This window comes from Burkholderia sp. AU45388 (assembly GCF_030481585.1).
GTDB classification, from domain to species: Bacteria; Pseudomonadota; Gammaproteobacteria; order Burkholderiales; family Burkholderiaceae; genus Burkholderia; species Burkholderia sola.
Window position 1 is genome coordinate 56,688 of the sequence record NZ_JAUJPV010000025.1, and the last position, 55,685, is coordinate 112,372.

The window sequence follows — 55,685 nt, forward strand, 5'->3', positions numbered from 1 at the left end:
GAACGGCGTCGCAAAACGCGGATGCACGCGCGACAGCGCGGCCGGCAGCAGCCCGTCGCGCGACATCGCGAAGATCACACGCGTCTGGCCGTAGCTCATCACGAGGATCACGGTCAGCATGCCGAGCACCGCGCCCAGATCGATGAAGCCCGCGACCCATTTCTCGCCGGCGACCTGCAGCGCGTACGAGATCGGGTGCGAGATGTTCGCGTACTGGGCCGACGGCACGATGCCGGTCGCGACCGCGGCGACCGTCACGTACAGCACCGCGCACACCGCGAGCGACGCGATGATGCCGATCGGCAGATCGCGCTTCGGGTTCTTCACTTCCTCGGCCGCCGACGACACCGCGTCGAAGCCGATGAACGCGAAGAACATCACGGCGGCCGCGCCGAACACGCCGTTCCAGCCGTGCGGCATGAACGGCTTCCAGTTCGCGGGCGTCACGTGGAACAGGCCGACCGCGATCACGAGCAGCACGACCGACACCTTGATGAACACCATGATGTTGTTGATGCGGGTCGATTCGCGGATGCCGATCGACAGCAGCGTCGTGATCACGATCATCACGAGGAAGGCGGGCAGGTTGAACCACGTGGTGACGCCCGGCATCGCGCCGGGCGCGGCCGTCAGCACGGTCGGCAGCGACAGCCCGAAGCCCTGCAGCAGCGATTGCAGGTAGCCCGACCAGCCGACCGACACGGCAGACGACGCGAGGCCGTACTCGAGCATCAGGTCCCAGCCGATGATCCACGCGACGAGCTCGCCGAGCGTCGCGTACGAATACGTGTAGATCGAGCCGGCGACGGGGATCGACGACGCGAACTCCGCGTACGACAAGGCGGCCAGGCCGCACGCGATCGCGGCGATCACGAACGACAGCATCAGTGCGGGGCCGGCCTGCACGGCGCCGGTGCCGGTCAGCACGAAAATGCCAGTGCCGATGATCGCGCCGATGCCGAGGAACGTGAGGTCGATCGCGCCGAGCGCTTTCTTGAGCCCGGCGGCTTGCGCGCCGGCGATCATGCGATCGACGTTTTTCTTGCGGAAGAGAGACATTGCGGATGAATCGCCGGCACGCGCAGGCACGGCGCGCCGACTGAGTGAAAACCGACAATTTTAGCCGATTTGGCGTGCACGCCCCGCTGCGGTGCAGCGGCGCGGCGTGAAATCGTCCGGAAAAACAAGCGTTTGCGCGCGAAACGGGTGCGAAGGGAGGGGCGAAGCGGGCGCGGCCAAGCGCGGCGCGGCGGGCGCCGCGTCGCGCGATCGGACGAATGCGGGGCTGGCCGGAGGATCAGGCGCCGGCCGTGGGCGCCATGTCGACGAGCCGGTTGCTCATCACGTAGAACGTGAGTTCCGCGTTGTTCGACAGCCGCATCTTCTCGAGCAGCCGCGACCGGTACACGCTGACCGTCTTCACCGACAGCGACAGCGTGTTCGCGATATCGGTGAGCCGCTTGCCCGACGCGAGCATGCAGAGCGTCTGGTATTCGCGATCGGACAGCTTCTCGTGCGGCAGCGGTTCGTTCTCGAACGACACGTATTCGGCGAGCGCCTCGGCCATCGCGGGGCTCACGTACTTGCGGCCGGCCGCGACCTGCTGGATCGCGTTGATCATCTGCGCGGCGTTGACCGTCTTCGACAGGTAGCCGGCCGCGCCGGCCTTCAGCGCGCGCACCGCGTACTGGTCCTCGCGGTACATCGAGAACATCAGTACCGGCGTGCGCGTCAGCTTGCGCTTGAGGCGCTTGAGCACCTCGATGCCGTTCGTGTCGGGCAGCGAGATGTCGAGCAGGATCACGTCGAATTCCTGCTTGTCGACGGCGGCCATCGCGTCGCCGCCGTTCTCGGCCTCGGTCACGTCGCGCGCGATGCCGCGGTCGATCAGCAACTGGCGGATCCCTTGCCGGACGATCGCGTGATCGTCCACGAGCAGGATGTTCAGGCTCATCGCGACCTCACGAAAGCGACGCGCGGCGTGCCGCGATCGGCACCGCGAGCAGCGAATCCCACGCGAAGCGTGCGGTGACGCGCGTGCCGCGGCCGGTGGCCGGCGTGGCCGCCTCGAAGCTGCCGCCGAACGCCTCGCAGCGGGCGCGCATGCCGGCCAGGCCGTAGCCGTTGCGGCGGTGCCGGGCGAAACCGGTCCCATCGTCGGCGACACTCAGCGACAGGTGCGTGCCGTCGGTGGCGATCCGGACGTCGACCGACGTCGCGCGGGCGTGTTTCGCGACGTTCGACAACGCTTCCTGCGCGACGCGGAACACCGCGAGCGCGCTCGCGCCGGCAAGCTGCGTCAGGCGGGCGTCGGCCGCGCACACGAAGCTCGTGCGCAGGCCCGTGCGGGCCGCATGGGTGTCGATCCACGACGCCAGCGTGCCGACCATGCCGGCGTCCAGCGCCGGCGTGTCGCGCTCGTCGATGAGGCGGCGATTCGCGTCGGTCGCGGCGTCGAGCGCCTGCTGCGCCAGCGCCAGCGCGCGCAGGCAGCCTTCCGGCGCATCGGCCGGCAGCCACGTTTGAACGTTTGCGAGTGCGAAGCGGGCGGCGGTCAATTCGGCGCCGAGCCCGTCATGCAGTTCGCCGGCCAGATGGCGGCGAGCCGCTTCGTCGGCGGCGAGAAGCTGGGCGGAAAGTGCCGCGATCCGTGCGGCGGACGCGTCACGTTTCGACGCGGCGTCGGCCATCGGCGGAGTAGCAGCGCGGCCAGGCATGCGCTGCCGCGACGGGAACGGGGCGTGGGCGCCCGAGGGCGCGTTAAGCGACGTATCCATGACTCTCCCTGCTGTCAGAAAGCGGTTCAGACACCGGCTGGCTGCGTGGGCTGGCTGCCGTTTAGATGACGGTCGCCGCCGGAAAATCGCTCCATGCCGAAGTAACAAAAGTTACGTCTTGTAACACTTGCATCCGACCCTTTCACGCTCATCCGAACGGCAACCACGCGCGCCGAATAATATCTCAAAATTTCCGAAAAGGTCATGTCAGGCGGACATTTAAGGGTAAATGTGAATAATCGGAATGAAGGTGTTGTAGGAAAAACACTGACACCCGACCGCCCGGGGACGGCGTATCCAAATGTAACTATTTGAGATGGAATGGTCCCAGTTTGTTACGAATTCGCCAAGTCCGGACGAAAAAAAACCGGAGCTTTCGCTCCGGTTCTTGATGCGGCACAAATTGGGGGATCGATCAGTCGACGAACGCACGTTCGATCACGTAATGGCCCGGCGCGCTGTTCTTGCCTTCGACGAGGCCGGCTTGCTTCAGCAGCTCGGTCGTGTCCTTCAGCATCGCGGTGCTGCCGCACAGCATCACGCGGTCGTTTTCCGGCGAGAACGCCGGCACGCCGAGATCCGTGAACAGCTTGCCCGTCGCGATCAGGTCGGTGATCCGGCCCTCGTTGTCGAACGCTTCGCGCGTGACCGTCGGGTAGTAGACGAGCTTTTCCTTGATGATGTCGCCCAGGTACTCGTGGCCCGGCAGGTCGTGCTTGATGTAGTCCATGTACGCGAGCTCGCCCTTCAGGCGGCACGTGTGGGTCAGGATCACCTTGTCGAAGCGGTCGTAGATGTCCGGATCGCGGATGATCGACATGAACGGCGCGAGGCCCGTGCCCGTCGACAGCATCCACAGCGTCTTGCCCGGCAGCAGGTTGTCGGCGACCAGCGTGCCCGTCGGCTTCTTGCCGATCAGCACCGTATCGCCCACCTTCAGGTGTTGCAGGCGCGACGTCAGCGGGCCGTCCTGCACCTTGATGCTGAAGAATTCGAGATGCTCTTCGTAGTTCGGGCTGACGATCGAATAGGCGCGCGCGAGCGGCTTGCCGTCGACTTCCAGGCCGACCATCGTGAATTCGCCGTTGTTGAAGCGCAGGCTCGCCTCACGGGTGCAGGTGAAGCTGAAAAGCGTGTCGGTCCAGTGATGGACGGATTGGACGGTGGCGGTGTCGTATTTGCTCATGGCTTTGAAAACGGACGCGCGTGGCGAACGCGTGTAACGGGCCCAAAAAATGGGCAAAAACCGAGTGCGACGGCCCGATCGCGAATCGGCCGGCCGGCGCGCGTCGAACGCGCGCCTTCTCGATGACAGACGTTTGAGGAACTCGTTATTTTACCCTGTCGACGCGGATCGCGGGCTTGACCCCCGCGGCTGCGCGGATTTGGCGCAACACATCCTTTCAATAGGCCTTCGGTGGTCGGCCGCGCGTGTTGCGGCGAGTGCGGCGAGTGCGGCGGGCGCCGGCGGCGCGGTGACGGGCGGGCGCGCGGCCGGCCGCGGGCGTTATTGCGGATCGAGGCGCAGGCGCGCGATGTACGGCAGGTGGTCCGACAGCCACGCGGCTTCGCCGGACGGCGCGCGCCATTCGAGCGGCGTCAGGCCGCGCACGAACATCTTGTCGAGCGCGAGCGCCGGCGAGAACGCGGGGAACGTGCGGCCCGATTCGCCGAGCAGCGTCGCGACCTCGGACAGCCCGATCTCGCCGAACAGCGCGACCGAATCGTTGCGCCAGTCGTTGAAGTCGCCGGCGAGCATCAGCGGGCCATCGCCCGCGTTGCGCACGATCCAGTGCGCGATCCAGTGCATCTGGCGCAGCCGCGCGGCGCGCGTGAGCGCGAGGTGCGCGCACAGCAGCGTGACCGGTCGGGCGCCCGCTAGTGTCGCGCGCGCGACCAGCAGCCCGCGCCGCTCGAAGCGGTGCGCGGAGATGTCCCAGCGGCCGCCGAGGTCGAGCGGATGCGGCGACAGGATCGCGTTGCCGTGCCGCCACGACGGCTTGAACACGTTCGGCCCGAGCGCGATCTGCCAGTCGAGCGCCTGCGCGATCTCGGTGGCCTGGCAATGCCACACGTCGTCGACCGTGTCGTCCATCGGCGCGCCGAAGCCCGCTGCGAGCATCGGGCGCGGCATGCGGCGCGCCATCGCTTCCTGCAGGAAATACACGTCGGCGTGAGTCGACTGCATCCAGTCGCGCATCGCGTTCCACGCGGTGAAGCCGAGCGGCGAGCGCCCTTTGTGCAGGTTCCAGCTGACGGCGGTGATTTCGTCGGGCGCGGCGTGCGGCTCGGCGAACGGCAAGGAGAGGGCATCGGCGGACATGACGTTCAGTCCTTCGCGACGTGCGCCCGCACGCGGTACACGAGATGCGGATGCTGCTCGACGAGCGTCCAGTCGGTCCAGGCGTCGCCGCCGACCGCCAGGCCGGGGTGGCTCGCGACGATTTGCCGCGGCGACGCCGGCACGCACGGATCGCTGCGCGTCGCGTTTTCGTCGTCGAGCGTTTCCTGCACGTCGAGCCCGAGCGACACGGTGTTCGCGCTGGCGTCGACGGCGAGCGGGGCGACCGTCACCGAGCGCGAGCGCTCGGTCGGCACGACGCGCGCGGCATTGCCGCAGCCCACCGGCACGGCGGCCGGGTAGCGATGGGTATCGGTGCGGGACTGGCCCACGGTGGTGTTTTGCTGGAACGTGTCGATCGTCTGACCGTCGCGCACCACCTGGATTTCCCATGCGACGACGGCCGGCGCGGGGCTCTGCGCATGGGCGGCGAGCACGACGCTCGCAAGCAGGACGGCCAGGCCGTGTTTCAGCATGAAACGTCTCCGGAAACGCGGGATAGCGGGGAACGGACGCACATCTTACGCCCGATCGATTTCGGTCGCGATGTGACGGGGCGTGCCGCGACAGGTTCGCAGCACGATCCGGTCCTGCTCGACAGGTAGGGCCGCGTCATGCGTTTTCAAGCGAAAAAGCGCGCGAACTCCGCGACGCTCGCGCGCTCGGTGACGAGGCGGTTCTCGATCGCGTCGGGGTCCGCCTGGCCGAGCGACATCCCGCAGACGAGCAGCTCGTTGGCGGGAATGTCGAGATGTTCGGCGACGATCCGGTGAAACGGCACGAACGCGGCTTGCGGGCAGGTATCGAGGCCGCGGGCGCGCGCGGCCGTCATCACGCCTTGCAGGAACATCCCGCAATCGAGCCACGCGCCATGTGTCATGACCCGGTCCAGCGTGAAGAACAGCGCGACCGGCGCATCGAAGAAGCGGAAATTGCGCGCGTGCTGCGCATGCATGCGCGCCTTCTCGTCGCGGCCGATGTTCAACAGGCCGTACAGGTCCCAGCCGACCTTGCGGCGCCGGTCGATATACGGCGACACCCATTCGCGCGGGTAGTAGTCGTATTCGGCGACGTATTTCTCGTCGCGCGCGGGGTCGTCGTAGGCCGCGGTGAGCGCGGCGGCGAGCGCGTCGCGCGTGGCGCCCGTCGCGACGTACACGCGCCACGGCTGGATGTTGGTGCCCGACGGCGCGCGGCTCGCGGCTTCGAGGATCGCCTCGATCGTGTCGCGCGGCACGGGCGTCGGCAGGAACGCGCGGACCGCGCGGCGCGACTTGAGCGCGGCGTCGACGGCCTCGACGGAACGGATCGCGTCGGAATCGACGCGCGGGGAAGCAGCGTGGACGGGCATCGGCATACCTTCGGGCGGCGAGGCGTCAGGCGAGGTGCGGGGCAGTGTGCGGGCGATGCGCGGGCCCGATCGGCGAGCCCGGCGCGTACGTCGTGAACGTTCGATCATACGCCGCGGCGCGCGGCCGTGCAGCGGGCGCGCGCTGTTAGCAGCAGAGTGCTCCGGCTGCTTGCTTGCACGGCGATGCGGGATCGTTACACTGAAATCGTAAGGGTCTGATGACTGTGTGACGGCAAGTGCAGCGAGGTGGGTATGACGACGGCGATGGTGAAACAGGAACTGGCGGTGGCGTCCTTCAGCACGGTGTACGACCTCGAGCAGGTCGAGACGGCGCTGGGCGACTTGAACGAGAGCGCGAGCGACGCGCTGCGCTCGACCTACGAGCGGATGCTCAAGACGGGGAATCTGCGCTTCTGCGTGAAGCCGAACCGGATGCCGTCGTTCGACGCGCTCGGCGAGGCGTTGCCGAATTTCGGCGAGCCGCTCGACGACGTGCGCAAGCAGATCGCCCTGTGTCTCGAGACGGACGACCGGCTCGAACTGATGCCGATCCTGCTGCTCGGGCCGCCCGGAATCGGCAAGACGCATTTCGCGAAGGCGCTCGCGCAGTTGCTCGGCACCGCGTACCACTACGTGCCGATGAGTTCGCTGACGGCCGGCTGGATCCTGTCGGGCGCGTCGTCGCAATGGAAGAACGCGAAGCCCGGCAAGGTGTTCGACGCGCTCGTGAACGGCAGCTACGCGAACCCGGTGATCGCGGTCGACGAGATCGACAAGGCCGGCAGCGATGCGCAATACGATCCGCTCGGCGCGCTGTATGCGTTGCTCGAGCACGACACCGCGCGCGCGTTCGTCGACGAATTCGCGGAAGTGCCGATCAACGCGGGCAACGTGATCTGGATCGCGACCGCGAACGACGCGCACGCGATTCCGGAGCCGCTGCTCAACCGGATGAACGTGTACGAGATCGCGGCGCCCGATGCGGCCGGCGCGCGCCGGATCGCGCAGACGATCTACGACGAGATCCGCACGTCGCATGCGTGGGGGCGGCGCTTCCCCGAGACGCTCGGCGACGATGCGCTCGACGTGCTGGCCGCGACGCCGCCGCGCACGATGCGCCGCGCGCTGCTGCACGCATTCGGCGCCGCGCGGCTCGACGGCCGCGACGCGATCGGGCCGGCCGACATCCGCGCCGACGAAGGCGCGGCGAAGCGCCGCCCGATCGGCTTCTGACGCCGCCCCGCGCGCACCGCTGCGGCCTGCGCGCGGGGTGTGCGCGGCGTGTGGATCGCACGCCCGGCCACTTCGTTGTCCGCACCCCCGTCCGTATCGTCGCGACACGATGCGCACGCGTTCGGCAAGCGGGCGAACCGGGACGTACAATTCTTTTCTCTCCCTTCGACGCGCGAGCAGCGCGAAAAGCCATGGAGCAGACGGATTGTGTCGTGATCGGCGCGGGTGTCGTCGGTCTGGCGATTGCGCGCGAGCTGGCCGCGCGCGGGCGTGAAACGATCGTGCTCGAGGCGGCCGACGCGATCGGCACGGGCACGAGTTCGCGCAACAGCGAGGTGATTCATGCGGGGCTCTACTATCCGCGCGGGTCGCTGAAGGCGACGTCGTGCATGCATGGGCGCGACATGCTGTACGAATTCTGCGACACGCATCACGTGCCGCACCGGCGCACCGGCAAGCTGCTGGTCGCGACGAGCGCCGCGCAAGTGAAGCAGTTGAAGGCGATCGGCGCGCGCGCGGCCGAAAACGGCGTGCTCGACCTGTTGCCGCTCACGCGCGCCGAGGCGCAGACGCTCGAGCCCGCGCTCGAATGCGTGGAGGCGCTGTTCTCGCCGTCGACCGGCATCGTCGACAGCCATCAGCTGATGCTCGCGCTGCTCGGCGACGCGCAACGCGACGGCGCGATGTGCGCGCTGCAATCTCCGGTCGAAGCGATCGACGTGTTGCGCGGCGGGCGCTTCATCGTGCGTACCGGCGGCGCCGCGCCGACCGAGATCGAGGCTGCATGCGTGATCAACAGCGCGGGGCTCGGCGCGCAGGCGCTCGCGCACCGCACGCGCGGCCTCGATCCGCGCTGGGTGCCGCCGCTCTATCTCGCGCGCGGCAACTATTTCAGCCTGTCGGGCCGTGCGCCGTTCTCGCACCTGATCTACCCGATGCCCGATCGCGCGGGGCTCGGCGTGCACCTGACGTTCGATCTCGGCGGGCAGGCGCGCTTCGGCCCGGACGTCGAGTGGTGCGATTCGCTGCGCTATGAAGTCGATCCGGCGCGCGCGGGCACGTTTTACGCATCGATCCGCGCATTCTGGCCGGGCCTGCCCGACGACGCGCTGCAGCCGGCGTACGCGGGCATCCGGCCGAAGGTCGCGGGGCCTGGCGAGCCGCCGGCCGACTTCATCGTGCAGGGGGCGGCTCAACACGGCGTGCGCGGGCTCGTGAACCTGTTCGGCATCGAGTCGCCGGGGCTCACCGCGTCGCTCGCGCTCGCGCAGCGCGTCGGCGACATGGTGTCGCGCGCGTGACGCACGGCCCGCCGCCGTGCGTGCGGGCCGCGTGACGCCCGTGTGGAATCCCTTATCTCCGGCATTTCGGCGCGCACATTTATTCGCTTGGCGGTTATTCTGTTGAACGCCGTCGCCAGAACGGCTTTCAAACCGATAACGTTGGAGCGAGTCCCCATGAAAACATCCCGTCGGAGTTTCCTGATCACGAGCATCGGCGCCGTGTCCGCGCTGGCGCTGTCGCGCGAAGCGCTGGCCGATGCGCCGATGCTGTCGGAAACCGATCCGACCGCGGTGGCGCTCGGCTACAAGGCCGATGCCACGAAGGTCGACAAGACGAAGTACCCGAAATACGCAGCGGGCCAGGATTGCGCGGCCTGCATGCTGTACCAGGGCAAGAAGGGCTCGGCGTCGGGCCCGTGCGGCGCGTTCCCCGGCAAGCAGGTGTCGGCGAAGGGCTGGTGCAGCGCCTTCTCGAAGATGGGTTGAGGCCCGTGCGGCATCGTGCGATGCCGCAAAGCGGCGAAAACCGCAACACGCTCGCCGTCGTTCGATGGCGGGCGTTTTTTATTGCTTGAAAACGGTTCCGTCGCTTTCTACACTCGCTGCACACCAGCGCGCCGCGGCATCCCGCGCGCCGAACCGCCCGACACGGCGAATTCACGAGGACGAGGCACGCATGGCGACGATTGCGAATTCAACGAAAACGGCCCGGCCCGAGCGCGCGCTGAACCGGCGCGCCGTGGTGGCCGCCGTGATCGGCAATGCGCTCGAGTGGTACGACTTCACGGTGTTCGGCTTCATGACCGTCGTGATCGCCGAGCTGTTCTTCCCCACTTCCAGCGAATACTCGTCGCTGCTGCTCACCACCGCGACGTTCGGCGTCGCGTTCTTCATGCGCCCGATCGGCGGCATCGTGTTCGGGCTGTACGCGGATCGCGCGGGCCGCAAGGCCGCGCTGTCGCTCGTGATCCTGCTGATGACGGCCGGCATCTTCCTGCTTGCGATCGCGCCGCCCTATGCGGCGATCGGCATCGGCGGCCCGATCCTGATCGTGCTCGGCCGCCTGCTGCAGGGCTTCTCCGCGGGCGGCGAATTCGGCAGCGCGACGGCGCTGCTGATCGAAGCGGCGCCGTTCTCGAAACGCGGTTTCTACGGCAGCTGGCAGATGGCGAGCCAGGCGGGCGCGCTGCTGATCGGCGCGCTCGTCGGCGCGGCCGTCACGCGCGGGCTGTCGCACGACGCGCTGCGCAGTTGGGGCTGGCGCGTGCCGTTCATCCTCGGGCTCGTGATCGGCCCGATCGGCTTCTACATCCGCCGCCATCTCGCCGATTCCGAAGCATTCCTGCATGCGCAGCAGAGCGCGCGCCGCGCGACGCTCGGCGAAGTGTTCACGCGCCACCCGCGCGAGGTGCTGTGCGGGCTCGGCTCGGTGATCGCGCTCACCGTGACGATCTACGTGCTGATCAGCTATCTGCCGACCTTCGCGGTGAAGCAGCTGAAGCTGCCCTATGCGGAATCGTTCTACGCGGTGATCGTCGGCAATCTGCTGCTGATGGTGCTGTCGCCGATCGCGGGCGCGTGGTCGGATCGCATCGGCCGCAAGGGGCTGTCGCTGTGGTCGCTGGTGCTGACGTTCGCGCTGATGTATCCGCTGTTCGCTTGGCTCGACGCGGCGCCGAGCATCGGGCGGCTGATCGCGGTGCAGGCCGTGCTGTCGGTGACGCTCGCGGGCTACTACGGGCCGTTCGGCGCGATGATCGCCGAGCTGTTCCCGGCCAACGTGCGCTCGACCGGGCTGTCGATCGCGTACAACGTCGCGGTGATGCTGTTCGGCGGCTTCGGCCAGTTCATCGTCACGTGGCTGATCAAGGCGACCGGCACGCCGCTCGCGCCGACCTACTACGTGATGGCGGGAATCGCGCTGTCGATCGTCGCGGTCGCGTTCGTGCCCGCCCGCAGCGCCGACCTCGACGCGCCGGCGTGACGACATGACGATTTGAAGACGCTCATCCCATCGTTTCGCGAAACGCAATGATGTACTGCAGAACGCGGGGACATCGTGCGTCGCCCCATCGTGTTCGCACCCGAATTGTTTAGTCGTCGAACGAAACAGGCGCGAAATGCACGGAATCGGCGCTCGCGCGCGTTGTCGCATTTTTTACCCCCACTAAAAATCGGCAAAAACCCGGCGCGCATATGGAAGAGTTTTTTCTCCAGCTTGTTGCCGCATCGTTAGCTCAAGTAATATCCGCGTACGCCGGACCCTGGCGGGACCGGTTCCGATCTGGAGACCTGGAGGAAACATGGAATACAACCGTCTGTTGCACACCCTGCGTGTTACCGCCATGGCAGGCGTGGCAGCGGCATCGCTCGGCGTCGCGGGCTCTGCATTCGCACAGATCCCGAACAAAACGCTCGTCTACTGCTCAGAAGGCAGCCCGGCGGGTTTCGATTCCGCGCAATTTACGACCGGCGTCGATTTCACCGCCGCCACGTTCACCGTCTACAACCGCCTCGTCGAATTCGAGCGCGGCGGCACGAAGGTCGAGCCCGGCCTCGCCGAGAAGTGGGACGTGTCGTCCGACGGCAAGGTGTACACGTTCCACCTGCGCCACGGCGTGAAGTTCCACACGACCGACTTCTTCAAGCCGACGCGTGAATTCAACGCGGACGACGTGCTGTTCACGTTCCAGCGCATGCTCGACCCGAACAATGCGTTCCGCAAGGCGTACCCGGTGTCGTTCCCGTACTTCACCGACATGGGCCTCGACAAGCTGATCACGAAGGTCGAGAAGGTCGACCCGTACACCGTGAAGTTCACGCTGGCCGAGCCGAACGCGCCGTTCATCCAGAACATGGCGATGGAATTCGCGTCGATCCTGTCGGCCGAGTACGGCGACCAGCTGATGAAGGCCGGCAAGGCCGCCGACATCAACCAGAAGCCGATTGGCACGGGCCCGTTCATCTTCCGCAGCTACACGAAGGACGCGACGATCCGCTTCGACGGCAATCCCGATTACTGGAAGAAGGGCGAAGTGAAGCTCTCGAAGCTGATCTTCTCGATCACGCCGGATCCGGGCGTGCGCGTGCAGAAGATCAAGCGCAACGAATGCCAGGTGATGAGCTATCCGCGCCCGGCCGACATCGCGACGCTGAAGGCCGATTCGAACGTCGACATGCCGTCGCAGGCCGGCTTCAACCTCGGCTACCTCGCGTACAACGTCGAGCACAAGCCGGTCGACAAGCTCGAAGTGCGTCAGGCGCTCGACATGGCGATCAACAAGAAGGCGATCCTCGAGTCCGTCTACCAGGGCGCCGGCCAGGCCGCGAACGCGCCGATGCCGCCGACCCAATGGTCGTACGACAAGAACCTGAAGCTGCCGCCCTACGACACCGCGAAGGCGAAGGCGCTGCTCGCGAAGGCGGGCTTCCCGAACGGTTTCGAGATCACGCTGTGGGCGATGCCCGTGCAGCGCGCGTACAACCCGAACGCCCGCCTGATGGCCGAGATGATCCAGGCCGACTGGGCGAAGATCGGCGTGAAGGCGAAGATCGTCACGTATGAATGGGGCGAGTACATCAAGCGCGCGCACTCGGGCGAGCAGGACACGATGCTGATCGGCTGGACGGGCGACAACGGCGACCCCGACAACTGGCTCGGCACGCTGCTCGGCTGCGAAGCGATCAAGGGCAACAACTTCTCGCACTGGTGCTACAAGCCGTTCGACGAACTGGTCCAGAAGGGCCGCACGACGACGGGCCAGGACGCGCGCACGAAGCTCTACACGCAGGCGCAGCAGATCTTCGCGCAACAGCTGCCGTTCTCGCCGATCGCGAACTCGACCGTCTACCAGCCGGTGCGCAAGAACGTGGTCGACATGCGTATCGAACCGCTCGGCTATGCGCGTTTCGACGGTGTCAGCGTGAAGTAACCAGGCTGGCGTAAGCTGTCGTCATTGAGAAAACCGGCTTGAAATCATCCGGCGGCGAGGGGCCAGAAGCCCTTCGTCGCCGGTCGCACATTTCCCACAAGAAAATACGAGACGCATCATGTTCAGATTCGTGTTGCGCCGCGTGGGGATGGTGATCCCGACTTTCATCGGCATCACCATCCTGGCGTTTGCGCTGATTCACCTGATACCGGGCGACCCCATCGAAGTGATGATGGGCGAGCGCGGCGTCGATCCCGCGATGCACGCGGAGGCGATGAAACGCCTCGGGCTCGACCAGCCGCTGCCCCTGCAGTATCTCCACTACATCGGCCGGGCGCTGCATGGCGACCTCGGCATGTCGATCATCACCAACACAAGCGTCGCGGGCGAATTCTTCGCGCGCTTCCCGGCGACGGTCGAGCTGTCGCTGTGCGCGCTCGTGTTCGCGCTCGCGGTCGGATTGCCGGCCGGCGTGATCGCCGCGTTGCGGCGCGGCTCGGTCGTCGATCACGGCGTGATGGGCACCGCGCTCACCGGCTATTCGATGCCGATCTTCTGGTGGGGGCTGATCCTCATCATGGTGTTCTCGTCATATCTCGGCTGGACGCCCGTGTCCGGGCGCATCGCGGTCGAATACGATTTCCCGCACCCGACCGGCTTCATGCTGATCGACGCGCTGCTCGCGCCGGACGAAGGCTCGTTCAAGTCGGCGGTGAGCCACCTGATCCTGCCCGCGATCGTGCTCGGCACGATCCCGCTCGCGGTGATCGCGCGGATGACGCGCTCGTCGATGCTCGAAGTGCTGCGCGAGGACTACATCCGCACCGCCCGCGCGAAAGGGCTGTCGCCCGTGCGCGTGGTCGTCGTGCATGCGCTGCGCAATGCGCTGATCCCGGTCGTCACCGTGATCGGCCTGCAGATCGGCACGCTGCTTGCTGGCGCCGTGCTGACCGAGACGCTCTTTTCGTGGCCCGGCGTCGGCAAGTGGCTGATCGATGCGATCGGCCGCCGCGATTATCCGGTCGTCCAGGGCGGCATCCTGCTGATCGCGACGCTCGTGATCGTCGTGAACCTGGTCGTCGACCTGCTGTACGGCGTGCTGAATCCGCGCATCCGCCACACGAGGTAATCCCATGAGCAATCTGCAAAACACCCTGCCGACCGAATCCGCGCCGGCCGGCGGCCGTGCGCTCGCGCTGCGCGAGTTCTGGGCCAACTTCTCGCGCAATCGCGGCGCCGTCGGCGCGGGCATCGTCGTGATCGTGCTGATCGCAGTCGCGCTGCTCGCGCCGCTGATCGCACCGCACAGCCCGGTCGAGCAATATCGCGACTACGTGAAGATTCCGCCCGCGTGGCTCGCCGGCGGCAACTGGCAATTCATCCTCGGCACCGACGAAGCGGGCCGCGACATCCTTTCGCGGCTGATGTTCGGCGCGCGGATGTCGTTCTGGATCGGCTTCGTGTCGGTCGTGCTCGCGCTGATCCCCGGCATCGTGCTCGGGCTCGTCGCCGCGTTCTTCCAGAAGTGGGCCGACACGCCGGTGATGCGCATCATGGACGTGCTGCTCGCGCTGCCGTCGCTGCTGCTCGCGGTCGCGGTCGTCGCGATCATCGGCCCGGGCCTCACCAACACGATGTTCGCGATCGCGATCGTCGCGCTGCCGGCCTACGTGCGTCTCACGCGCGCATCGGCGCTCGGCGAGCTGCAGAAGGAATACGTGACCGCGTCGCGCGTGGCCGGCGCCGGCACGCTGCGCCTGATGTTCTCGCAGGTGCTGCCGAACTGCACGGCGCCGCTGATCGTGCAGGCGACGCTCGGCTTCTCGTCGGCGATTCTCGACGCGGCCGCGCTCGGCTTCCTCGGCCTCGGCGTGCAGCCGCCGACCGCCGAGTGGGGCGCGATGCTCGCGTCCGCGCGCGACTACATCGACAACGCGTGGTGGATCGTGACGATGCCCGGCCTGTCGATCCTGATTTCGGTGCTCGCGATCAACCTGCTCGGCGACGGGCTGCGCGACGCGCTCGATCCCAAACTGAAGCGGATGGCGTGATATGAAACGACCCCCACACTCTCTTCGTTCGTTGCCCCCCAAGGGGGCGGTCATCCTCCTTGGGGCGGCCCGGCGGAGGACGACATGACCCAGAATCTACTGACCATCCGCAATCTCGCGGTGAACTTCAACGGCCTGCCCGCGGTCGACCGGATCAACCTGTCGGTCGCGCCGGGCGAGGTGGTGGGCGTCGTCGGCGAATCGGGCTCGGGCAAGAGCGTGACGATGATGGCGCTGATGGGCCTGATCGACGCGCCCGGCAAGGTGACGGCCGACGAGGTCACGTTCGACGGCGTCGATCTCCTGAAGGCATCGCCGAAGGCGCGCCGCAAGATCGTCGGCAAGGACATCGCGATGGTGTTCCAGGACGCGCTGACGAGCCTGAACCCGAGCTACACGGTCGGCTACCAGATCAAGGAAGTGCTGAAGCTGCACGAAGGGCTGCGCGGCGACGCGCTGCACCGGCGCGCGCTCGAACTGCTCGACCAGGTCGGCATTCCCGATGCGAAGAACCGCATCGCGTCGTTCCCGCACCAGATGTCGGGCGGGATGAACCAGCGCGTGATGATCGCGATGGCCGTCGCGTGCAACCCGAAGCTCCTGATCGCCGATGAGCCGACCACCGCGCTCGACGTGACGATCCAGGCGCAGATCATGGATCTGCTCGTGAAGCTGCAGAAGGAACGCGGGATGGCGCTCGTGCTGATCTCGCACGATCTGGCCGTGGTGTCGGAGGTCGCGCATCGCGTCGCGGTGATGTACGCGGGCGAAGTCATCGAGACCAATCGCGTGCCCGACATCTTCCGCGCGCCGCATCATCCGTACACCGAAGCGCTGCTCGCGGCGATTCCCGAGCACAATCAGGGGGCGCGTCGCCTTGCCGCATTGCCGGGCATGGTGCCGGGCCGCGATGATCGCCCGTCCGGGTGCCTGTTCGCGCCGCGCTGCAAGTACGTCGTCGACGATTGCCGCAAGGCGCGGCCGGCGCTCGACGCGCTGGTGTCGGGCAACGACGCGATGCGCGCGCGCTGCATCAAGCCGCTCAATCTTTCCAACCTCGACCTGACGGGAGGCGCACGATGAATATTGTCAACGAAACGCCTCGCGCATCGCACGACGAGGAAGCGGTACTGGTGGCCGACGGCCTCGCGAAGCACTACACGGTGAAGCGCGGGATGTTCGGGCAGGGCACGGTGAAGGCGCTGAACGGCGTGTCGTTCTCGCTGAAGCGCGGCAAGACGCTCGCCGTCGTCGGCGAGTCGGGCTGCGGGAAGTCGACGCTCGCGCGCCAGTTGACGATGATCGAGACGCCCACCGCGGGCAGCCTCGTGATCGACGGCAAGAACGTCGCCGGCGCGAACCGCGAGACGGTCGCCGATCTGCGCCGCCGCGTGCAGATGGTGTTCCAGAACCCGTTCGCGTCGCTGAACCCGCGCAAGACCGTCGAGCAGACGCTCGCCGAGCCGCTCGAGATCAACGTGAACCTGACGGCCGCCGAGCGCGCCGCGCGCATCGCGCAGATCATGCGCACGGTCGGTCTGCGCCCCGAGCACGCGAAGCGCTATCCGCACATGTTCTCGGGCGGCCAGCGCCAGCGGGTCGCGATCGCGCGCGCGATGATCCTCGATCCGCGCATCGTCGTCGCCGACGAGCCGGTGTCCGCGCTCGACGTGTCGATCCAGGCGCAGATACTGAACCTGTTCATGGATCTGCAGGAGCAGTTCAAGACCAGCTACGTGTTCATCTCGCACAACCTGTCGGTGGTCGAGCACGTCGCGGACGACGTGATGGTGATGTACTTCGGCAGCGTCGCCGAGCTCGGCGACAAGGCGACGATCTACGCGCGGCCGCGCCATCCGTACACGCGGGCGCTGATGTCGGCGACGCCGGCGATCTTCGAGGAAGATCGCCGCGTGCAGATCAAGCTGCAGGGCGAGTTGCCGTCGCCGCTCAATCCGCCGTCGGGCTGCGCGTTCCACCAGCGCTGCCCGTACGCGGTCGAGCGGTGCCGCGTCGAGGAGCCGCCATTGCGCGAAGTCGACGGCCGGCGCGTGGCCTGCCATCGCGCCGAGGAGGTCGGGGAGGCGAATGCCTGAAGCGTTGGCGGCGCGCGTGTCCGGCGTGCGCCGTGTGGGAGCCGGCGGCGCGCGCGCGATGCGCGCGTATCGCTACGCGCGGCGCTGGAGCGTGCGTACCGTCACGGGCGCGGCGCTGGCCGGCGCGTGCGTGGCGGCCAGCGTCGTGGTCCCCGTCGAACCGGCGCGCGCCGAAGGGCGTGCGCCGGCCACTTCGCCGATTCATCCGTCGCAGGTGCCGCCGCCCGGCATGAGCCTGCCCGGCTTCCATGCGCCGGCCGTGTCCGACGGCACGGTGTCGCGCGGCACCGTGCGCGTGCAGCCGGCGCGCATGCCGTTCTACGTCGCGACCAAGGGCAAGATCACGCTCTACGTGCTCGGCACGCTGCATACGGGCGATCCGTCCGATTACCCCAGCGCGCAACCGTTCCGGCCGCGTATCCTCGCGGCGCTCGCCGCATCGCCGACCCTCGCGCTCGAACTGTCGCCCGACGATCTGCTCGAATCGCAGGACGACGTGTCGAAGTACGGCGTGTGCCGCTACCCGTGCCTGCAGCGCCTGCTTTCCGAGCCGCTGTGGCAGCAGCTCGCGGCGCGCCTGCGCGGCAACCCGGCCGCGCTCGCCGAGATCCGCAAGATGCGGCCGTGGCTCGCGGCGCTCGTCGTCGAGACCTACGATTCGCTGTCGGCCGGGCTGCAGACCGAATACGGCACCGAGGCGCAGCTGCAGAACGTATTCCTGAAGAAGAAGGGCGGGCGCGTGATCGGGCTCGAGACGCTCGCCGAACAGATGCGCGCGTTCACCGGGCTGACGCTCGCCGAGCAGCGCGAGATGCTCGCGCAGGACATGGTGCAGACACCCGCGCAGAACGCCGACGACATCAAGGCGCTGCATCGACTGTGGCGAATTGGCGACGCCGATGCGATCGCCGCGTGGGCCGTCGCGAAGAGCGAACGGCTCGCGCGTTCGAAGGCGTTGTCGGCGTCGCTCGACAACAAGATCGTGTACGAGCGCAACCGGCGCTTCGTTGCACGGATGACGGCAATCGCCGCGCCGAACCGGCCGCTGTTCGTCGCGATCGGCGCGCTGCATCTGGGTGGCTCGCGCGGCGTGCTCGAATTGTTGCGCCAGCAAGGATACCGGGTCGACGCGAACTGATCGCGTCCGGCCGCCCGCACCGATCGTCCCCTGTTTGATCGACGTCGCGTGCCTCGCGCGAAGCGCTTGCGCGCGGGCAGCGGTCGATAAGGAAAACCCTCGAAACTTCGGAAAATAGCGTTTAAAACGATTGACATCCCGTTCGGCCGATATCTATTCTTCATCCCACAAGTTGAAAAAATGAAAAGAATAGATAAGTTCTACGGGGTAGCAGAAATAAAGCGCGGGGTGAGCGTCGCCGGCACGTGAAGCACGTGCCGGCCGCGGAGAGTCTGCATGCACGGCGGGGCCAATCGTCGTCGAACAACACATGCATGCAGGTCGACTTGCACATAAGCGACGTTCCGTCGTCTGACCGGGGAAGGCTGTGATCGGGCGGCGGCGGACGTTTTTTAATCCGGAATATTTTTCCGGTCACCGTCGAAAGACGGTTTCGGGGGATGAATCGACAGACGGCGAAGCCGCGGCGATTGCATCAACGTAAAAGCGCCACGAGGGCGCTTTTTTCTTTGGTGCGACGAAAACGGGCGGCGCGCAGGCAGGTGCCGACTGCTTCGCTACGCGCCTTCGTCGGCCTGCACCGCCCCGGGCGCAACCACGTCGACGCCGGCGGCCTCGAGCGCTGCGCGGATCCGCTTCGCGAACGCCAGCGCATGCGGCCCGTCGCCGTGCAGGCAGACGGTCTGCGCATTGAGCGGCACCCATTCGCCGCTCAGCGCGCGCACCTGCCGGTTGCGCACCATGTCGAGCGTGCGCGCGAGCACCGCGTCTTCGTCGTCGATCAACGCGCCGGGCTGGCTGCGCGGCACCAGCGAGCCGTCCGCGCGGTAGCCGCGATCGGCGAACACTTCCTCCACCGCGGCGAGCCCCGCATGCCGCGCGGCCGCGACGAACACGCTGTTCGCGAGCCCGAACACCGCGAGCGACGGATCGAAGTCGTGGATCGCGGACACCACCGCGTCGGCGATCAGCGGGTCGCGCGCGGCCTGGTTGTACAGCGCGCCGTGCGGTTTCACGTGCGCGATGCGCCCGCCCTCGGCCTGCGCGATCGCCGACAGCGCGCCGAGCTGGTACAGCACGCCCGCATAGATGTCGCCGGCCGGCAGCTGCATTTCCTTGCGGCCGAAATTCTCCGGATCGTGAAAGCTCGGGTGCGCGCCGATCGACACGCCTTTCTGCACGGCCCAGCGCACGCAGTCGCGCATCGCATTCGCGCCGCCTGCATGCCAGCCGCATGCGATGTTCGCCGACGTGACGAGGTCGAGCAGCGCCTCGTCCGATCCGCATCCTTCGCCGAGATCGGCATTCAGATCGATTTCCATATGTTCCTCGTCCACTGGTTGCGTGGCCCGTCCTTCGCTCCTGCTTCCGCCATTGTCACGCCGCGCGCGATTGGGCGCGGCGGCGCGCTTCCTCGCGCATCTCGATCGCGACGTCGATCTGCCGCAGGTACGCCCGTTCCGCGACGAGGGCGGCGCGCGCGGCGTCGGCCGTCGTGCGCACGAAGCGGATCGGCAGGTTGAGGCGCGCCTGCGCGAGCTTCCACAGGTCGGCGCGGATCACCGTGCCGATCTTCGGGTAGCCACCGGTGGTCTGCGCGTCGTGCATCAGCACGATCGGCTGGCCGTTCGGCGGCACCTGGATCGTGCCCGGCAGCACCGCGTGCGACAGCAGCTCGACCGGCCGCTCGCGCACGAGCTCGGCGCCGGCGAGGCGATAGCCCATCCGGTTGCTGTTCGCGGTGACGAGCCATTCCTCGTCCCAGAACGCCTGCTGCGAATCGGCCGCGAACGACGCGTAGTCGGGGCCCGGCAGCACGCGCACGGGCATCGCCCACGGCGCATGGGCGGGGCGGTGACGGCGCGGCGGCTCGTCGACGCGCACGAATGCGCACCACGCCGGCGCCTTCACGCCGAATTCGGGCGCGTCGGCCGCGAGGCAGCCCGCGCCGGCCGGCGGCACGCCGACCGGCAGCCGGTCGCCGTCGCGCAGCGTGCGGCCGCCGAGGCCGCCGAAGCGCGACGCGAGATCGGTGCTGCGCGAGCCGAGCATCGGCAGCACGTCGATGCCGCCCGCAATACAAAGATAGCCGCGCATGCCGCGCTTCGCGGCCGGCAGCACGAGCGTCTGGCCGGCGTCGACCGGCAGGCTCCACCACGAATACACGGGCTTGCCGTCGAGCGTCGCGCCGAATTCGGTGCCGGTGATCGCGATGCGCGTGGCGCGCGTGAAGCGGAACGTGGCGGGGCCGATCGTGATTTCGACGGCAGCCGCGTCGGGGCGGTTGCCGACGAGCCGGTTGCCGACTTCGAGCGCGAGGCCGTCGAGCGCGCCGCCTTGCGCGACGCCGAGATGGCGCATGCCGCGGCGCCCGAGATCCTGCACGGTCGACAGCGGGCCGGCCCGCACGACCTCGACGGTGCCCGGTGCGTTGCTCTGGGTCATCGTGCGTCGACTCCCGCAATGGTGAAGCGTACGCGGTCGCCGGGCAGCAGCAGCGTCGGCTGCGGCCGCGCCGGATCGAACAGCCGGTGCGACGTGCGGCCGATCAGTTGCCAGCCGCCGGGCGACGTGGCCGGGTAGATGCCCGTCTGCGCGCCGCCGATGCCGACCGAGCCCGCTGGCACCTCGAGCCGCGGCGCCGCGCGGCGCGGCGTATGCAGCGACGCGTCGAGGCCGCCCAGATACGCGAAGCCCGGCTGGAATCCGACGAAGAACACGACGTAGGCGCCGGCCGCGTGGCGCGCGACGACCTCGTCGGCCGACAGGCCCGTGTGCGCGGCGACGGCGGCGAGATCGGGGCCGGCGGCCCCGCCGTACTCGACCGGGATTTCGACCTCGCGGCCGTCCGCGTGCTCGACGTCGGCCGTCTCCCACGCGTCGCGCAGCGCGGGCGTGAGCGAGTCGGCCGTCGCGGCGAGCGGGTCGAACACGATGGTCAGGTTATTCATGCCGGGGACGACGTCGATCACGTCGGGCCATGCGCGCGCGGCCGCGGCCACGGCCCAGACGCGGCGCTGGCAATCGAGCGTGGCGGGCGGCGGGACCTCGCAGACGAGGGCGGCATCGCCGAGCGGATAAATGCGGGGTGGCGTCATCGGACTGGCACGGTTCGGACGGCAATGTTAGCGCACATTGTCAATAAAATATCGACAACTTCTCAATAAGCGTTTTCGCCTAGCTCGTCGGCCGGGGCTTCTGGCGTACACTCGGGCACATCCTGTCATCCGGCTTGCGCCGCCTTTCCATGAAGCGTCCTGCGACCAAGATCGTGTCATCCGAACACCTCGTTTCCGATTCGAGCGCGGAACTGTCGGAGCTCGAATACGGGCTCATCATGGCCGGCAACGCGTTCAACCGCTGGATGGTGCGCTGCATGTCGGCGGCGGGTGCGAAGGACATGACGGCGGTCGAGGTCTCGCTGCTGCATCACGTCAGCCATCGCGAACGCAAGAAGAAGCTCGCCGACATCTGCTTCGTGCTCAATATCGAGGATACGCACGTCGCGACCTATGCGCTGAAAAAACTGATCGCCCGCGGCTATGTGAAAAGCGAGAAGAGCGGCAAGGAAGCGTTCTTCTTCGCGACCGACGCGGGCCGCGAGCTGTGCCTGAAGTACCGCGAGGTGCGCGAGCATTGCCTGATCGAGACGCTGAAGGAAAGCGGGCTCACCAACGAGCAGATCGGCGACGCGGCGCAGTTGCTGCGCAACGCATCGGGCCTCTACGACACGGCCGCGCGCGCGGCGGCGTCGCTGTAAACGATCGCGGAAACGGTCGGTCGCCGCGACGCGCTCGCGGCAAGCCGCGCCGCGCGCGCCATCATTCGGCGGCCGGGTAAAGCGCACCGTCGGTGACGATCCAGCGCAGCGCGAGATCGTGCGCCTCGGCCGGCAGCGCATCGACGCGGCACGCTTCGTACGCGATGCCGACCGTCACGGGCGGCGTGTCGCCCGGCCATGCGGCGAGCGTGCGGTCGTAGTAGCCGCCGCCGTAGCCGAGCCGGTAGCGCTGCGCATCGAATCCCACGCACGGAATCAGCAAAAGATCGGGCACGACGACGATGCCCGACGCCGGTTCGGGAATCCGGTGATGGCCTTCGCGCATCGGCGTGTGCGCGTCCCACGCATGAAACGCGAGCGGCGTGTGACGCTCGCCGATCACCGGCAACGCGGCGCACCGGCCGGCGCCCGTCGCGCACCATGCGAGCACGGCCTCGCGCGCATCGAATTCACCCGGCAGCGGCCAGTAGAACCCGACCGTGCACGGCGCCAGGCGATCGAGCAGCGTGCGCAGCCGCGCATCGAGCGCGGCGTTCGCGGCGGGCTGCGACGCGGCGTCGCGACGGGCGCCGGACAGCGTTTTGCGCAGCGCAACCTTCGGGTTCGGCACAGGGTTGCATGCTATGCTTTCGCTCACTTCGTGCTCCATTCAAAACGATGTCTAACAGCCTTTTCCGAGTATATCGCGCGGTCGCGCTCGCGCTTTCGGCCGCCGCGCTCGTCGCCGGCACGACCGCATGCGCCGCACCGAACGACGACACGCTCCCCGGCGATGACCAGATCTTCGTGCAGCTTCGCGAAGCCGCACGCCGCAACGACGCCGCGAAGGCCGCGCAGCTCGCGTCGATGATCCCGAACTATCCGGTGCCGTCCTACGTCGAGTATTTCCAGATCAAGCCGCAGTTGTTCGATTCGACGGGCCGCGCGCGCGTCGATGCGCCGGACGCGCTCGTGCAGTCGTTCCTGCAGCGCTACGACGGCCAGGCGATCGCCGATCGCCTGCGCAACGACTACCTGCTCGTGCTCGGCGCGCGCCACGACTGGCGAAATTTCGACGACCAGTACAAGCGCTTCGTGCTCGACGACGACACGCAGGTCAAGTGCTATGCGCTCGAATCGCGCGCGGCGCGCAACGAGAACGTCGCCGACGCGGCGCGCGCGCTGCTCGTCGAGCCGAAGAACTACGGCGATGCGTGCGTCGACCTGATCACCGCGCTCGCCGTCAACCGGCAGTTCACGAGCGACGACGTGTGGCAGCAGGCGCGCCTCGCGTACGAGCAGAACTACACGACGCTCGGCGGCAAGATCGTCGACGCGCTCGGCCCGCGCCCCGCGGGCTTCGACCAGGCGACGAGCGCGCCGCCGCTGTATCTCGCGCGCGGCGTCGGGGCTGACGCCGCATCGCATCAGCTCGCGCTGATCGCGCTCGGCCGCATGGCGCGCAACGATCCGGACGCCGCCGCCGGGATGCTGACGACGCTCGCGCCTTCGCTGACCAAGCAGGAACAGGCGATCGCGTGGGGCGCGATCGGCTACCAGGGCGCGATCAAGCGCTCGCCGATGGCGTCGGTCTGGTATGCGAAATCGGCGAACGCGCCGCTGTCGAACCCGGGCTACGAATGGCGCACGCGCGCCGCGCTGCTGGCCGGCAACTGGCCGATGGTGCGCTGGTCGATCGAGCAGATGCCGCCGTCGCTGCGCGACGATCCGGCGTGGATCTACTGGCATGCGCGCGCGCTCAAGCAGAGCGGCGACACGCTGCAGGCGAACCAGGAATTCGAGCAGGTCGCCGGCCAGTTCAACTTCTACGGGCAGTTGGCCGGCGAAGAGCTCGGCCAGCGCACGACGATTCCGCCGCGCACGAAGGTGAGCGACGCCGAGATCGACGCGATGGGCAAGATTCCGGGCTTCGCGCTCGCGCAACGCTTCTACGCGCTGAACCTGCGCCTCGAAGGCAATCGCGAATGGAACTGGCCGCTGCGCGGGATGACCGATCGCCAGCTGCTCGCGGCCGCCGAATACGGCAAGCGCGTCGAGCTGCTCGACCGCACGGTCAACACGGCCGACCGCACGAAGGCCGAGCACGATTTCACGCTGCGCTATCCGTCGCCGTACCGCACGACCGTCGAGCGCTACGCGCAATCGACCGGCCTCGACGTCGAATGGGCGTACGGGCTGATCCGCCAGGAATCGCGCTTCATCATCAGCGCGCGTTCGTCGGTGGGTGCGGGCGGCCTGATGCAGCTGATGCCGGCGACGGCCCAGATGGTCGCGAAGAAGCTCGGCATGGGCACGATCTCGCGTGCGCAGATGCACGACATCGACACCAACATCCAGCTCGGCACCTGGTATCTCGCGGACATCTACAACAACTTCGACAGCTCGCCGGTGCTCGCCACCGCCGGCTACAACGCGGGCCCGGGCCGGCCGCGCCAGTGGCGCCAGGTGTTGACGCGACCGGTCGAAGGCGCGATCTTCGCGGAGACGATTCCGTTCAACGAGACGCGCGACTACGTGAAGAACGTGCTGTCGAACACCGTCTACTACGCGGCGCTCTTCGAGGGCAAACCGCAGTCGTTGAAGAAACGTCTAGGCATGATCTCGCCCTGATACACCGAACTGCCGCGCGAGACGCGGCAGTGTTCTTTTGAGGTTCGGAACATGGATCGCCAGACCGTCGCGCTGCTGGGCGGCACCGGCTTCATCGGCAGCCGGCTCGTCAATGCGCTGATCGACGCCGGCAAGCACGTGCGGATCGGCACGCGGCGGCGCGACCACGCGCGCCACCTGCAGATGCTGCCGATCGACATCGTCGAACTCGATGCGCTCGACACGCGCACGCTCGCGCGCTTCGTCGCCGGCGCGCACGCGGCGATCAACCTGGTCGGCGTGCTGCACGGCGGCCGCGGCACGCCGTACGGGCCCGGCTTCGAGCGCGCGCACGTCGCGCTGCCGGCCGCGCTCGCGACCGCCTGCACCGAGGTCGGCGTGCGGCGCCTGCTGCACATGAGCGCGCTCGGCGCCGATTCGCACGGCGCGAGCATGTACCAGCGCTCGAAGGGCGACGGCGAAGCCGCGCTGCATGCGATCGCGGCCACCGATTCGCTCGCGCTGACGATCTTCCGGCCGTCGGTCGTGTTCGGCCCCGGCGACGCCTTCCTCAATACGTTCGCGAACCTGCAGCGCACGGTGCCTGTGCTGCCGCTCGCGATGCCCGACGCGCGCTTTCAGCCGGTGTTCGTCGGCGACGTCGTGCGCGCGTTCGTCAACACGCTCGATCTCGCGGGCGCGCACGGCAAGACCTACGAACTCGGCGGCCCGACCGTCTACACGCTGGAGCAACTGGTGCGCTATTGCGGCACGCTGGTCGGCCGGCAGGCACGCATCGTGCGGCTGCCCGACGCGCTTGCGCGGCTGCAGGCGAGCGTGTTCGAATGCCTGCCGGGCGAGCCCGTGCTCACGCGCGACAATCTCGCGACGATGTCGGTGCCGAACGTGCTGTCGGGGCCGCTCGCGCCGGAACTCGGGCTCTCGCCCGCGAGTCTCGAAAGCATTGCGCCCGCGTATCTCGGCGACGCGACGCAGCGCTCGCGATTCGACTGGTTCCGCTCGCGTCGCTAGCGCCCCGTCGCCGGTCGGCTCTTTCTTTTTCTTTTTCGCGTTTTCCGGAATTTCGCCATGAAGCTCGTCATTGGAGACAAGAACTATTCGTCGTGGTCGATGCGGCCGTGGCTGCTGCTCGCGCATTTCGGCATCCCGTTCGACGAGATCGTGGTCGAGCTGCGCCGCGACGACTCGGCCGCGCGCATCCGCGAATACTCGCCGACCGGCAAGGTGCCGTGCCTCGTCGACGATCACGGCGCGGCGATCTGGGATTCGCTCGCGATCGCCGAGACGCTCGCCGAGCGCTATCCGCAGTTCCCGATGTGGCCGGCCGACCCGCTCGCGCGTGCGCAAGCGCGCTGCGTGTCCGCCGAGATGCATTCGGGCTTCATGGCGCTGCGCACGCAGATGGGCATGAACATCCGCGCGTCGATGCCGGGGCGCGGCGCGACGCCCGAGGCGCTCGCCGACGTCGCGCGCATCGACGCGCTGTGGAGCGAATGCACCGAGGCGTCGGGCGGGCCGTTCCTGTTCGGCGAATTCGGGATCGCCGATGCGATGTATGCGCCGGTCGTGATGCGCTTCAACACGTATGCGCCGGCGCTGTCGCCGGAGGCGGCCGGCTATGCGGCCCGCGTGACGGCGCTGCCGGCCGTGCAGCGGTGGATCGATGCCGCGCGCCGCGAAACCAACGTCATTGCCGAATACGAACCCAACCCATGAACATCTACGCAGTAGGCGGAGCGATCCGCGACGCATTGCTCGGCGTGCCGGTGCAGGACCGCGACTACGTGGTGGTCGGCGCGACGCCCGAGCAGATGGCCGCGCAGGGCTTCCGGCCGGTCGGCAAGGATTTCCCGGTGTTCCTGCATCCGCAGACGCAGGAGGAATACGCGCTCGCGCGCACCGAGCGCAAGACGGCGGCCGGCTATCACGGCTTCCAGTTTCATTTCGCGCCGGACGTGACGCTCGACGAGGATCTCGCGCGGCGCGACCTGACGATCAACGCGATGGCGCGCGAGGTGAGCCCGGAAGGCACGCTGGTCGGCCCCGTGATCGATCCGTTCGACGGGCAGGCCGACTTGCGCGCACGCGTGTTCCGGCACGTGAGCGACGCGTTCGTCGAGGATCCGGTGCGGATCCTGCGCGTCGCGCGTTTCGCCGCGCGCTTCGCGGATTTCACGGTCGCGGACGAAACCCTCGCGCTGATGCGGCGGATGGTCGACGCGGGCGAGGTCGATGCGCTCGTGCCCGAGCGCGTGTGGCAGGAAATCGCGCGCGGGCTGACGGAGGCGAAACCGTCGCGGATGTTCGCGGTGCTGCGCGACTGCGGCGCGCTCGCGCGCATCCTGCCCGAGGTCGACGCGCTGTGGGGCGTGCCGCAGCGCGCCGATTACCACCCGGAAGTCGATACCGGCGTGCACGTGATGATGGTCGTCGACTACGCGGCGAAGCAGGGCTATTCGCTGGCGGTGCGTTTCGCGGCGCTCACGCACGATCTCGGCAAGGGGACCACGCCCGCGGACGTGCTGCCGCGCCACGTCGGCCACGAAAGCCGCAGCGTCGAGCTGCTCAAGCCGTTGTGCGAGCGGCTGCGCGTGCCGAACGAATGCCGCGATCTCGCGCTGGTGGTCGCGCGCGAGCACGGCAACCTGCATCGCGTGATGGAGATGGGCGCGGCCGCGCTGGTGCGGCTCTTCGAGCGCAGCGACGCACTGCGCAAGCCGGCGCGCTTCGCCGAGTTGCTGCAGGCGTGCGAATCGGACGCACGCGGCCGGCTCGGGCTCGATGCGCAGCCGTATCCGCAGGCCGAGCGGCTCCGTGTCGCGCTCGCGGCCGCGCGCAGCGTCGATGCCGGCGCGATCGCGCGCGGCATCGGCAGCGACACGGAGAAGATCAAGGAAGCCGTGCATCGCGCGCGGATCCAGGCCGTCGCGCAGGCGCTCGCGATCGGCGAATAGTCGACGAGTCGTCGGCGCGGAACCGGGCGCGCGGCAGGGGCGCCCGTCGGCCGTTACGGTTTCTTCCTGCGCGCCGGAGTCGCCGCCGCCGGACGTTTGCCGGCGGCCGCGCGCGGCTTCGCCGTACCTTTCTTTGGGGCTGCGTCGACCTTGGACGGCCGTGCCGCGGCGCCGTCGCGATCATCCCTTCCGGGCGCCGGCGCGCGGCGGCTCACGCGCGGTTCGCCGGGCGTCGACTGCGTGATTTCCGTCGTCGCGGCCGCGAATTCCGCCGAACTGTCGTCGAACAGCGGCAGCGTGCTGACGCTGATCAGCTCGGCCGGCCCGTCGCCGACATTGGCCACGCGATGCCGCTTGCGCGCGTCGAAATGCAGCGAGTCGCCGGGCGCCAGCGGGTAATTCTTCTTGCCGACCGTGTAGCAGACGCGGCCGGCCAGCACGTACACGAATTCGTCGCCGCCGTGCGCGACCCATTCCGACCGGTAGCCCTTCATCATCTGCACCTTCAGCGCGTTGATCTGGCTGCCGTCGAACGTGGTGGACAGCCGCTCGTACCACTGCGACGCGGCGTCGAGCGCATACGGCTTGCGGCTGCCCTCGTGCGAATCGGGCTGCGGCTGGCGCGGCTGCTCGATCAGCGTGCCGAGGGGCACGCCCAGCGCTTTCGCGACGTTGACGAGCGACGACAGCGAGATGCCCGTCAGATGACGCTCGACCTGCGACAGGAACCCGACCGACAGTTTCGCTTCGGTCGCCACTTCCAGCAGCGTCTTCTTTGTTTCCCGGCGCAGGCGGCGAATGCGCTGGCCGATACGCATGAGGTCTGAATCCATGAATCTCTTTCGTGGCAACGAGTCGGGGCGCGGGCGCGGCGGCGATGCGGTCGCCGGGGCGGAGGCCGGCGCATTGTACCGCGCGGCACCGCCGGGCGAAGCGGCGCTGTGCCGGGATCCGCAGGCTGCGCGCCGATTTTAGTCCTACGAAAATTTTGGCTTGACCTCGGTTTCGGCCTGCTCTAGATTCTGTCGCGCATCAAACAAAGTTAAGTGAGACGAAAATTTCCCGAGGGCGGCCGCTGGAACCGCGGTGCGGCCGGGCCGCGCGTCGCACCGACGTGCGGGGGGCGGGCAGGCGCGATGCCGCGACACGCCGCCGGCCGCCGACAACAATGAATAACGGGCATCCGATGATCGATCGACTGAAATACAGCTTCTCCGGCCTTCCCCCGTACGACGCGTCCGTCGCCGAGACCCAGGCCGGCCTGTCGCGCCTGCTCGATGCCGCGCGACTCGACGCGGTGGTGATCACGTCGCAGGACGACTACGTGACCGAGTACCTGCCGCGCGGCAACAACCCGCGCTACGCGGTGTCCGGCTTCGACGGTTCGGCCGGCTGCGGGATCTTCCTGAGCGCGGCGACCGCGCAGGCGCTCGGCGTGCCGCCGTTCGTGCTGTTCGTCGACGGCCGCTATCACTTCCAGGCCGACGAGCAGTGCGATCCGGCGCGCGTGCGCGTCGAGAAGCTCGGCATCGACACGACGATCTGGCAGGCGATGGCCGACTGGCTCGTCGCGCACGCGAACCGGCTCGCGCGGGTCGGCTACGACGCGCGGCGGATCAGCGTCGCGCAGCGCAACCGGCTGTTCGAGCAGACGCGGGCCGCGACGCTCGACTGGGCGAGCCTCGCCGATCGCGAGATCGACCACGCGATCGCGCTGCCGGGCTGGAACGTCGAGCGGCCGATCTTCGAGATTCCCGCCACGATGACCGGCCTGAGCGTCGCGCAGAACCTCGACGCGCTGAACCGGCAACTCGCCGCGCATACCGGCGCGGCGGACGGCAAGACCGCGTTCTTCACCTGCGCGTCGGACGATCTCGCGTATCTGCTGAACAGCCGCGGCTATCACATCCCGAATGCGTCGTCGCACCTCGGCTTCCTGTTCGCGATCGGCGCGCAGGTGGCGCTGTTTTTGCCGGAAGGGTGCGACCGCTGCGAGGTCGCGCTCGATTCGTATCCGGCGCTGCACGTGATCCGGCGCGACGTCGCGGCGCTCGAACGCTTCCTTGCGCAGTTCGCGGTCGAGCACGTGTGCTACGGCTTCGAATCGGTGAACTGCGCGCTCGTCGACGCGGTGAACCGCGTGTGGCCGCACGCGCGGCATGCCGATTTCAACCCGGTCGAGGCGATGCGGGCGAGCAAGACGCCGGCGGTGCTCGACCAGTTCCGCGACGCGTTCGTGCGCAGCTCCGCGGCGATCGCCGAGACGATGCGCTGGGCGAAGACCGGCGAGCCGGGCGTGCGCCACACCGAGTACGACCTCGCGCGCACCATTAACGATGCATACGGCGCCCGTTCGGCGGTCGCGCTGTCGTTTCCGTCGATCGCGGCGAACGGCGCGAACAGCGCGTTCGCGCATTACACGGCGGCGAGCGCCGACGTCGAGCTGACCGAAGGCGAGCTCGTGCTGCTCGACAGCGGCGCGTACTACGAAGCCGGCTTCGCGACGGACTGCACGCGCGTCGTGCTGCGCCGCACGCAGCCGGACACGGTCGCGCAGCCGTGGCAGCGCGAAATCTACACGGTCGCGCTGAAGGCCTGCATCAAGGGGCTCGTCACGCGCTTTCCGGCGAGCGCGACGGGCGGCGACGTCGATGCGCTGGTGCGGCAGGTGTGCCGCGATCATGGCCACGATTTCGGCCACGGCACCGGACACGGCGTCGGGATTCACGTGCACGAGGGCGGCGTGCGGTTCGCGCCGGGCGCGCAGTACGGGCTGGTGCCGAATGCGGTGATTTCGGTGGAGCCGGGCATCTACCTGCCGGGCAAGGGCGGCGTGCGGATCGAGAACATCGTGATCGTGCGGCCGGACGACGCGCAGCCCGACACCGTGACGTTCGAGAACATCGTGACGGTCGGCTACGACTGGGACCTGATCGATCTGGATCTGCTGGACGATGCCGAGCGCGCGTATCTGCGCGACTACGAGCGGCTGTGCGTGGAACGCGGCACGCAAGTCACCGCGTGTCCGCTGCTGTAACGAAGGGAAGGGCGGGGGCGCGGCCGCCGGGCGGCCGCGCGGCGACGTCAGCCGGTCAGCGCGTGAGCGCCGATACGCGTCCGTCGGGGCCGTACACGCCGGCCGGCGCGGGTGCCGAGCGCAGCACCGCGAGCGCGCGCTCGTTGTAGTCCATCCGGATCCGGATCAGCATCCCGTTGTTCGCATTGGCCTGGCGCGCGCGTTCGGCGGCCTGCTGCAGCAGTTGCCAGCGGCTGGCGAGGCGCGCATCGCGCTCGGCCGCCTGGTCCATGCCTTTCTTGCCGACCGGGAAGCCGAGCGCGGAAAGCTGCGTGTCGCGCGTGCGTTCGAGCTGCGCGAGCCGGTCGATCAGTTCGCTTTTCTTCTCGACGATGCCGGGCAGCATCTCGAGCGGCTCGGCCGTCGTCAGCGCCTTTTCCTCGTAGACGAGCAGGGACGCGAACGCCTCGACCGTCGCGTGTTCGTCGTTGACCGTGGCCAGCAGCTCTTCTCTCATCGCGTCATGCTCGTCGCGCCGGTGCGTGCGGTGTCGCGCGCGCCGGCAAACCGGGTGACCCGGCCACGAGGCCGGGGCTTAGCTGCCCTGCGGGCGCTGCTGCTGCAGCAGTTCGCGGGCGGTGTTCAATACGCCGTCGGCAATCTTGTTCGCGTCGATCGTCAGCGTGCCGTCGTTCAACGCGTCCTTGATCGACTGGACGAGGCCCGTGTCGATATCGGCACCGCCCGACGCGGATACCGAACGCAGCTGGCCGGACAGACCCGACAGGTTCACGGTCGTGTCGCCGCCGCTCGATCCTGCATCGGCTGCCTGCGTGGACGACTCGGCCGTGCCGGACGGCGCACGGGCCGCGCCGTTGCCGGACGGCGCGAGGGGGCTCGGTTTCGGAGTGGAATCGATTTTCACGATGGGTTTCCTGTACGGTTTGACCCAGATAACGGCCGGGTCGGCCCGAACTTTAGCATCGCGAACCCGAAATGCTCCGAATAAACAATTCTTTACATTTTTGCGGCCGATCCGTCCCTACAGCGGAATTTCGACGGTGCCGGCGTCCTTGACGATCGCCGTGACGATCTGCCCGGCCGCCATCCGCACGCGTACCGACTGGCCGGGCGCCGCGTTCGCGAGCACGCTGCCCTCGGCCGAAATCGTGAAACCGGGGCCGGCCGCGACGACCCGCACCGTCTGGCCGGCCGACACCGACGCCGCGCTCTTCAGCATGTCCTGCCGCAGCGGCAGCCCGGCCGAGATGCGCGCGAGCGCGGTCGCGCCGACGGCCTGCGCGGGATCGGTGATCACCGCGAGCGGCAGCACCGTCAGGTCGCCGTCGCGCGCGACCAGGTCGGCCGCGGAGAGCGGCTCGCCGGGCGCGATCTGGCGCGCGGCGACGTAATAGGTGGCCTGCACGGCGACCTTCGCCTGCAGGTAGACGGTCCACGGTCGCGCGCCGGCGCAGCGCACGCCGACCGTCGTGCGGCCCCACAGGCGCGCGCCGGTCGGCAGGAACGGTTCGAGCGTCGTGCACGCGGCGAGCCCGCGCGGAAAGGCGGTCGTGACCGTCGCGGTGGTCTTGCCGGGCAGGCCGGCGATCTGCTGCTGCAGGAACGTGAGCGCCGCGCGCTGGATGGTTTCGGGGTCTTGCTGGCCGGGCGGCGTCGCCGGCTGGGCCGGGGCCGCCGTCGGGTTGGCGGAAGCGGCCGCCGTGCGCGGGGCCGCCGCGACCGACGCGGCACGGGCCGCCGCGAGGCGGGCCGAGGCCGCCGATTGCGGCGCCGGCCGCGCGAAAGCCGATGCAGGCTCGGCCGTGCCGGCGATGACCGTCGCGATGGCGGCGGGGTCCGCCGCGCGCGGCGTCGCGCCGTACCCGGCGTTCGCGCGGGCGGCTGCGTAGGTCGGGAGCGGCGCGGCGGCCGGCGGCGGGACGCTCGTCACGACCATCTGGCCGGCCGGTTGCGCCGCATAGCCGTCGCCGGTCGCGGCGCTCGCCGTGCCGACCGCGCGCTGTCCGCCCGAAGCCGAAGCCATCCCCGCATTCCCGCCGAACTGCCCGCCGCTCGCCGCATTGGCGTGCGCGAGCGCGGTTTCGGTCGTCTCGCCGCGCCCGGGAATCACGATCATTCCGTCGGCGGCATGCGCGGCGGGCGCGGCGATCCACAGCGCCGCGGCGAGCGCGAACGCACGCCGCACCTGCGTGAGCCGCCCGTTGCTGTCGCGAAGTGCGCCGCCTGTCATCGCCATGCCCCCGATCCGTTGATCCGCTTCGCATTCTAGGGAGCCGGGGCGTCGCGCAAACGATGAATAGAGGGGGCCTTTGCCGCGTTATTCGCCCGATTGCCGGTTGCGTCCCGCGCCTACCATCGCTGTCATGGAAAAAAGCCTCTCGGGTCGCCATCCGGTGCGAGGGGCGTGCAGCGCTTCATACGGAGAGACGCACACATGCTGGACAAACTCGATGCGGAATTCGCGTTCGGCCGACAGGCGCTCGACGTGCGCGCCTATCGGCAGGAACTGCTGTCGTCGAACATCGCGAACGCCGACACGCCCGGCTACCAGGCCCGCGACGTCGATTTCGCGTCGACGCTCGCGCGCTCGCTGAAGCAGGCGGGCGGCGGGCTCGCGCCCAGCAACGCCGGCCAACTGCCGATGGCGCAGCCGGCCGGCGTGACGAGCGGCATGTCGATGGTGTCGACGGAGCCGGGCCACATGGCGGGCACCGTGAAGCTGATCCCGACCGGCGGCCCGTCGGACGACTACGGCCGCGCGCAATACCGGATGCCGCTGCAGCCTTCGCTCGACGGCAACACGGTCGATCTCGACGTCGAGCGCGTGCAGTTCGCGAACAACGCGCTGCACTACGAAACCGGGATGACCGTGATGACCCAGCAGATCAAGGCGATGATCGCCGCGATCACGACGAACTCGTAACGCACGCGTAAGCGCCGCTTCCGAATCCGGAACCCAGCACAAGGAGCCTCCATGCCTTCGTTGATGAACATCTTCGGCGTCGCCGGTTCGGCGCTGTCCGCGCAATCGCAGCGCCTGAACGTGACCGCGTCGAACCTCGCGAACGCCGACAGTGCGACCGGCCCCGACGGCAAGCCGTACAAGGCCAAGCAGGTCGTGTTCGCGACCGACCCGATCGGCGGCGCGCGCACCGCGTCCGGCCAGGGCGTGGGCGGCGTGCGCGTGACCAAGGTGATGGACGACCCGTCGCCGATGAAATCGACCTACGACCCGGCGAACCCGGCCGCCGACGCGAACGGCTACGTGCAGATGCCGAACGTCGATCCGGTGCAGGAGATGGTGAACATGATCTCGGCGTCGCGCTCGTACCAGGCCAACGTCGAGACGCTGAACACCGCGAAGACGCTGATGCTCAAGACGCTGACGATCGGCTCGTAAGCCGCGCGCCGCCCGACCTTTCCCTACCGAGACCCGGACCGACAGTTCCGACAGAAGGCCACCCAGGATGACTTCCTCCAACACGACGATCGGCGGCAACGGCACCAACGTGTCGACGCTGCCGACCGACACGATGAACACCAACAACGTGTCGTCGACCAACGGCACGTCGGCGAGCGACCTGCAGGCGACGTTCCTGAAGCTGCTCGTCACGCAGTTGCAGAACCAGGATCCGACCAGTCCGGTGGACAGCTCGCAGATGACGTCGCAGCTCGCACAGATCAACACGGTGAGCGGCATCGCGCAGTTGAACACGTCGCTCACGTCGCTGTCGTCGCAGCTCGCGGCCGGCCAGCAGACGCAGGCCGCGCTGCTGATCGGCACGAACGTGCTCGCGCCGGGCAACGGCGTCGCGGTGAAGAGCGGCGCGGCGTCGCCGTTCGGCGTGTCGCTCGCGAGCTCGGTGTCGAACCTGACGATCACCGTGAAGAACTCGGCGGGCGCCGTCGTGAACACGATCAACGCGGGCGCGCAGTCGGCCGGCACCGTGCCGTTCAACTGGACGCCGACCGACGCGGCCGGCAACGCGCTGCCGGACGGCAAGTACACGGTCAGCGCGTCGTATACCGACAGCAACGGCACGCCGCAGGCGGCCGCGACGCTCGCGGCCGCGCAGGTGCAGAGCGTGGTCAAGCAGGCGGACGGCACCGCGGGGCTCGTGCTGTCGAACGGCACGACGGTGGGGCTCACCCAGGTTGCGTCGATCTTCCCGAACACGAAGTCGTCCTCGACCGGCGACACCACCACCAACTGATCGAGCTTTCTCGTCACGGAGAACGAAATGGGTTATCAACAGGGTCTGAGCGGCCTCGCCGGCGCATCGAACGCGCTGGACGTGATCGGCAACAACATCGCCAACGCGAACACGGTCGGCTTCAAGTCGAGCACCGCGCAGTTCGCCGACATGTACGCGAACTCGGTCGCGACGACGGTCAACACGCAGATCGGCATCGGCACGGCGCTGAATTCGGTGCAGCAGAGCTTCGGGCAGGGCACGATCAATACGACGAACTCGTCGCTCGACGTCGCGATCAACGGCAACGGCTTCTTCCAGATGTCGAACAACGGCGTGACGACGTACTCGCGCGACGGCACGTTCCAGCGCGACAAGAACGGTTTCATCGTGGACGCGCAGGGCCGTAACCTGATGGGCTACGCGGCCAACGCGGGCGGCGTGATCAACACCGCGCAGACCGTGCCGCTGCAGGCGCCGACCAACAACATCGCGCCGACCGCGACGACCAAGATCATCGGCCAGTTCAACCTGAACTCGCAGGACACGGTGCCGGCCAAGACGCCGTTCAATGCGACCGACAACACGACGTACAACTACTCGACGGCGATCCAGGTGTACGACTCGCTCGGCGGCTCGCAGGCGGTCAACATGTACTTCGTGAAGTCGGCGGCCGGCACGTGGGAAGCGTACGCGGGCGTCCAGGGCGGCACGACGACCGATCTGGGCACGATCACGTTCGATACGTCGGGCGCGATCAAGAGCACGACGACGGGCACGCCGGCCGCGCCGACCGCGTCGCTCGGCCAGTTCCAGTTCACCGTGCCGAACACCGACGGCTCGGCGACGCCGCAGGCGCTCACGCTCGACCTGACCGGCACGACGCAGTACGGCGGCAAGGACGGCGTGAACAATCTCGCGCAGGACGGCTACGCGAGCGGCACGCTCACCACCTACTCGATCGGCTCCGACGGCAAGCTGACCGGCAACTACTCGAACGGCCAGACCGCCGTGCTCGGCCTGATCGCGCTCGCGAACTTCAACAACCCGAACGGGCTGGTGAACCTCGGCGGCAACCAGTACGCCGAATCGGCGGCGTCGGGCGTGCCGCAGGTGTCGGCGCCGGGCAGCACGAACCACGGCACGCTGCAGGGCAGCGCGCTCGAGAACTCGAACGTCGACCTGACCTCGCAGCTCGTCAACCTGATCACCGCGCAGCGCAACTACCAGGCGAACGCGCAGACGATCAAGACGCAGCAGACCGTCGACCAGACGCTCATCAACCTGTAAGCGCGGACAACCGGCAGCCATGGACCGACTGATCTATACGGCGATGACGGGCGCGTCGCAGTCGCTCGACCAGCAGGCGATCGTCGCGAACAACCTCGCGAATGCGTCGACGACGGGTTTTCGCGCGCAGCTCGCGACGTATCGCGCGGTGCCGATGAATTTCGGCGACGGCAGCAACATCGACCCGACGACGACGCGCACCTACGTGCTCGCGTCGACGCCCGGCGCCGATTACGCGCCGGGTCCGATCACGCGCACCGGCAATCCGCTCGACGTCGCGGTGCAGGGCGCGGGCTGGCTGTCGGTGCAGACGGCCGACGGCGGCGAGGCGTACACGCGCGCCGGCAATCTGCACGTCGACGAGAACGGCCAGCTCGTCAACGCGAGCAACCTGCCGGTGGTCGGCAACGGCGGCCCGATCTCGGTGCCGCCGAACGCGGAAGTGACGATCGGCAAGGACGGCACGGTGTCCGCGCTGATGCCGGGCGACCCGCCGACCGCGGTCGCGATCGTCGATCAGATGAAGCTCGTCAATCCGGATCCGGCCACGCTCACGCGCGGCAACGACGGGCTGTTCCGCACCGCCGACGGCAATCCGGCCGACGCCGATCCGAACGTGGTCGTCACGCCGAATTCGATCGAAGGCAGCAACGTGAACCCGGTGACCGCGATGGTCGCGATGATCGACAACGCACGGGCGTTTCAGCTGCAGTCGAAGCTGATCCAGACGGCCGACCAGAACGAGCAGACGGCCAACCAGCTGCTCAACTTCAGCTGAGCGCCCGCGCCAGCCCACGCAGGAGACCTGACAAGTGAATCGTTCGCTCTACATCGCCGCGACCGGCATGAATGCGCAGCAGGCGCAGATGGACGTGATTTCGAACAACCTCGCGAACACCAGCACGAACGGCTTCAAGGCGTCGCGCGCGGTGTTCGAGGATCTGCTGTACCAGACCATCCGCCAGCCCGGCGCGAACTCGACGCAGCAGACCGAGCTGCCGTCGGGCCTGCAGCTCGGCACCGGCGTGCAGCAGGTCGCGACCGAGCGCCTGTACACGCAGGGCGGCCTCACGCAGACCGGCAACTCGAAGGACGTCGCGATCAACGGCGCGGGTTTCTTCCAGGTGCTGATGCCGGACGGCACCAACGCGTACACGCGCGACGGCTCGTTCCAGACCAACGCGCAGGGCCAGCTCGTCACGTCGAGCGGCTACCAGGTCCTGCCGGCGATCACCGTGCCGCAGAACGCGCAGTCGCTGACGATCGGCAAGGACGGCGTCGTGTCGGTCACGCAGCCCGGCTCGAGCAACGCGGTGCAGATCGGCTCGCTGCAGATCGCGACCTTCATCAACCCGACCGGCCTCGAGGCGAAGGGCGAGAACCTGTTCGCGGAAACGACGTCGTCGGGTGCGCCGAACGTGTCGCAGCCGGGGCTGAACGGCGCGGGCGTGCTCAACCAGGGCTACGTCGAGGCGTCGAACGTGAACGTCGTGCAGGAACTCGTCAACATGATCCAGACGCAGCGTGCCTACGAGATCAACAGCAAGGCCGTGACGACGTCCGACCAGATGCTGCAGACCGTCACGCAGATGAAGAGCTAACCGGAACGTCCCGTCGCAGCCATGAAGCAGGTTCGCCTCCCCTCGTCAGCCACCGTCCGCGCCGCCTGCGCGGTCGCGGTGGCGGCGCTCGCCGGTTGCGCGCAGATCCCGCGCGATCCGATCATCCAGCAGCCGATGACGGCGCAGCCGCCGATGCCGATGTCGATGCAGGCGCCCGGCTCGATCTACAACCCCGGCTACGCGGGGCGGCCGCTGTTCGAGGATCAGCGCCCGCGCAACATCGGCGACATCCTGACGATCATGATCGCGGAGAACATCAACGCGACCAAGTCGTCGGGCGCGAACACGAACCGGCAGGGCAACACCGACTTCAACGTGCCGACGGCCGGCTTCCTCGGCGGGCTGTTCGCGAAGGCGAACCTGTCGGCGACCGGCGCGAACAAGTTCGCGGCCACCGGCGGCGCGAGCGCGGCGAACACGTTCAACGGCACGATCACCGTGACCGTCACCAACGTGCTGCCGAACGGCAACCTCGTGGTCAGCGGCGAGAAGCAGATGCTGATCAACCAGGGCAACGAATTCGTGCGCTTCTCGGGGGTCGTCAACCCGAACACGATCTCCGGCGCGAACTCCGTCTACTCGACGCAGGTCGCCGACGCGAAGATCGAATACTCGTCGAAGGGCTACATCAACGAAGCCGAGACGATGGGCTGGCTGCAGCGCTTCTTCCTCAACATCGCGCCGTGGTGATGACGATGCAGCTGCCTCTTTTCCTCCGCCTGTCGTTTCGTGCACTCGCCTGCGTGCTGGCCGCGTGCGCGCTCGGCGCCGCGCCCGCGCACGCGGAACGCCTGAAGGATCTCGCGCAGATCCAGGGCGTGCGCGACAACCCGCTGATCGGCTATGGCCTCGTCGTCGGCCTCGACGGCACCGGCGACCAGACGATGCAGACGCCGTTTACGACGCAGACGCTCGCGAACATGCTCGCGAACCTCGGCATCTCGATCAACAACGGTTCGGCCAACGGCGGCCCGTCGTCGCTGAACAACATGCAGTTGAAGAACGTCGCGGCCGTGATGGTGACGGCCACGCTGCCGCCGTTCGCGCGGCCGGGCGAGGCGCTCGACGTGACCGTGTCGTCCCTCGGCAACGCGAAGAGCCTGCGCGGCGGCACGCTGCTGCTCACGCCGCTGAAGGGCGCGGACGGCCAGGTGTACGCGCTCGCGCAGGGCAACATGGCGGTGGGCGGCGCGGGCGCCAGCGCGAACGGCAGCCGCGTGCAGGTGAACCAGCTCGCGGCCGGCCGGATCGTCGGCGGGGCGATCGTCGAGCGTTCGGTGCCGAACGCGGTCGCGCAGATGAACGGCGTCCTGCAGCTGCAACTGAACGACATGGACTACGGCACCGCGCAGCGGATCGTGTCCGCGGTCAACGCGAGCTTCGGCCCGGGCACCGCGACGGCGCTCGACGGCCGCACGATCCAGCTCGCCGCGCCGGCCGATTCCGCGCAGCAGGTCGCGTTCATGGCGCGCCTGGAGAACCTCGACGTGAGCCCGGACAAGGCCGCGGCGAAGGTGATCCTGAACGCGCGCACCGGCTCGATCGTGATGAACCAGATGGTCACGCTGCAAAGCTGCGCGGTCGCGCACGGCAACCTGTCGGTGGTCGTCAACACGCAGCCGGTGGTGTCGCAGCCGGGGCCGTTCTCGAACGGGCAGACGGTGGTCGCGCAGCAGTCGCAGATCCAGCTGAAGCAGGACAACGGCGCGCTGAAGATGGTGACGGCCGGCGCGAATCTCGCCGACGTCGTGAAGGCGCTGAACACGCTCGGCGCGACGCCCGCGGACCTGATGTCGATCCTGCAGGCGATGAAGGCGGCCGGCGCGCTGCGCGCCGACCTGGAGGTGATCTAAATGGCAGCCACGCTCCCCAACGCAAACGACCTCACGCAGCGCTTCGCGCTCGACGTGCAGGGTTTCGACGCGCTGCGCGCGCAGGCGAAGCAATCGCCGCAGGCCGGCGCGAAGGCGGTCGCCGGCCAGTTCGACGCGATGTTCACGCAGATGATGCTCAAGAGCATGCGCGACGCGTCGCCCGACGGCGGGCTGTTCGATTCGCATACGTCGAAGATGTACACGTCGATGCTCGACCAGCAGCTCGCGCAGCAGATGTCGAAGCACGGAATCGGCGTCGCCGATGCGCTGATGAAGCAGTTGCTGCGCAATGCGGGCGCCGGCGCGGGCAGCGACACGGCGGCCGACGTCGGCGCGGGCGGCATGGGCGCCGGCGGCCTCGGCACGGCCGGCAACGAAGGCAGCCTCGCCGCGATGAACGCGATGGCGAAGGCCTATGCGAACGCGGCGAACAACGGCGGCCTTGCCGGCGCGCGCGGCTACTCGGCCGACAGCGCGCTGACGCCGCCGCTCAAGGGCGCGCGCGGCGTGCAGGGCGCGGACGCGTTCGTCGACCGGCTCGCGGGCCCCGCGCAGGCGGCCAGTGCGACGACCGGCATCCCGGCGCGTTTCATCGTCGGCCAGGCCGCGCTCGAATCGGGCTGGGGCAAGCGCGAGATCCGCGCGACGGACGGCTCGACCAGCTACAACGTGTTCGGCATCAAGGCGAACAAGGGCTGGACCGGCCGCACCGTGTCGGCGCTGACCACCGAATACGTGAACGGCACGCCGCGCCGCGTGGTCGCGAAGTTCCGTGCGTACGACTCGTACGAGCACGCGATGACCGATTACGCGAACCTGCTGAAGAACAACCCGCGCTACGCGGGCGTGCTGAGCGCGAGCCGCAGCGTCGAAGGCTTCGCGCACGGGATGCAGAAGGCCGGCTACGCCACCGACCCGAATTACGCGAAAAAGCTGATCTCGATCATGCAGCAGATCGGCTGACGGCCGCGCCCGCCACCGGTTGGCCCCCCTCGGACCGCGCCCGGCACCTTGCCGCGCGCGGTTTCAACGTTTGCGAGAAATAAATCGCCGTTTCGATCTAAACTTTCGGTCAGCACTGCCGCTAAGTGTGAGAGACCTGCGACCGGGCCCCCGTTCTGGCCCGGTTTTATTGCGCACCGGTTGCCCCGGGCGCCCATGACAAGAAAGACCGGCTAGCCATGAATATCGAAACGTCGACGGACCCCAGCCTGGATGCAGGCCACTCCGGGCCCGACTATGCCCGCCGCAATCCGCTGGAAATCGGCGTGCAGTTGCGCAACCTGGTGAACCGCGGCGATTTCCTGACGGTCCAGTACCCGGGCGGCCAGCTCGTCACGCGTCTGCTCGAGGTCGACGTCGGCGCGCGGACGTTCACGTTCGACTGGGGCGCGCTGTCCGAGCAGAACGCCGGCATCCTCGGCGCGTCGCACTGCACGTTCGCGGCCGCGCCGGAGGGCGTGCGCGTCGAATTCACCACGGGCACGCCGCGCGAGACGCGCTACGAGGGGCTGCCCGCGTTCGTCGCCGATTTCCCCGACGTGCTGGTGTGCATCCAGCGCCGCGAATATTTCCGCGTCGACGCGCCGATCGTCGATCCGTTCCTGTGCCGCGGCAAGCTGCCGGACGGCGAAAGCTTCCTGTTCGAGGTGCACAACCTGTCGCTCGGCGGCGTGGGGCTGCGCACGGCGGATGAGCGCGTCGAGGCGCTCGAGGTCGGCACGCTGCTGCCCGACGTCGAGCTCGAGCTGACCGGCCACGGCAAGCTGTCGCTCGACCTGCAGCTGGTGTCGCAGCGTTCGACGCAGATGCCGAACGGGTCGCGCCGCTACCAGCTCGGCTTTCGCTACATGTCGCTGCCGGGCAGCGCGGAGAACACGCTGCAACGGCTGATCACGCAGCTCGAAATGAAGCGCCGCTCGCTCGCGCGGGCCTGACGCGCATCCGGCCGGCGCCCCCCGCGGGCCGCCCGCGCAGCACCGCCGGCGCCTTGCGCCGGGCGCTTCCAGCGGCGACGCACGCCCGTGCGCCGCGCGTGCATTTTTTCCTCAATTTTTTCAATCCGCGGCCGTTATACCGGGAGTCACGCAACCCGGCGGCCGCAGCGCGGCCGGCTCATCAGGATCGCGCATGTCCAACACACTCATGAACCTCGGCGTCAGCGGCCTGAATGCCGCGCTCTGGGGCCTCACGACGACCGGCCAGAACATCAGCAACGCCGCGACGCCGGGCTATTCGGTCGAACGCCCGGTCTATGCCGAGGCGAGCGGGCAGTACACCAGCAGCGGCTACATGCCGCAGGGCGTGAACACCGTCACCGTGCAGCGGCAGTACAGCCAGTACCTGAGCGACCAGCTGAACGGCGCGCAGACGCAGGGCGGCGCGCTGTCGACGTGGTATTCGCTCGTCGCGCAGCTGAACAACTACGTCGGCAGCCCGACGGCCGGCATCTCGACCGCGATCACGAGCTATTTCACCGGGCTGCAGAACGTCGCGAACAATGCGTCCGATCCGTCGGTGCGGCAGACCGCGATCAGCAACGCGCAGATTCTCGGCGACCAGCTGAAGGCGGCGGGCCAGCAATACGACGCGTTGCGCCAGAGCGTGAACACGCAGCTCACCAGCACCGTGTCGCAGATCAATACGTACACCGCGCAGATCGCGCAGCTGAACCAGCAGATCTCGGCGGCGAGCAGCCAGGGGCAGCCGCCGAACCAGCTGATGGACCAGCGCGATCTCGCGGTGTCGAACCTGTCGTCCCTCGCCGGCGTGCAGGTCGTGCGCAACGACAGCGGCTACAGCGTATTCCTCGCGGGCGGCCAGCCGCTCGTCGTCGCCGACAAGAGCTACCAGCTTGCGACCGTCACGTCGCCGTCCGATCCGAGTGAGCTCACCGTCGTGTCGCAGGGCATCGCCGGCGCGAATCCGCAGGGGCCGGACCAGGCGCTGCCGGATGCGTCGCTGTCGGGCGGCACGCTCGGCGGCCTGCTCGCGTTCCGCCGTCAGACACTCGACCCGGCCCAGGCGCAGCTCGGCGCGCTCGCGACCAGCTTCGCCGCGCAGGTCAACGCGCAGAACGCGCTCGGCGTCGATCTGGCGGGCAAGCCGGGCGGCGACCTGTTCACGGTGACGAACCCGACCGTCTATTCGAATCAGGGCAACACCGGCAACGCGTCGCTGTCCGTGTCGTTCGCCAGTGCGTCGCAGCCGACGACGAGCGACTACACGCTGTCGTACGACGGCACGAACTACACGCTGACCGACCGCGCGAGCGGGTCGGTGGTCGACCAGAAGGCGGGTCCGATGCCGGTCTCGCTCGGCGGGCTGAACTTCTCGTTCTCGTCCGGCGCGATGAATGCCGGCGACCAGTTCACCGTGCTGCCGACGCGCGGCGCGCTGACCGGCTTCGGCCTCGCGACCACGAGCGGCTCGGCGATCGCGGCCGCGTCGCCGGTGGTCGCTGCGGCATCGAAAACCAACATCGGCACGGCAAAGATCACGCAGGGCGCGGTGAGCGCCGGCTACCAGGTGCCGACGACGCCGACCAAGCTGACCTACGACGCGGCGTCGCAGTCGCTGTCGGGCTTCCCGGCCGGCACCACGGTGACGATCGCGGGCACCCCGCCGACCTCGGTGACGATCACGAGCCCGACCGACAGCGTGCCGTACAACGCGACGGCCGGCGCGAAGCTGACGATCAACAGCACCACGCAGCCGGCTCCGGCGGGCGTGATGAACGGCGTGACCGTCACGCTGTCCGGCGCGCCGTCGGATGGCGACACGTTCACGATCGGACCGTACGCGGGCGGCACGAGCGACGGCTCCAACGCACAAGCGTTGTCGCAGCTCGTCACCGCGAAGGCGCTCGGCGGCGGCACGACGACGCTGACCGGCGCGTATGCGAACTACGTGAACGCGATCGGCAACACGGCGAGCCAGCTGAAGTCGTCGAGCGCCGCGCAGACCTCGCTCGTCGGCCAGATCACGACCGCGCAGCAGTCGGTGTCGGGCGTGAACCAGAACGAGGAAGCGGCGAACCTGATGCAGTACCAGCAGCTTTACCAGGCGAACGCGAAAGTGATCCAGACGGCGGCGACGCTGTTCCAGACCGTGCTCGGCCTGTTCAACTGACCGGATTCGAGGAATAGAAGCGATGCGAATTTCCAGCGCCCAGTTCTTCCAGCTGAACGTTTCACAGATGAACGATCAGCAGGCGCAGCTCGCGCAGCTGTACCAGCAGATTTCGAGCGGCACGAGCCTGCAGACGCCGGCCGACAACCCGGTCGGCGCGGCGCAGGCCGTGCAGCTGTCGATGACGTCGGCGACGCTGTCGCAGTACGCGACCAACCAGACGACCGCGCTCGCGTCGCTGCAGGCCGAGGACCAGGCGCTGCAGAGCGTGAGCAGCGTGCTGACCGGCGTGCAGACGCTGCTCGTGCGTGCCGGCGACGGCTCGCTGGCCGACAGCGACCGCTCGGCGCTCGCGACGCAGCTGCAAGGCTATCGCGACCAGCTGGTGACGCTCGCGAACTCGAACGACGGTGCCGGCAATTACCTGTTCGCCGGCCTGAACAATTCGACGGCGCCGTTCACGGCCAGCCCGAACGGCAGCATCAGCTACGTCGGCGACTCGGGCACGCGCCAGGTGCAGATCGCCGATTCGAGCAGCGTGTCGCAGGGCGACACCGGTTCGGCGGTGTTCATGTCCGTGCCGTCGCTCGGCAGCGCGCAGGTTCCGTCGGCCGGCGCCGGCAACGTCGGCACCGGCGCGATCGGCGCGGTGACGGTGACGGACCCGTCCGCCGCGACCAACGATCACCATTTCACGATCACGTTCGGCGGCACGCCCGCCGCGCCGACCTACACGGTGACCGACAGCTCGGCCAAGCCGCCGACCACGACGCCCGCGCAGGCCTACACGTCGGGTGCGTCGATCGCGCTCGGCAGCGGGATGACGGTGGCCGTATCGGGCACGCCGAGCACCGGCGATACGTTCGCCGTGACGCCCGGCCCGCAGGCGAGCGGCGGCGCCGACATCTTCTCGACGCTCGACTCGACGATCGCGGCGCTGAAGATGCCGGTGACCGGCAACCCTGTCGCGGCCGTGTCGCTGAAGAACGCGCTGATGACCGGGTCGATCAAGGTCGGCAACACGATGCGCAACGTGACGACGATCCAGGCATCCGTCGGCGGCCGCGAGCAGGAAGTGAAGGCGATGCAGGCCGTCACCCAGACCGCGTCGCTGCAGACGACCAGCAACCTGACGGACCTGACCAGCACCAACATGGTCACGACGATCAGCCAGTACCTGCAGGTGCAGAACGCGCTGACCGGCGCGCAGAAGGCGTACGTGCAGCTGCAGAACCTATCGCTGTTCCAGTACATCAATCCGTGATGCACGCGGCGCCGGCCGCGATGTGAGCGCACGCTTACTTCGCGGCCGGCGCTTGCCGCCGCCAGCCGCGCATCGTGCGCGGACGGGCGCTTCGCCGGGGCCGCGCGGTCGCGCACCGGTTCTCTCGCGCGGCCTGCCGCGTCCTCGTTTGGCCGGCCCCGCCCGCCGGTTCGCTTGCCAGCCCCATTTCCGCTCCGTAAACTCGCGCCAGATTCCAGACCGGCGCATCCTTCGCAGCCGGCGACCGACGACCGACAGGAGCGCTTTCCCCATGTCCGATTCCTACTTCCCGCGCTGGCGGGTCCAACCGACCGGCGCGGCCTCGCGCGTGGTCGGCCCCGACGAGCGCCTCGCGTGGCCGCAGATGGTCGCGATGGGCGTGCAGCACGTCGTCGCGATGTTCGGTTCGACCGTGCTCGCGCCGCTGCTGATGGGCTTCGACCCGAACCTGTGCATCTTCATGTCGGGCATCGGCACGCTGCTGTTCTTCGTGCTGGTGGGCGGCCGCGTGCCCAGCTATCTCGGCTCGAGCTTCGCGTTCATCGGCCTCGTGATCGCGGTGACGGGCTACGGCGGCAGCGGCCCGAACCCGAACATTCCGGTCGCGCTCGGCGGGATCGTCGCGTGCGGCGTCGTATACGTCGCGCTCGGCGCGCTGGTGCAGGCGATCGGCACGCGCTGGATCGAGACGCTGATGCCGCCCGTCGTGACCGGCGCGGTGGTCGCGGTGATCGGGCTGAACCTCGCGCCGATCGCGGTCAAGGGCGTGTCGGGCTCGACCTTCGAATCGGTGATGGCGCTCGTCACGGTGCTGTGCGTCGGCGGCGTCGCCGTGTTCGCGCGCGGGATGATGCAGCGCCTCTTGATCCTCGTCGGGCTCGTGATCGCGTACGTGATCTACGCGATCGCGACCAACGGGATGGGCCTCGGCAAGCCGATCGATTTCGCGATCGTCGCGCAGGCCGCGTGGTTCGGCGTGCCGAGCTTCCGTGCGCCGGTGTTCGATCCGCACGCGATGCTGATGCTCGCGCCGATCGCGGTGATCCTGGTCGCGGAGAACCTCGGCCACATCAAGGCCGTCAGCGCGATGACGGGGACGAACCTCGACCGCTACGTCGGCCGCGCGTTCATCGGCGACGGGCTCGCGACGATCGTATCGGGCAGCGTCGGCGGCACGGGCGTGACGACCTACGCGGAGAACATCGGCGTGATGGCCGTCACGCGGATCTATTCGACGCTGGTGTTCGCGGTCGCCGCGTTGATCGCGATCGGGCTCGGCTTCTCGCCGAAGTTCGGCACGGTGATCCAGACGATTCCCGGCCCCGTGCTCGGCGGCGTATCGATCGTCGTGTTCGGGCTGATCGCGGTGACCGGCGCGCGGATCTGGGTCGTCAACAAGGTAGACTTCTCCGACAACCGCAACCTGATCGTCGCGGCCGTCACGCTCGTGCTCGGCGCCGGCGACTTCTCGCTGAAGATCGGCGGCTTCGGGCTCGGCGGAATCGGCACCGCGACGTTCGGCGCGATCATCCTGTACGCGATCCTGCGCAAGGAGAAGGAGCCGGGGCCGGTGGTGTGATTCGGGAGCGGGCGGTGCAATGCCGCCTGCCGTCGTGCGTCCCTCATGTGCCGGTATTCGACTGCCCCTGCAGCCACGCACAAAACTGCGCGACGAGCGGATCGTCGGCCGGCGCGCCCGGCGCGATCCACCAGTAGCTGCGCGTCGCGATGCGCGGCCCGTCGAGCGGCATCACCAGGCGCCCGCTCGCGAGCTCGTCGTCGATCAGCGGCAGCGGGCCGAGCGCGACGCCCAGCCCGTCGACGGCCGCCTGCAGCGCCAAATAGAAGTGGTCGAACGACTGCCGCTTGCGCCCCTTCATCGCGACGCCGGCCGCCGCGAACCAGTCGCGCCAGCCTTCCGGCCGCGTATCCGAATGCAGCAGCACGTGTCGCGCGAGATCGTCCGCGCGCGTGATCGGCGCGCGCTTGAGCAGCGCGGGGCTGCACACCGGAATCACGCTTTCGTCGAGGAAGTGGCCGCTCGTGCAGTTCGGCCAGTGGCCGGGGCCGCGGCGAATCGCGACGTCGAAGCCGTTCAGCGTGTCGAGCGGCGCGTTCGACGTCGACAGCTTCAGCTCGACGTTCGGCACGTCGCGCTGGAACCGCGACAGGCGCGGCAGCAGCCATTTCATCGCGAAGGTCGGCAGCGCGTTGATGCGCAGCACGCGCGCCGCGCCGGTGTTGCGCAACTGCTCGGTCGCGTGCGCGATGCTGTCGAACGCCGCGCGCACGGTGTCCAGGTAGCGGCGGCCTTCGTCGGTGAGCTTCACGCGCTTGCCGTAGCGGTGGAACACCGGCTTGCCGAGCCACGCCTCGAACCCGGCGATCTGCCGGCTGATGGCACCGTGAGTCACATGCAGCTCGTCGCCGGCGGCGCTGAAGCTTTCATGTCGTGCCGCGGCTTCAAAGGCCCGAAGCGCGGAAAAGGGCGGGAGATCGCGTGCCATGCTTGTGATTCTAGATCACAAGGGCGCGCCGATAAAATCGTTTTGCCGGAATCCTGAACGGCGGTAACCTCGGTTCACCGTTTGATGAGGAGCCCCATGCAATCCGCTTTTCCGCCCGCCTCGCCGCCGCCTGCCGCGCCCCCTCGCAGCGTGGGCCTCGCCGAGCTGTTCACCGGCTTCCTGTCGCTCGGCCTGATGTCGTTCGGCGGCGCGTTGCCGTTCGCGCGGCGCACGATCGTCGACGAACGCAAGTGGCTCTCCGCCGACGAATTCACCGATCTGCTCGGCCTGTGCCAGTTCCTGCCGGGCGGCAACGTGATCAACCTGTCGGTCGCCGTCGGCATGCGCTTTCGCGGCGTCGCCGGCGCGTTCGCCGGGATTCTCGGGCTGATCGCCGGCCCGACGCTCGTCGTCGTCGCGCTCGGCGTGCTGTACGCGAAGACGCAGAACGATCCGCACGTGCAGCACCTGTTCGCGGGGCTCGCCGCCGCGGCGGCCGGCCTGCTCGTCGCGATGGCCGTGAAGGTCGCGAAGCCGCTGCTGCGGGCGCCGCGCACGGCCGCCGGCATCGCGGCGCTCGCGTTCGTCGCGATCGCGGTGCTGCGACTGCCGCTACTGACCACGATGCTGGTGCTCACGCCCGTCAGCATCTGGCTCGCGTCGCGCCGTCGCGAGGCCGGCACGCCGCGGCCGGCGCCGAACGCCGCGCGAGGCGCGCGCGATTCGCACGACTCGCCCCACACGCAACAGGAGCGCCGGCCATGAGCGACACGCTGATCGCCATCGCGACGATCTTCAGCCAGTTGTCGCTGCTCGCGTTCGGCGGCGGCAACACGATCCTGCCGGAGATGCAGCGGCAGGTCGTCGACGTGCACCACTGGATGAGCGCGCACGAGTTCACCGCGCTGTTCGCGCTGGCCCAGGCGGCGCCGGGGCCGAACATGATGATCGTGTCGCTGGTCGGCTGGCACGTGGCCGGCTGGGCCGGGCTGCTCGTCGCGTCGGTCGCGAAGTTCGGGCCGTCGTCGATCGTCACCGTGCTCGCGCTGCATGCGTGGGAGCGCTTTCGCGACCGGCCGTGGCGCCGCTACGTGCAGCAGGGGATGATGCCGGTGACGGCCGGCCTCGTCGCGGCGAGCGCGGTGCTGATTTCCGAGGCGTCGAACCGCACCGCGATCCAGTGGGGCATCACGGCCGCATGCGCGGTGCTCGCGTGGCGCACGCGCATCCATCCGCTATGGCTGCTCGCGGGCGGCGCGCTGATCGGGCTCACGGGCATCGGGCAGTGAGCGGCGCACAACCGGCCTCCCGTGCGCGATACTGGCGCGACTTTTCACGGGAGGATCGATGGATCTCGACGGCGCCAGCCGCAATCTCACCGTCGCCGCATTGCTGACGCTGTCCGGCGGCTACCTCGACGCGTACACGTACGTCGGCCACGGCCACGTGTTCGCGAACACGATGACCGGCAACGTCGCGCTGCTCGGCATCAACCTGTCGGCCGGCGAATGGGCCGCCGCGCTGCATCACGTGCCGCCGCTCGGCGGCTTCGTGCTCGCGGTGTTCGTCGCGCACCTGCTCGGCCTCGCCGCGCAACGCGGCTGGATGCGGCATACCGCGTTCGTGAGCCTGATCGTCGAAATCGCGTTTCTCGGCGTGGCCGCGAGCGGCTTGGTCGGCGCGTCGAGCGCATGGCTGATTCCGGGCATCTCGTTCGTCGCGACGCTGCAGACGCTGTCGTTCACCCATCTCGAGGAACTGTCGTACACGTCGGTGATGACGACCGGCAACCTGCGGCGCGCCGCGCAGAAGTTGTTCGTCGGGCTGATTCCGCGCTACGACGCGGGCGCGCTGCACGACTCGGCGCTGCTCGCGACGATCAGCTTCTGTTTCCTGGGCGGCGCGGTGGTCGGCGGCCTCGTGACGCGGCTCGTGCCGGACGTCGCGCTGTGGGGCGCCGTGTTGCTGCTCGTCGGCGCGTTCGCGGAAATCGTGCGGCGCGCGTGGCGTCGCGCGGGGAACGGCGATGCGGGCGGCGAGGGCGGTAACGGCGACGCGGGCGGCAGCGACGGGGCGACGCAAACGGCCTGAGGGCAGGCGGGCAGGCGGCAAGCTTCAACCCGCAACCCGCAACCCGCAACCCGCAACCCGCAACCCGCAACCCGCAACCCGCAACCCGCAACCCGCAACCCGCAACCCGCAACCCGCAACCCGCAACCCGCAACCCGCAACCCGCAACCCGCAACGATCGCACCGGCAATGTCGCCGCGATCCGCGTGACCACGCCGCACCATCACCGAACCTTGCAGCGCCGCGCATGCCCGCCTGCGCCGCCGCGCCCCGTGCCGCCGCCACGCGACACAGGCGCGCCGCGCGAACCGTTGTTCCCGGACGACAATCGCGCAATTGCCGCGTATTTCAATTTCTTTCAGCGTTCGCACTCGTCTTATGATTCAGCCCACATCGCGCGCGCCATGAGCGTGGGCGATCGCCACCCGGCTGCGCACGCGGCTGGCCATGAATGGAGACACCTAAAAAAGGAACGCTCATGAAGCAGACCACCCGACTCGCAGTCATCGCAGGGGGCGCGGCGCTGGCCTTCGCCAGCCAGTACGCAGCAGCACAAAGCTCGGTCACGCTGTGGGGCGTCGCCGATGCGAGCATCCGTTACCTGACCAACGCCAACGCGAAGAACGACGGCCTGCTGTCGATGACCAACGGCGCGATCACGAACAGCCGCTTCGGCATCTACGGCACGGAAGACCTCGGCGGCGGCCTGAAGGCGGTGTTCAACCTCGAGAGCGGCGTGAACCTGCAGAACGGCGCGTTCGCCGACAGCGGCCGCCTGTTCAACCGCGCGGCGTACGTCGGCCTGCAGAGCCCGTACGGCACCGTGACCCTCGGCCGCCAGAAGACGCCGCTGTTCGACCTGCTGTCGGACACCTACGATCCTCTGACCGTCGGCAACTACCTCGAAAACGCGTGGCTGCCGGTCGCACTCGGCGGCGGCCTCTATGCGGACAACCAGATCAAGTACACGGGCAAGTTCGAGGGCCTGACGGCGAAGGCGATGTACTCGACCGGCACCAACTACGAATCGACCGGCGCCGGCGGCTTCTCGGGCCAGATTCCGGGCTCGCTCGGCAAGGGCAATGCGTGGGGCGTGTCGCTGTCGTACGTGATGGGCCCGCTCAGCATCGCGGCCGGCGCGCAGCAGAACAGCGACAACTCGGCGCGCAAGCAGACGATCTACCACGCGAACGTCGTGTACGCGTTCAGCAAGGCGAAGATCTACGCGGGCTACCTGCGCTCGAAGGACGACACGGGTTTCGTCGACAGCCTGCTCGCGCAGCAGTCGATTCCGGTCGCGAAGGGCACGGGCCGCATCGACGACGGTCCGTTCGCGGGCGTGAGCTGGCAGGTCAGCGCGCCGCTGACGCTGACGGGTGCGTTCTACTACGACCACATGCGCAATGCGATGACCACGAACGGCACGCTCGCGAGCGGCAACCGCTACGCGATCGTCGGCATCGCCGAGTACGCGCTGAGCAAGCGCACCGAAATCTACGGCACCGTCGACTTCAACAAGACGAACGGCGCGGCGAACGTCGAATTGCCTGGCCGCAGCAACCAGACGGGCATCGCGATCGGCCTGCGCAATATCTTCTGACGAACGTCGGCACATGCCTGCGCCGGCTTCGTCCGACGCACATCGAAGAGGCGCCGCGGCGCCTCTTTTTTTCGTCATGCGCGCTTCATGCGCGCGCCCGACCATTCGGCGAACGCTCCATTGCGGAAGTCCCGCGCCGTAAGCGATCCGTCGGCAAGCCACAACATACTTTTACGGTCCCCGCGCGGGCTTTCCGCTACGCTGCGTGCATCGCGCGTCGCATGCCGTCCGGCGTGCGCGCGCGTCGTTCCGGTGGTGCTCGTCGAGCGTGGCCGGCCAGGTGCGTAACTTGTGTATCCGGCGATGACAAATGCGGTTCGCCGGTTTCTTTCGTGGGACGATGCGCTCACGATTTTCTTGAAAGGGGATGACGATGGGTATCCTGAACGTCGTGGGCGAGATCGCCGGCGCAGTCGCCGCCGTCGAAGGCGCGGAGAAGCTGGATCCGGATGCGGGCCTGCTGACCAAGGCGGCCGCGGCCGTCGTCGGTTTCAAGGGCGCCGAGGCGATCGAGGGCATGCTCGAGAAGAAGGAAGAGCGGCCGCAGCAGGCGGACGATACGCAGGCGACGGACGGCAGCGACACGTCGCAGGCATGAGCATGGCGGCCGGTCGGCCGCGGGCGCGCCCTTCGCGCGCCCGGGCCGACCGGTGCCGCGCAATCGGCAGGTCGGGCATGCGGTCGATCGGTGACGCATGGCACAACCGCCAGCCGGTTTGACCGGCGAGAGGCCTCGTCTCTCGCCGTTTTTTATTGGGCGCGCGGCACGCACGACGCGCCGCACGGATCCCCGAATCTTGCTATCGTCACCCCATCCGAACTGCGATGAGGGAATGCGATGGATTTCGACTACGACCTGTTCGTCATCGGCGCCGGCTCGGGCGGCGTGCGGCTCGCGCGCATGTCCGCGTCATACGGCGCACGTGTCGGCATAGCGGAAGAAGAGCAGATCGGCGGCACCTGCGTGCTGCGCGGCTGCATCCCGAAGAAACTGCTGGTCTACGCATCGCACTATCCGCACGAAGTCGACGACGCGAAGGGCTTCGGCTGGACCTTCGGCGCCGGCACGCTCGACTGGCCCGCGCTGATCGCCGCGAAGGATCGCGAGATCAACCGGCTGAGCGACATCTACATCAGCCTGCTGCGGCAATCGGGCGTCGACATGCACGCCGGCCGCGCGACGCTTGTCGATGCGCATACCGTCGCGATCGGCGCGCGCACGATCCGCGCGCGCCACATCGCGATCGCGACCGGCTCGCGCCCGTCGCTGCCGCCGCGGCCCGGCATCGAACATGCGATCACGTCGCGCGAGGCGCTGTCGCTCGCGACGCTGCCCAAACGCATCGCGGTGGTCGGCGGCGGTTATATCGCGGTCGAATTCGCGGGCATCTTCAACGGCTTCGGCAGCCACGTCGACCTGTTCTATCGCGGCGAAAAGATCCTGCGCGGCTTCGACGACGACGTGCGCCAGTTCCTGACCGACGAGATGACGAAGCAGGGCGTCACGATTCATCCGCACGCGGTGATCGAATCGATCGAGCGTGCGAGCGACGGCACGCTGTTCGTGCACGTCGGCGACGCGCGGCACGGGCCGTACGATCAGGTGCTGTATGCGACCGGCCGCGTGCCGAACGTCGACGGGATCGGGCTCGAGCAGGCGGGCATCCTGCTCGATGCGCGCGGCGCGATTGCCGTCGATGCGTATTCGGCGACGTCGGTGCCGTCGATCCACGCGATCGGCGACGTCACGTCGCGGCCGCAGTTGACGCCGGTCGCGACGCGCGACGCCGGCTTGCTCGCGCGCACGCTGTTCGGCGGCTCGCGCGTGGCGGTCGATCACGCGTACGTGCCGTCGGCCGTGTTCAGCCAGCCGGAGGTCGCGACGGTCGGCCTGACCGAGGCCGATGCGCGGCGCACGCTCGGCGACGTCGACATTTACCGCACGTCGTTCAAGGCGCTGCGCCACACGCTGTCGGGACGCGACGAGCGCACGCTGATGAAGCTCGTCGTCGCGCGCGACAGCCAGCGCGTGATCGGCGCGCACATGGTCGGCCGCGACGCGGGCGAGATCATCCAGGGCATCGCGATCGCGATTCGCGCGGGTGCGACGAAGGCGCAGTTCGACGACACGATCGGCATTCATCCGACCGCGGCCGAAGAGTTCGTGACGATGCGGCAGAAGGTGGGCGACTAGCGCACACCGTGAGACCGCACGCGCGTCGGCAGCGGCGCCCGCGCGCGTGCGGCCGACGTGCCGGGGTGCGTATCGCGCCGATCGATCGTGCATTCACGGCAAGGCTGAATACCCGTATGCGGTTGCGTGCCGGCATCGATCGTGTGTCTCCCATGAGTCGGAAAGTCGTCGATTCTTCTCAAGAATCCCCGTGTCGACAAGCGGACTTGGTATGATCGCGAAAAATCACACACGGGGCCGTATCATGCGCGATCAACAGCGCAGCAATCAGAACAACGGGGTAACCGGCGCACGCGAGCCTGTCGCGTCGTGCATTGCCCATCCGCTTCGTACCGCAACCGATCCGTTGCGGGCGCCCCGCCTTCACATACCGCTATCGCCGGCCCGGCGCTGACCGCACACGCGCGCATCGCGCCGATGCGCACGCGTGAGGTCGCGCCGCAGCCGTTTCGAGCGCCGGATCGTTCGCGAGCCGGCGCGCCCGCATCGGGCATTTTTTCCACGCAAGGAGACCAGCAGTGAACATTCAGACACGACGCACCGTCCTCGTGGCGGCAGTGGTCGTCGCGGCGCTGTCCGGCTGCGCGACCGAATCGTCGCGCACGCTCGACGTGCCGGCCGTCAGCAGCGCGCAGAAGCCGTATGCGGGCAAGCCCGTCGCGATCGCCGTCGGCAAGTTCGACAACCGCTCGAGCTACATGCGCGGCATCTTCTCCGACGGCATCGACCGCCTCGGCGGACAGGCGAAGACGATCCTCGTCACGCGCCTGCAGCAGAGCCGCCGCTTCAACGTGCTCGATCGCGAGAACCTCGAGGAGATCAAGCAGGAAGCGGGCTTCATGAAGAAAGCGCAGGCCGTGAAGGGCGCGAACTACGTGGTGACGGGCGACGTGACCGAGTTCGGCCGCAAGGACGTCGGCGATCATCAATTGTTCGGCATTCTCGGCCGGGGCAAGACGCAGGTCGCGTACGCGAAGGTCAACCTGAACATCGTCGACACGACGACGTCGGAAGTCGTCGCATCGAGCCAGGGCGCGGGCGAGTTCAGCCTGTCGAACCGCGAGGTGATCGGCTTCGGCGGCACGGCCGGCTACGACTCGACGCTCAACGGCAAGGTGCTGGACCTCGCGATCCAGGAGGCCGTGAACCATCTGGCGGAGCAGGTGGACGCCGGCGCATTGAAGGTCGCGCGGTAAGCGTCGCGCAGTAAGCGTCGCAACCCGCCGCAGCGGGCGCCGGGGCCGGCGCCGCTTGCACGATTCACCACGACATCAAAAGAGAAAAGACCATGAAACGGGGTAACTGGCTGCCGGCGACGGCCGCCGCCTTGCTGCTCGCCGGCTGCGCGAGCTCCACGCCGCCGCTCTATCAGTGGACCGGCTATCAGCCGCAGGTGTACGAATACTTCAAGGGGCAGAAGTCGCCGCAGGAGCAGATCGACGCGCTCGAAAAAGCGCTGCAGGACATTCGCGGCAAGGGCCATATGCCGCCGCCGGGCTTCCATGCGCATCTCGGCATGCTGTACGCGAGCATCGGCAGCGAGCAGCAGGCCGAACAGGAACTGCAGGCCGAGAAACAGCTGTTTCCGGAATCCGCGACCTACATGGATTTCCTGCTGAAAAAGAAAGGCGGCGCGCAGAAGGCGGCCGACCCGAAGGCGGTTGACCCGAAGGCCGCCGGCCAGAAGACTGCCGACCAGACGGTCGCCGGCCAGAAGAACGCCGATCCGACCACCGCCAAACAGTGAGCGACGCGCCAGCCATGTTCAAGACCCTCTCATTCAAGCTGCTGTCCGTGCTGTCGCTCGTCGCGCTGTTGAGCGCCTGCGCGCAGCCGGTGAAACGGCCCGATTACGCGGCGTTCAAGAAGAGCCAGCCGCGCTCGATCCTCGTGCTGCCGCCCGTCAACGCAACCTCCGACGTGGGCGCGACCTACGGGCTGCTGTCGCAGATGACGCTGCCGCTCGCCGAGTCGGGCTACTACGTCGTGCCGGTCGCCGTGATGGACGAGACCTTCAAGCAGAACGGCCTGACCAATGCGGCCGAAATCCAGGAGACGTCGCCCGCGAAGCTGCGCGAGATCTTCGGCGCGGACGCCGCGCTGTATTCGAAGGTGTCGCAGTACGGCACCGTCTACCGGATTCTCGCGAGCGCGACGGTGGTGTCGGCGTCGGCGAAGCTCGTCGACCTGCGCACCGGCGACGTGCTGTGGCAGGGCCGCGCGAGCGCGAGCAGCGACGAAGGCGGCAACAACGGCGGCGGCGGCCTGATCGGCATGCTCGTGGTGGCCGCGGTCAAGCAGATCGCGAACACGTTGATGGACCAGAGTCACGACGTCGCCGCGTTCACGAGCAGCC

54 protein-coding genes (2 of these 54 cut by a window edge) are annotated in these 55,685 nt (G+C 68.3%); 38 read left to right on the forward strand and 16 right to left on the reverse strand.

All coding sequences use genetic code 11. The features are described from left to right. From QZM72_RS29565 to QZM72_RS29595, 7 genes are all read right to left on the reverse strand, one after another. Positions 1 to 1,059 carry the 5' portion of an amino acid permease gene (locus tag QZM72_RS29565; protein ID WP_089468697.1) on the reverse strand. 348 nt of this gene lie to the left of the window's left edge, so 1,059 of the gene's 1,407 nt are visible here — the first part of the coding sequence; the start codon lies at positions 1,057 to 1,059; the stop codon falls past the left edge of the window. 238 nt (positions 1,060 to 1,297) lie between these two features. Beyond that, positions 1,298 to 1,954 carry a response regulator transcription factor RqpR gene (rqpR, locus tag QZM72_RS29570; protein ID WP_089468696.1) on the reverse strand — a complete coding sequence of 219 codons (657 nt, stop codon included), beginning with the start codon at positions 1,952 to 1,954 and terminating at the stop codon, positions 1,298 to 1,300. 7 nt (positions 1,955 to 1,961) lie between these two features. Then, a complete protein-coding gene (gene rqpS / locus QZM72_RS29575; RefSeq protein ID WP_301739834.1) occupies positions 1,962 to 2,777 on the reverse strand; it encodes a quorum system sensor histidine kinase RqpS in 816 nt (271 codons plus the stop codon). Between the two features lie 415 nt (positions 2,778 to 3,192). Beyond that, on the reverse strand, positions 3,193 to 3,963 hold the full coding sequence (locus QZM72_RS29580; protein WP_050014236.1) for a ferredoxin--NADP reductase: 771 nt from the start codon (positions 3,961 to 3,963) through the stop codon (positions 3,193 to 3,195). A 321-nt stretch (positions 3,964 to 4,284) separates the two neighbouring features. Next, positions 4,285 to 5,100: an endonuclease/exonuclease/phosphatase family protein gene (locus QZM72_RS29585; RefSeq protein ID WP_175885837.1), complete on the reverse strand. Its 816-nt coding sequence runs from the start codon at positions 5,098 to 5,100 to the stop codon at positions 4,285 to 4,287. 5 nt (positions 5,101 to 5,105) lie between these two features. Continuing rightward, positions 5,106 to 5,594, reverse strand: coding sequence for a hypothetical protein (locus QZM72_RS29590; RefSeq protein ID WP_089468693.1), 489 nt, complete (start codon positions 5,592 to 5,594; stop codon positions 5,106 to 5,108). 146 nt (positions 5,595 to 5,740) lie between these two features. Further along, on the reverse strand, positions 5,741 to 6,469 hold the full coding sequence (locus QZM72_RS29595) for a nitroreductase (RefSeq protein ID WP_089468805.1): 729 nt from the start codon (positions 6,467 to 6,469) through the stop codon (positions 5,741 to 5,743). 252 nt (positions 6,470 to 6,721) lie between these two features. On the opposite strand from QZM72_RS29595, the gene QZM72_RS29600 reads away from it, so the two are divergent. The 10 genes from QZM72_RS29600 (at position 6,722) to QZM72_RS29645 (ending at position 18,202) form a co-directional block, all read left to right on the forward strand. Continuing rightward, on the forward strand, positions 6,722 to 7,702 hold the full coding sequence (locus QZM72_RS29600) for an AAA family ATPase (RefSeq protein ID WP_089468692.1): 981 nt from the start codon (positions 6,722 to 6,724) through the stop codon (positions 7,700 to 7,702). Between the two features lie 191 nt (positions 7,703 to 7,893). Then, positions 7,894 to 9,003 carry an NAD(P)/FAD-dependent oxidoreductase gene (locus QZM72_RS29605; RefSeq protein WP_301739835.1) on the forward strand — a complete coding sequence of 370 codons (1,110 nt, stop codon included), beginning with the start codon at positions 7,894 to 7,896 and terminating at the stop codon, positions 9,001 to 9,003. 156 nt (positions 9,004 to 9,159) lie between these two features. Beyond that, complete coding sequence (locus QZM72_RS29610) at positions 9,160 to 9,471, forward strand: high-potential iron-sulfur protein (RefSeq protein WP_021163765.1); 312 nt, start codon at positions 9,160 to 9,162, stop codon at positions 9,469 to 9,471. Between the two features lie 190 nt (positions 9,472 to 9,661). Then, positions 9,662 to 10,969 (forward strand): MFS transporter, encoded by a 1,308-nt coding sequence (locus QZM72_RS29615; protein WP_089468690.1) that lies wholly within the window; start codon positions 9,662 to 9,664, stop codon positions 10,967 to 10,969. Positions 10,970 to 11,288: 319 nt separating this feature from the next. Continuing rightward, entirely contained in the window at positions 11,289 to 12,917 is a 1,629-nt protein-coding gene (locus tag QZM72_RS29620; protein ID WP_089468689.1) for an ABC transporter substrate-binding protein, read from the forward strand. A 118-nt stretch (positions 12,918 to 13,035) separates the two neighbouring features. Continuing rightward, the gene (locus tag QZM72_RS29625; RefSeq protein WP_089468688.1) at positions 13,036 to 14,046 is read left to right on the forward strand and encodes an ABC transporter permease subunit; all 1,011 of its coding nucleotides are present in this window, start codon (positions 13,036 to 13,038) and stop codon (positions 14,044 to 14,046) included. A gap of 4 nt (positions 14,047 to 14,050) precedes the next feature. After that, positions 14,051 to 14,968 carry an ABC transporter permease subunit gene (locus QZM72_RS29630; protein ID WP_006489141.1) on the forward strand — a complete coding sequence of 306 codons (918 nt, stop codon included), beginning with the start codon at positions 14,051 to 14,053 and terminating at the stop codon, positions 14,966 to 14,968. Positions 14,969 to 15,052: 84 nt separating this feature from the next. Continuing rightward, positions 15,053 to 16,051: an ABC transporter ATP-binding protein gene (locus tag QZM72_RS29635; RefSeq protein ID WP_089468687.1), complete on the forward strand. Its 999-nt coding sequence runs from the start codon at positions 15,053 to 15,055 to the stop codon at positions 16,049 to 16,051. Beyond that, complete coding sequence (locus QZM72_RS29640) at positions 16,048 to 17,064, forward strand: peptide ABC transporter ATP-binding protein (RefSeq protein WP_301739836.1); 1,017 nt, start codon at positions 16,048 to 16,050, stop codon at positions 17,062 to 17,064. The genes QZM72_RS29635 and QZM72_RS29640 overlap by 4 nt, the downstream gene beginning before the upstream one ends. Continuing rightward, complete coding sequence (locus QZM72_RS29645; RefSeq protein ID WP_301739837.1) at positions 17,057 to 18,202, forward strand: TraB/GumN family protein; 1,146 nt, start codon at positions 17,057 to 17,059, stop codon at positions 18,200 to 18,202. The genes QZM72_RS29640 and QZM72_RS29645 overlap by 8 nt, the downstream gene beginning before the upstream one ends. 557 nt (positions 18,203 to 18,759) lie before the next feature. On the opposite strand, the gene pxpA is transcribed toward QZM72_RS29645, so the two are convergent. From pxpA to pxpB, 3 genes are read right to left on the reverse strand one after another with little or no spacing between them, the layout of a single operon-like run. Then, complete coding sequence (gene pxpA, locus QZM72_RS29650; protein WP_050014249.1) at positions 18,760 to 19,524, reverse strand: 5-oxoprolinase subunit PxpA; 765 nt, start codon at positions 19,522 to 19,524, stop codon at positions 18,760 to 18,762. 55 nt (positions 19,525 to 19,579) lie between these two features. Continuing rightward, entirely contained in the window at positions 19,580 to 20,647 is a 1,068-nt protein-coding gene (locus tag QZM72_RS29655; RefSeq protein ID WP_089468683.1) for a biotin-dependent carboxyltransferase family protein, read from the reverse strand. Further along, positions 20,644 to 21,300, reverse strand: coding sequence for a 5-oxoprolinase subunit PxpB (gene pxpB, locus QZM72_RS29660; protein WP_301739838.1), 657 nt, complete (start codon positions 21,298 to 21,300; stop codon positions 20,644 to 20,646). Before pxpB ends, QZM72_RS29655 begins: the two co-directional genes overlap by 4 nt. 149 nt (positions 21,301 to 21,449) lie before the next feature. Here pxpB and QZM72_RS29665 point away from each other — a divergent pair, with 149 nt between their 5' ends. Continuing rightward, on the forward strand, positions 21,450 to 21,962 hold the full coding sequence (locus tag QZM72_RS29665) for a winged helix DNA-binding protein (protein ID WP_301739839.1): 513 nt from the start codon (positions 21,450 to 21,452) through the stop codon (positions 21,960 to 21,962). A 61-nt stretch (positions 21,963 to 22,023) separates the two neighbouring features. On the opposite strand, the gene QZM72_RS29670 is transcribed toward QZM72_RS29665, so the two are convergent. Next, positions 22,024 to 22,632, reverse strand: coding sequence for a 5-formyltetrahydrofolate cyclo-ligase (locus tag QZM72_RS29670; RefSeq protein ID WP_301739840.1), 609 nt, complete (start codon positions 22,630 to 22,632; stop codon positions 22,024 to 22,026). Between the two features lie 8 nt (positions 22,633 to 22,640). Between QZM72_RS29670 and QZM72_RS29675 the strand changes: the two genes are divergently transcribed. From QZM72_RS29675 to QZM72_RS29690, 4 genes are read left to right on the forward strand one after another with little or no spacing between them, the layout of a single operon-like run. Further along, complete coding sequence (locus tag QZM72_RS29675) at positions 22,641 to 24,593, forward strand: lytic transglycosylase domain-containing protein (protein ID WP_301739841.1); 1,953 nt, start codon at positions 22,641 to 22,643, stop codon at positions 24,591 to 24,593. Between the two features lie 51 nt (positions 24,594 to 24,644). Then, positions 24,645 to 25,604, forward strand: a complete 960-nt coding sequence (locus QZM72_RS29680) for a complex I NDUFA9 subunit family protein (protein ID WP_089468678.1) — start codon at positions 24,645 to 24,647, stop codon at positions 25,602 to 25,604. 57 nt (positions 25,605 to 25,661) lie between these two features. After that, the gene (locus QZM72_RS29685; RefSeq protein WP_089468677.1) at positions 25,662 to 26,309 is read left to right on the forward strand and encodes a glutathione S-transferase family protein; all 648 of its coding nucleotides are present in this window, start codon (positions 25,662 to 25,664) and stop codon (positions 26,307 to 26,309) included. Continuing rightward, positions 26,306 to 27,547, forward strand: coding sequence for a multifunctional CCA addition/repair protein (locus QZM72_RS29690; protein WP_301739842.1), 1,242 nt, complete (start codon positions 26,306 to 26,308; stop codon positions 27,545 to 27,547). Before QZM72_RS29685 ends, QZM72_RS29690 begins: the two co-directional genes overlap by 4 nt. A 53-nt stretch (positions 27,548 to 27,600) precedes the next feature. On the opposite strand, the gene QZM72_RS29695 is transcribed toward QZM72_RS29690, so the two are convergent. After that, positions 27,601 to 28,380, reverse strand: coding sequence for a helix-turn-helix domain-containing protein (locus tag QZM72_RS29695; protein ID WP_301739843.1), 780 nt, complete (start codon positions 28,378 to 28,380; stop codon positions 27,601 to 27,603). Positions 28,381 to 28,733: 353 nt separating this feature from the next. Between QZM72_RS29695 and QZM72_RS29700 the strand changes: the two genes are divergently transcribed. Then, on the forward strand, positions 28,734 to 30,584 hold the full coding sequence (locus QZM72_RS29700; RefSeq protein WP_301739844.1) for a M24 family metallopeptidase: 1,851 nt from the start codon (positions 28,734 to 28,736) through the stop codon (positions 30,582 to 30,584). Between the two features lie 55 nt (positions 30,585 to 30,639). Here the strand turns inward: QZM72_RS29700 and QZM72_RS29705 are convergent, their stop codons facing one another. From QZM72_RS29705 to flgA, 3 genes are all read right to left on the reverse strand, one after another. After that, positions 30,640 to 31,080 carry a flagella synthesis protein FlgN gene (locus tag QZM72_RS29705; protein WP_089468673.1) on the reverse strand — a complete coding sequence of 147 codons (441 nt, stop codon included), beginning with the start codon at positions 31,078 to 31,080 and terminating at the stop codon, positions 30,640 to 30,642. 78 nt (positions 31,081 to 31,158) lie between these two features. After that, positions 31,159 to 31,488 (reverse strand): flagellar biosynthesis anti-sigma factor FlgM, encoded by a 330-nt coding sequence (gene flgM, locus QZM72_RS29710; protein ID WP_301739845.1) that lies wholly within the window; start codon positions 31,486 to 31,488, stop codon positions 31,159 to 31,161. Positions 31,489 to 31,605: 117 nt separating this feature from the next. Then, positions 31,606 to 32,814: a flagellar basal body P-ring formation chaperone FlgA gene (gene flgA, locus QZM72_RS29715; RefSeq protein WP_301739858.1), complete on the reverse strand. Its 1,209-nt coding sequence runs from the start codon at positions 32,812 to 32,814 to the stop codon at positions 31,606 to 31,608. 204 nt (positions 32,815 to 33,018) lie between these two features. Here flgA and flgB point away from each other — a divergent pair, with 204 nt between their 5' ends. The 13 genes from flgB (at position 33,019) to QZM72_RS29780 (ending at position 46,537) form a co-directional block, all read left to right on the forward strand. Next, positions 33,019 to 33,507: a flagellar basal body rod protein FlgB gene (gene flgB, locus QZM72_RS29720; protein WP_089468671.1), complete on the forward strand. Its 489-nt coding sequence runs from the start codon at positions 33,019 to 33,021 to the stop codon at positions 33,505 to 33,507. 51 nt (positions 33,508 to 33,558) lie between these two features. Beyond that, positions 33,559 to 33,984, forward strand: a complete 426-nt coding sequence (gene flgC, locus QZM72_RS29725) for a flagellar basal body rod protein FlgC (RefSeq protein WP_034190310.1) — start codon at positions 33,559 to 33,561, stop codon at positions 33,982 to 33,984. A 67-nt stretch (positions 33,985 to 34,051) separates the two neighbouring features. Continuing rightward, on the forward strand, positions 34,052 to 34,798 hold the full coding sequence (locus tag QZM72_RS29730) for a flagellar hook assembly protein FlgD (RefSeq protein ID WP_089468669.1): 747 nt from the start codon (positions 34,052 to 34,054) through the stop codon (positions 34,796 to 34,798). 27 nt (positions 34,799 to 34,825) lie between these two features. Beyond that, on the forward strand, positions 34,826 to 36,067 hold the full coding sequence (flgE, locus tag QZM72_RS29735) for a flagellar hook protein FlgE (RefSeq protein ID WP_089468668.1): 1,242 nt from the start codon (positions 34,826 to 34,828) through the stop codon (positions 36,065 to 36,067). 19 nt (positions 36,068 to 36,086) lie between these two features. Then, positions 36,087 to 36,845 (forward strand): flagellar basal-body rod protein FlgF, encoded by a 759-nt coding sequence (gene flgF, locus QZM72_RS29740; protein ID WP_050014265.1) that lies wholly within the window; start codon positions 36,087 to 36,089, stop codon positions 36,843 to 36,845. A gap of 34 nt (positions 36,846 to 36,879) precedes the next feature. After that, positions 36,880 to 37,668, forward strand: coding sequence for a flagellar basal-body rod protein FlgG (gene flgG, locus QZM72_RS29745; RefSeq protein ID WP_006477564.1), 789 nt, complete (start codon positions 36,880 to 36,882; stop codon positions 37,666 to 37,668). 21 nt (positions 37,669 to 37,689) lie between these two features. After that, positions 37,690 to 38,379, forward strand: coding sequence for a flagellar basal body L-ring protein FlgH (gene flgH / locus QZM72_RS29750; RefSeq protein ID WP_011546413.1), 690 nt, complete (start codon positions 37,690 to 37,692; stop codon positions 38,377 to 38,379). Between the two features lie 5 nt (positions 38,380 to 38,384). After that, positions 38,385 to 39,542, forward strand: coding sequence for a flagellar basal body P-ring protein FlgI (locus QZM72_RS29755; protein ID WP_089468803.1), 1,158 nt, complete (start codon positions 38,385 to 38,387; stop codon positions 39,540 to 39,542). Further along, on the forward strand, positions 39,543 to 40,526 hold the full coding sequence (flgJ, locus tag QZM72_RS29760; RefSeq protein WP_089468667.1) for a flagellar assembly peptidoglycan hydrolase FlgJ: 984 nt from the start codon (positions 39,543 to 39,545) through the stop codon (positions 40,524 to 40,526). Between the two features lie 218 nt (positions 40,527 to 40,744). After that, the gene (locus QZM72_RS29765) at positions 40,745 to 41,500 is read left to right on the forward strand and encodes a flagellar brake protein (protein ID WP_069621009.1); all 756 of its coding nucleotides are present in this window, start codon (positions 40,745 to 40,747) and stop codon (positions 41,498 to 41,500) included. Positions 41,501 to 41,693: 193 nt separating this feature from the next. After that, positions 41,694 to 43,694: a flagellar hook-associated protein FlgK gene (gene flgK, locus QZM72_RS29770; protein WP_301739846.1), complete on the forward strand. Its 2,001-nt coding sequence runs from the start codon at positions 41,694 to 41,696 to the stop codon at positions 43,692 to 43,694. Positions 43,695 to 43,716: 22 nt separating this feature from the next. Further along, positions 43,717 to 44,958: a flagellar hook-associated protein FlgL gene (gene flgL / locus QZM72_RS29775; protein WP_089468665.1), complete on the forward strand. Its 1,242-nt coding sequence runs from the start codon at positions 43,717 to 43,719 to the stop codon at positions 44,956 to 44,958. A gap of 271 nt (positions 44,959 to 45,229) precedes the next feature. Continuing rightward, positions 45,230 to 46,537 (forward strand): solute carrier family 23 protein, encoded by a 1,308-nt coding sequence (locus QZM72_RS29780; RefSeq protein ID WP_301739847.1) that lies wholly within the window; start codon positions 45,230 to 45,232, stop codon positions 46,535 to 46,537. Positions 46,538 to 46,580: 43 nt separating this feature from the next. Here the strand turns inward: QZM72_RS29780 and QZM72_RS29785 are convergent, their stop codons facing one another. Next, positions 46,581 to 47,465 carry a transcriptional regulator GcvA gene (locus QZM72_RS29785; RefSeq protein ID WP_126363721.1) on the reverse strand — a complete coding sequence of 295 codons (885 nt, stop codon included), beginning with the start codon at positions 47,463 to 47,465 and terminating at the stop codon, positions 46,581 to 46,583. Positions 47,466 to 47,561: 96 nt separating this feature from the next. Here QZM72_RS29785 and QZM72_RS29790 point away from each other — a divergent pair, with 96 nt between their 5' ends. From QZM72_RS29790 to QZM72_RS29830, 9 genes are all read left to right on the forward strand, one after another. Beyond that, positions 47,562 to 48,230 (forward strand): chromate transporter, encoded by a 669-nt coding sequence (locus tag QZM72_RS29790; RefSeq protein WP_301739848.1) that lies wholly within the window; start codon positions 47,562 to 47,564, stop codon positions 48,228 to 48,230. Next, complete coding sequence (locus QZM72_RS29795) at positions 48,227 to 48,754, forward strand: chromate transporter (RefSeq protein WP_050014278.1); 528 nt, start codon at positions 48,227 to 48,229, stop codon at positions 48,752 to 48,754. Before QZM72_RS29790 ends, QZM72_RS29795 begins: the two co-directional genes overlap by 4 nt. A 58-nt stretch (positions 48,755 to 48,812) precedes the next feature. After that, positions 48,813 to 49,556: a YoaK family protein gene (locus tag QZM72_RS29800; RefSeq protein ID WP_089468658.1), complete on the forward strand. Its 744-nt coding sequence runs from the start codon at positions 48,813 to 48,815 to the stop codon at positions 49,554 to 49,556. A gap of 457 nt (positions 49,557 to 50,013) precedes the next feature. Continuing rightward, on the forward strand, positions 50,014 to 51,135 hold the full coding sequence (locus QZM72_RS29805) for a porin (protein WP_011546404.1): 1,122 nt from the start codon (positions 50,014 to 50,016) through the stop codon (positions 51,133 to 51,135). Between the two features lie 373 nt (positions 51,136 to 51,508). Then, positions 51,509 to 51,733, forward strand: coding sequence for a hypothetical protein (locus tag QZM72_RS29810; RefSeq protein WP_301739849.1), 225 nt, complete (start codon positions 51,509 to 51,511; stop codon positions 51,731 to 51,733). Positions 51,734 to 51,973: 240 nt separating this feature from the next. Continuing rightward, positions 51,974 to 53,329, forward strand: coding sequence for a glutathione-disulfide reductase (gene gor, locus QZM72_RS29815; RefSeq protein ID WP_301739850.1), 1,356 nt, complete (start codon positions 51,974 to 51,976; stop codon positions 53,327 to 53,329). A 524-nt stretch (positions 53,330 to 53,853) separates the two neighbouring features. Then, entirely contained in the window at positions 53,854 to 54,525 is a 672-nt protein-coding gene (locus tag QZM72_RS29820; protein WP_301739859.1) for a CsgG/HfaB family protein, read from the forward strand. A gap of 92 nt (positions 54,526 to 54,617) precedes the next feature. Continuing rightward, positions 54,618 to 55,076: a DUF4810 domain-containing protein gene (locus QZM72_RS29825; protein ID WP_089468655.1), complete on the forward strand. Its 459-nt coding sequence runs from the start codon at positions 54,618 to 54,620 to the stop codon at positions 55,074 to 55,076. Positions 55,077 to 55,090: 14 nt separating this feature from the next. Further along, a protein-coding gene (locus QZM72_RS29830; protein ID WP_089468654.1) for a DUF799 domain-containing protein crosses the window boundary here: on the forward strand, positions 55,091 to 55,685 show its 5' portion. 71 nt of this gene lie beyond the right edge of the window; only the first 595 of its 666 coding nucleotides appear in the window; its start codon is at positions 55,091 to 55,093; its stop codon lies beyond the right edge, outside the window.

What these genes read in the sequence shown, in the direction of transcription:
- QZM72_RS29630 (WP_006489141.1), top strand. Translation starts at nt 14,051, where the DNA reads ATGAGCAATCTGCAAAACACCCTGCCGACCGAATCCGCGCCGGCCGGC.
- flgA (WP_301739858.1), bottom strand. Translation starts at nt 32,814, where the DNA reads ATGACAGGCGGCGCACTTCGCGACAGCAACGGGCGGCTCACGCAGGTG.
- QZM72_RS29655 (WP_089468683.1), bottom strand. Translation starts at nt 20,647, where the DNA reads ATGACCCAGAGCAACGCACCGGGCACCGTCGAGGTCGTGCGGGCCGGC.
- QZM72_RS29765 (WP_069621009.1), top strand. Translation starts at nt 40,745, where the DNA reads ATGAATATCGAAACGTCGACGGACCCCAGCCTGGATGCAGGCCACTCC.
- QZM72_RS29805 (WP_011546404.1), top strand. Translation starts at nt 50,014, where the DNA reads ATGAAGCAGACCACCCGACTCGCAGTCATCGCAGGGGGCGCGGCGCTG.
- QZM72_RS29605 (WP_301739835.1), top strand. Translation starts at nt 7,894, where the DNA reads ATGGAGCAGACGGATTGTGTCGTGATCGGCGCGGGTGTCGTCGGTCTG.
- pxpB (WP_301739838.1), bottom strand. Translation starts at nt 21,300, where the DNA reads ATGACGCCACCCCGCATTTATCCGCTCGGCGATGCCGCCCTCGTCTGC.
- flgL (WP_089468665.1), top strand. Translation starts at nt 43,717, where the DNA reads ATGCGAATTTCCAGCGCCCAGTTCTTCCAGCTGAACGTTTCACAGATG.
- QZM72_RS29590 (WP_089468693.1), bottom strand. Translation starts at nt 5,594, where the DNA reads ATGCTGAAACACGGCCTGGCCGTCCTGCTTGCGAGCGTCGTGCTCGCC.
- QZM72_RS29670 (WP_301739840.1), bottom strand. Translation starts at nt 22,632, where the DNA reads ATGGAGCACGAAGTGAGCGAAAGCATAGCATGCAACCCTGTGCCGAAC.
- QZM72_RS29620 (WP_089468689.1), top strand. Translation starts at nt 11,289, where the DNA reads ATGGAATACAACCGTCTGTTGCACACCCTGCGTGTTACCGCCATGGCA.
- QZM72_RS29790 (WP_301739848.1), top strand. Translation starts at nt 47,562, where the DNA reads ATGCAATCCGCTTTTCCGCCCGCCTCGCCGCCGCCTGCCGCGCCCCCT.
- QZM72_RS29665 (WP_301739839.1), top strand. Translation starts at nt 21,450, where the DNA reads ATGAAGCGTCCTGCGACCAAGATCGTGTCATCCGAACACCTCGTTTCC.
- QZM72_RS29615 (WP_089468690.1), top strand. Translation starts at nt 9,662, where the DNA reads ATGGCGACGATTGCGAATTCAACGAAAACGGCCCGGCCCGAGCGCGCG.
- QZM72_RS29625 (WP_089468688.1), top strand. Translation starts at nt 13,036, where the DNA reads ATGTTCAGATTCGTGTTGCGCCGCGTGGGGATGGTGATCCCGACTTTC.
- flgB (WP_089468671.1), top strand. Translation starts at nt 33,019, where the DNA reads ATGCTGGACAAACTCGATGCGGAATTCGCGTTCGGCCGACAGGCGCTC.
- QZM72_RS29700 (WP_301739844.1), top strand. Translation starts at nt 28,734, where the DNA reads ATGATCGATCGACTGAAATACAGCTTCTCCGGCCTTCCCCCGTACGAC.
- flgJ (WP_089468667.1), top strand. Translation starts at nt 39,543, where the DNA reads ATGGCAGCCACGCTCCCCAACGCAAACGACCTCACGCAGCGCTTCGCG.
- QZM72_RS29825 (WP_089468655.1), top strand. Translation starts at nt 54,618, where the DNA reads ATGAAACGGGGTAACTGGCTGCCGGCGACGGCCGCCGCCTTGCTGCTC.
- QZM72_RS29685 (WP_089468677.1), top strand. Translation starts at nt 25,662, where the DNA reads ATGAAGCTCGTCATTGGAGACAAGAACTATTCGTCGTGGTCGATGCGG.
- gor (WP_301739850.1), top strand. Translation starts at nt 51,974, where the DNA reads ATGGATTTCGACTACGACCTGTTCGTCATCGGCGCCGGCTCGGGCGGC.
- QZM72_RS29645 (WP_301739837.1), top strand. Translation starts at nt 17,057, where the DNA reads ATGCCTGAAGCGTTGGCGGCGCGCGTGTCCGGCGTGCGCCGTGTGGGA.
- QZM72_RS29810 (WP_301739849.1), top strand. Translation starts at nt 51,509, where the DNA reads ATGGGTATCCTGAACGTCGTGGGCGAGATCGCCGGCGCAGTCGCCGCC.
- flgE (WP_089468668.1), top strand. Translation starts at nt 34,826, where the DNA reads ATGGGTTATCAACAGGGTCTGAGCGGCCTCGCCGGCGCATCGAACGCG.
- QZM72_RS29690 (WP_301739842.1), top strand. Translation starts at nt 26,306, where the DNA reads ATGAACATCTACGCAGTAGGCGGAGCGATCCGCGACGCATTGCTCGGC.
- flgC (WP_034190310.1), top strand. Translation starts at nt 33,559, where the DNA reads ATGCCTTCGTTGATGAACATCTTCGGCGTCGCCGGTTCGGCGCTGTCC.
- QZM72_RS29580 (WP_050014236.1), bottom strand. Translation starts at nt 3,963, where the DNA reads ATGAGCAAATACGACACCGCCACCGTCCAATCCGTCCATCACTGGACC.
- QZM72_RS29705 (WP_089468673.1), bottom strand. Translation starts at nt 31,080, where the DNA reads ATGAGAGAAGAGCTGCTGGCCACGGTCAACGACGAACACGCGACGGTC.
- flgF (WP_050014265.1), top strand. Translation starts at nt 36,087, where the DNA reads ATGGACCGACTGATCTATACGGCGATGACGGGCGCGTCGCAGTCGCTC.
- QZM72_RS29730 (WP_089468669.1), top strand. Translation starts at nt 34,052, where the DNA reads ATGACTTCCTCCAACACGACGATCGGCGGCAACGGCACCAACGTGTCG.
- QZM72_RS29695 (WP_301739843.1), bottom strand. Translation starts at nt 28,380, where the DNA reads ATGGATTCAGACCTCATGCGTATCGGCCAGCGCATTCGCCGCCTGCGC.
- rqpR (WP_089468696.1), bottom strand. Translation starts at nt 1,954, where the DNA reads ATGAGCCTGAACATCCTGCTCGTGGACGATCACGCGATCGTCCGGCAA.
- QZM72_RS29600 (WP_089468692.1), top strand. Translation starts at nt 6,722, where the DNA reads ATGACGACGGCGATGGTGAAACAGGAACTGGCGGTGGCGTCCTTCAGC.
- flgH (WP_011546413.1), top strand. Translation starts at nt 37,690, where the DNA reads ATGAAGCAGGTTCGCCTCCCCTCGTCAGCCACCGTCCGCGCCGCCTGC.
- QZM72_RS29610 (WP_021163765.1), top strand. Translation starts at nt 9,160, where the DNA reads ATGAAAACATCCCGTCGGAGTTTCCTGATCACGAGCATCGGCGCCGTG.
- QZM72_RS29780 (WP_301739847.1), top strand. Translation starts at nt 45,230, where the DNA reads ATGTCCGATTCCTACTTCCCGCGCTGGCGGGTCCAACCGACCGGCGCG.
- QZM72_RS29785 (WP_126363721.1), bottom strand. Translation starts at nt 47,465, where the DNA reads ATGGCACGCGATCTCCCGCCCTTTTCCGCGCTTCGGGCCTTTGAAGCC.
- flgK (WP_301739846.1), top strand. Translation starts at nt 41,694, where the DNA reads ATGTCCAACACACTCATGAACCTCGGCGTCAGCGGCCTGAATGCCGCG.
- QZM72_RS29755 (WP_089468803.1), top strand. Translation starts at nt 38,385, where the DNA reads ATGCAGCTGCCTCTTTTCCTCCGCCTGTCGTTTCGTGCACTCGCCTGC.
- pxpA (WP_050014249.1), bottom strand. Translation starts at nt 19,524, where the DNA reads ATGGAAATCGATCTGAATGCCGATCTCGGCGAAGGATGCGGATCGGAC.
- QZM72_RS29585 (WP_175885837.1), bottom strand. Translation starts at nt 5,100, where the DNA reads ATGTCCGCCGATGCCCTCTCCTTGCCGTTCGCCGAGCCGCACGCCGCG.
- QZM72_RS29800 (WP_089468658.1), top strand. Translation starts at nt 48,813, where the DNA reads ATGGATCTCGACGGCGCCAGCCGCAATCTCACCGTCGCCGCATTGCTG.
- QZM72_RS29795 (WP_050014278.1), top strand. Translation starts at nt 48,227, where the DNA reads ATGAGCGACACGCTGATCGCCATCGCGACGATCTTCAGCCAGTTGTCG.
- QZM72_RS29675 (WP_301739841.1), top strand. Translation starts at nt 22,641, where the DNA reads ATGTCTAACAGCCTTTTCCGAGTATATCGCGCGGTCGCGCTCGCGCTT.
- QZM72_RS29635 (WP_089468687.1), top strand. Translation starts at nt 15,053, where the DNA reads ATGACCCAGAATCTACTGACCATCCGCAATCTCGCGGTGAACTTCAAC.
- rqpS (WP_301739834.1), bottom strand. Translation starts at nt 2,777, where the DNA reads ATGGATACGTCGCTTAACGCGCCCTCGGGCGCCCACGCCCCGTTCCCG.
- QZM72_RS29595 (WP_089468805.1), bottom strand. Translation starts at nt 6,469, where the DNA reads ATGCCCGTCCACGCTGCTTCCCCGCGCGTCGATTCCGACGCGATCCGT.
- QZM72_RS29640 (WP_301739836.1), top strand. Translation starts at nt 16,048, where the DNA reads ATGAATATTGTCAACGAAACGCCTCGCGCATCGCACGACGAGGAAGCG.
- QZM72_RS29680 (WP_089468678.1), top strand. Translation starts at nt 24,645, where the DNA reads ATGGATCGCCAGACCGTCGCGCTGCTGGGCGGCACCGGCTTCATCGGC.